The following is a 57671-nucleotide window of genomic DNA, read 5'->3' on the forward strand; positions in this document are numbered from 1 at the left end:
TAGGTCTGCGATGAGTGCCTGACTGGCCTCTCTTCTCTGGAGTTGGTCGGTGTCGTCTCGGATGAACACGGTGATGCGTACGCCGCGGTCGGCCGCTGCTTTGAGTTCAGGGAGCAGGGAGCGGATCCGGTTGGCCACCCATGGTGCCCAGAGCCACAGGGATTGTTTTGCCTGTCGGATCTCGGTGGTGAAGGTGAGGTAGAAGTCGCGTTCGTCGTCGATGTCGGTCACTTCGACGTGCCGACTGAGGACTTCGGCGAGGGCGATGCCGAACTCTCCGCGATGGGCCGGTGGCGTGTGTGGCGGGGTGATGAGGTGTTTGGCAGGCAGTACCCGGACACCGTGGGTGCCGACTAGGGCGTCGAGTTCAGCGAGGGCTGTTCCCGTCCGGGCCCCGCTGACGCGTTGTCCGCTGGCGATGACGTAGAGGCGGGTTCTGACGCGGGTGACGGCGACGTTGAACAGGCGCACGCCGTTGCGTCTCCACTCGTCTGCGCCGGGCTGGCGGTGGGCGAGAGCCATCCACAGTTCGCGGCTGTCCGCGTTGCCTTCCACGGTGTCGAAGATGACGACGTCGAACTCCCGGCCCTGGAACCTGTGTGCCGTTCCGACTTCGGCCAGCGGACGGCTACCGGAGCCTTCGACATCTCGTAGTGCTTCCAAGGTGGCTTCGGCCTGGACCCCGTATGGGGTGACGATTCCTGCTTCTTCGCCCTGTTCGCGGTGCAGTTCCACCAGAGCCCGCGCGAGGAGAGAGCCGGCGGGCCACCAGCCTTTGCGGCTGCCGGTCAAGTGGGCTCGGGCCAGCTCGTGCAGGCCGTCGGTGTCGATCAGCACGATCTCGGGATCGCTGTCGGGCCGCTCTGAAAGTGTCTGGGAGCCGCCGCGCAGCATTCCCCCGTAGGCAAGACCGTTGGCCAGTTTCATCACGGCTGGGCCGAAGCGATGCTGTTCGGTCAAGGTGACGCAGGCCGGGTGTGCCTGGGCATCCGCGGGTTCGAAGATGCCGCAGTGCTGAAAGACGTCGGGGAGCAGCCATTTTTTGATGTCGTCGCGTTCCTGCTCCTTGAGCCCGCTCGGGATGACGGGGCCGAGCTGCATGAAATCGCCGAGCAGGACGGCAGCTCTGCTGGCTTTGCCGGTGGCCAGGAGCACCTCGGGCAGAGCGGCTGCGCCGGCCTCATCGACCAGGACCACGTCGTAAGGGCCTTCGAAGACTGCCCGGTTGGAACGGAACCGGGCCAGTGTGGTGGCGACCAGCTTGGCGCTCTTGATGATCTCGCCCTGGGCGTTGCGTGCCAGCCGCTCGTATTCCTCCTGGGCGTTCTGGTACTGCTGCTCCAGCTGCGGCTTACGGGCGCTGTCGGCGGCCACAAGTGGACGGAGGCGTTCGGCCCGGTCGTGCAGGGTCGGCCAGTTCTTCTTCGCGGCCCGTTCGGTCAGCGTCTGGGCCTGTTGCGCTGCGACAGCCGCCGCGGTGGCCTGGTTCTTTTCCCGCTCGGCCGAGGTACACAGTCTGTGTGCCCGCTCTGCTGCCGCCCGTGTGGCGTTGGCTTCTGTGTCGAGGTGCCGGATCTGTTCCCGGCTGAGCGGGACGGAGTCGGACAGCGCCGTGATTTTGGCATCGAGTGCAGAGATCCGGGCGGCGGCGGTATGGTGCGCACTGCTGGCGCGCTGCCTCCGCCTGCTCTTCGGCGTCAGCCAGTTGCTCCTGGAGTGCGACCAGCTTCTCGCGCGCACGCCAGCGGGCCACCGACCCCTTCGCCTCCCACTGCTTCACCTGATTGCGCAGGGGTCGGCACTCCTCAGCGGCCAGCAACGCATCAGCTGCTCGGTGTTCTGCAGCCTGCCGGACCCTGGCCGACTCGTCGCAGAGCCGGTTCACCTCGCGCCATACCTCGCGCGAGGGCTCTGCTGCGGCAGCCCGGTCCGACGCCACCTTCGCCGCCTCCGCAGTTTCGGCCATGTCGCGAGCGGCCTGCGCGTAGCGGTCGTCGGCCGCGTCGCTGCGGGCCAGCGCGGAGGCCAGGTCCTGCTCGGGCGTGCGCAGCAGTTGCAGTGCAGCGAAGTATCCGGCCGAGTCGAACCCGGCGAGTGCAGCGTCCATGGCGGCAAGTTGACCGGCGCGGTCGCGGATGTCGACCAGCTCAGCTTCCACGGCGCTACGGCGCTGAGCCGTCTGCGCTAATCGGGTTCGGACCATGAGCGGCAGCGACACCGAAGGGTCTTCCGCCACCTCTTTAAGATGCGGCGGGCCCACACGGACGATCTCACCCGGACTGTGGCGTTTTTCCCGCACCACCCCGAGCAGGGCGTTATCCACAGCGATATTGGTCGCAGAGACCAGCAGCACCCGCTCGCCCCGCGCGATCAGGTCACCGATGGCGCGTTTGAGGACCGTGGTCTTACCGGTCCCCGGCGGCCCCCACACCAGATGAACCCCTTCACCCAGGCACGCCCGGTAGGCGTCTGCCTGGGCCGGGTGGAATCCAGGAGGGTCCAGCTCCGCTCCCGGAGCCCCGCCGATACTGCGGGCTGCCAGGGCTGCGGCCAGCGGGTGTTCGCCCAGTTGGGCGATGCCGTCGCGCAGGGCCTCGATGAGGAAGGTGGGCGGCTGCTTCAGCATCCACAGGTGAGCGTCGGTGATGTCGGCGAACTCGGCCACACGCAAGGTGAGCAGGGACCCGTTCTGCACCGTCTCGGAGACGCTGAAGCCGTCCTTCTCGATCGCCCTGTCGTGGGGCCCGGCCAGCCGCAGGCTGTCCAACTGGTCCGGCCCGATGTCAGTGCCGCGCAAGTCCACCGCGTACTGGCCGGGTTCACCGGTCCGGGCCGCCCGCCCGATCCGCTGCCAGCGCGCTGTTCTCCCTGCGCCTCCCTCCAAGGCGATCCATTCGCCGAGTGCCGCCGTGATCTCCTCACGCCACCCCACGTACTGTCCCCCAGCCCTGCCCCGCTTCGGACTGGCAGACCTACCCAGTTGCGCGGTGCAACATGCCGGGCCCCCGCGTCCGTGTCCTGGTCACCGGCGACGAACTCGTCCGTACCGGCCGCCCTGGCCCCGGCCGGGTACGCGACGCACTGGGCCCACTGCTGCCCCCGCTGATCGATGGCCTGGGCGGCGAGACGACCGACGTACGCCATGTGCCCGACCATCCCGCCCGGTCACTGGCCACCGCCATCCACACCACCTCCGACACCGACGTCACGGTGGTGACCGGCTCCACCTCGGTCGGTGCCACCGACCAACTGCGGGTGCTGCTGGCAGAGAGTGGCGCCCGGTGGATCGTGGACACGGTTGCCTGCCGCCCCGGCCATCCGCAACTGCTCGCCCAACTCCCGAACGGCCACTGGATCCTGGGCCTGCCCGGCAACCCGTACGCCGCCCTGACTGCCGCACACACCCTGCTCGCCCCGCTCCTCGCGGGCTTGACGGGACGTCCGTTGCCCGCCCTGCCCCGCATCCCACTGGCCGGCGACATCCGCACCGCCCCCGGGCGCACCCGCCTCCTCCCGGTCACCTGGGACGGCGCCACCGCACGCCCCGTCGGCGGCCACCGCCCCGCGTTCCTGCACGGCGCCGCCCTCGCTGACGCGCTGGCCGCCGTACCGCCGCACTGGAGTGCCGGCGACCCGGTGCCGCTGATCCTGCTCTCCTGAGCCTCTGGCCTCGTCTTTCAGGGCCAGAGCAGCTCGTGCCTCCAGCCGGTGCCGGTGGTGTCCCTGCGGTACATCACCCTGTAATGGACCCGGTCGGTACTCGCCTCCCAGAACTCGACCTCGGTGGGGGTGATGGCGTACAGGGTCCAGGTCGCCGGGCACGGCACCACGCCCGGGTAGAGCGTCTCGAGCCGTTCGAGCTCGTCCAGCGCCGCCTGCCGGTCGGGGAGCGGACCGGGTCGGTGGAGGTGAGCGGCGAGCCGGGAACCTCGCCCCCGCTCGGCGAAGTCCCTCTCCGAGGCGGTGCGGCCCTGGTCGGCCGCAGTGCCCGCGATCCGTACCTGCCGACCGGTCACCGGCCAGTGGAAGTGGGCCGCCACGTGCGGATTCGCGGCGATGTCGAGGCCCTTGCGGCTGTCGGACGGGGTCGCGAAGAACAGGGAGTCGTCGTCGATGTCCTTGACGATCAGAACCCGGCTGGACGGCACCCCCGACGCATCGACCGTGCACAGACTCATGGAGTGCGGTTCCGGCTGGCCCGCAGCGCCGGCTGCGAGGATCCACTCGCCGATCGCGGACAACGGGTTGTCCGGGAGGCCGTACCCCTGGAAACGGCCGCCACCCACGTCCGCGAACACCGGAATCGACCTGAGCTTGTCGCGCATCGTCTCGGGCACGTGCAGGACACCCACCTTTCCCCGTGGCTGTTCTCGGTTGCCGAGAAACGATCTGGCAGCCTACCTTCGGGCCCATGGCGGACGACGAACCCACGCGCGCGGCACGACTGCTGGACGCCCAGGCCAAGGCCGAACGGCTCTTCACGGAGATCGAAAAGCGCGGTCTCATCGCGCCGGGTCAGGGCGAGCGGGCAGCGACCGCGTCCGGGACCTGGCGAACGAGCTGTTCGGCACGACCCGGCACTGGCACAAGCGGATCGTGCGCTCCGGACCCAACACACTGAAGCCCTACCGTGAGAACCCACCGGACCGGATGATCGGCGCGGACGACATCGTGTTCGCCGACTTCGGGCCGATCTTCGAGGAGTACGAGGCCGACTTCGGCCGGACATTCGTGCTGGGCGACGACCCCGTCAAGCACCGGCTGCGCGACGACCTGCCGAGGGTCTTCGCGGCCGGGCGGGAGTTCTTCGAGACCGACCCGGACATCACCGGGGCGCGGCTGTACGCCGAGGTCGAGCGGCTCGCGAAAGAGGCCGGGTGGGAGCTGGGCGGCTGGCATGCCGGGCACCTGGTAGGGGAGTTCCCGCACGAGAAGATCGACGGCGCGGACACGGAGTCGTACATCGCCCCCGCCAACGACACCCCGCTGCGGCGCACCGACAAGGCAGGGCGCTCCTGCCACTGGATCCTGGAGATCCATCTCATCGACCAGGAACGGGAGTTCGGAGGCTTCTACGAGGAACTGCTCACCCTCGGCTGATCCGTCGCCCCGGCTCCGTCAGGGGCCAGCCACACGGTCCTGCGTCAGCGGGAGCTCGGACTTACCCTCAGCAGGCGCGCGGCCTGCCCCATGCTGTACGTCGGCACACCCGAAGCCTGGAGCCGCATCCCGCCGTGGAGGACGATCATGCTGCTGCGCCAGCTGGAGTACCTCGTCGCGCTCGCCCGGGAACACCACTTCGCCCGCGCGGCAGCCGCCTGCTACGTCTCCCAGCCCTCGCTGTCCGCCGCGATCCGCCGCCTCGAACACGAACTGGACGTACCAATCGTGCGGCGCGGCAGACGCTACGAAGGCCTCACCCCCGAAGGAGAGGTCGTCCTCGCCTGGGCACACCGCATCCTCGCCGAACAAGACGCCCTGCAACAGGAGTTGTCGGCCCTGCGCGGCGGCCTGACCGGCACCCTGCGCCTCGGCATCGTCCCCACCGCACTGCCCGCCGCCTCCCTCCTCACCACCCCCTTCTGCGACCAGCACCCCAGAGCCAGGGTCTCCCTGGAGTCCCTGTCCTCCGCTGACATCACCCACAAACTGACCGAATTCGAACTCGACGCCGCGATGACGTACCTCGACGACGACACCCTGCGCCAGGTGCGCCGCTTCCCGCTGTACGAGGAGCGATACGTACTCCTCACCCCGGTCGACGGCCCACTCGCCGACGCGACCCGGGCACGCTGGTCGCAGGCCGCCACCCTGCCGCTGTGCCTACTGAACCCGCGGATGCGCAACCGCCGCATCATCGACGAGTGCTTCGCCGCCGACGATGCCACCGCCACACCCGCCATCGAGTCGGACAGCGTCGCCGGGCTCTACACACACCTGCCCGCCGGCCGCTGGTCCAGCGTCATCTCGCACGCGTGGCTGCACATGTTCGGCGTACCGGACGGCATGCGGGTGGTGCCCCTGGACGGGCCCGCGCGCGGACCACGGGTCGGACTGGTCGTCGCTGGCGGCGAACCGCAGTCGGTACTGGCGCAGGCACTGCTCAAGGTGGCACGGGAGGCACGGGTACGGGACGCACTGGACGAGTTGCTGCGGACGCACCTGGAAGGCGCCGGCCCCCGCTGATAGTCGAGGGCTATCCCGGCATAGCGAAGTTCGCTTTGACCAGGGCGGTCGACCCCGGGGATCGTGAACAGCACTTTCCAGCAACGCAGTTGAGGAGCCGTGACCATGGCCAAGGTGCTCTGCGTCCTGTACGACGACCCCACCGGCGGACACCCCACCACATACGCCCGGGACGACCTCCCCGTGATCGACCACTACCCCGGCGGCCAGACCACCCCCACCCCCGAGGCCGTCGACTTCACCCCGGGCCACCTGCTCGGCAGCGTCTCCGGGGAACTCGGCTTGCGTGCCTTCCTGGAGAAGGCCGGGCACACCCTCGTCGTCACCTCCGACAAGGACGGCGACGGCTCCGTCTTCGACCGCGAACTGCCCGACGCGGACGTCGTGATCTCGCAGCCGTTCTGGCCCGCGTACCTGACCCCCGAGCGCATGGCCGCCGCGAAGAACCTCAAGCTCGCCATCACCGCGGGCATCGGCTCCGACCACGTCGACCTCGACGCCGCGATCGCCCACGGCGTGACGGTCGCCGAGGTGACGTACTGCAACAGCATCAGCGTCGCCGAACACGTGGTGATGATGACGCTGTCGCTCGTCCGCAACTACTTGCCCTCGCACCAGGTGGTCCTCGACGGCGGCTGGAACATCGCCGACTGCGTGGCCCGCTCCTACGACCTGGAAGGCATGCACGTCGGAACGGTCGCCGCAGGCCGCATCGGCCTCGCGGTCCTGCGCCGCCTCGCCCCCTTCGACGTGAAACTGCACTACACGGACCGCCACCGGCTGCCGCGCGAGGTGGAGGAGGAGCTGAACCTGACCTTCCATCCGACAACCGCCGACATGGTCCCGCACTGCGACCTCGTCACGATCAACGCGCCGCTCCACCCGGAGACCGAGGGCCTCTTCGGCGACGAACTGCTGGCCACGATGAAACGCGGCGCCCACCTCATCAACACGGCCCGCGCAAAGATCGTCGACCAGGACGCAATCGAACGCGCCCTGCGCAGCGGCCAGCTGGCGGGCTACGCGGGCGACGTCTGGTATCCTCAGCCCGCCCCCGCCGACCACCCTTGGCGCACCATGCCTCACCACGGGATGACCCCGCACATCTCCGGCTCCTCCCTCTCCGCACAGGCCCGCTACGCGGCCGGCACCCGCGAGATTTTGGAGTCTTGGCTGTCGGGCAGCCCGATCCGCGGCGAGTACCTGATCGTCGAAGGAGGCGCCCTGGCCGGCACCGGCGCCCACTCCTACTCGGTCACCCACTGACGCGAACTGCGGCTGTCACACCGGCGCTCGCAGATCCGCTGGTGTGGCAGCGTGAGGGTGCGGCACAGTCCTGGACTGCGACGACTTGCCGCAGCGGCCCCGCTCCTCAGCACCGGGTGCAGGGCCTCTGTGCGGGGGAATGGGAATCCGCTGCGCGAAGTTCCGACCGCGTCTGCTGAGCTGTAGTGACAGTCGGGATTCCCTATCGGGCAGGCCCCCTCAGGGAACGACAGGGACCACAAAGGGACCGCAAGGACAGGAACCAACCGACAAGGACCGCGCAAGGCCGACACAGGTGCACACGTCTGACCTGCAAGAACGGCGTGATTCGACACTGATCGGCAAGGACCGCCAAGATCCTCAAAGGACTCATAATCCGTCGGCCGTGGGTTCGAGTCCCACCCGCCCCACTGTGCAGGTCTGTGACCTGCGGAAACGTCTCAGCAGGGGTGCGGATTCAGGACTTTGGTGCAACGAGACAAAATCCGCTGCTCGTGACTTCAACTCTAGGGCTGCAGGCGTGAGTTTGAATCGCTCTGACCTGCTCTGATGTGATGGCTTGGGCGTTGGGCACGCTTCCGTGGCCGACGTTTTCGAGGCCTGGACGCGCGATTCTGGACGCCGGCTGGACGCGAGGAATCGCAAGTGCCGTCTGGTGATCTTCGAGTCGGCCTTCTGCCCGGGTGGCGTGTGGGTGCGACGGGCCGCGCGAGAGGGCTGTGGCCGAGGCGAGCACCGGGATAACGGCCGGTACAGGAAACGGCCCAGCGCGCCCTTGCCTCATGCCGTGGCGTGCGCGCCCCTGTCGCGTTGTGACACGGCCAGGTAACCGACAAATCCGATGATCGCTGCCGTCCAGGCGAGGGTGACCGGTCCCAGGCCGAAGTCGAGGCCACCGCGGGTGCGGGAAATTGCCATCCAGTCGGCGAGCGAGGCTCCGAGGGGGCGCGTGATGACGTACGCGGTCCAGAAGGCGGTCACTGCGCCCAGGGTGCCGAAGCGGTGGGCCAGGGCGGGTGCGCAGATGGCGGCGGCGAAGAGGGCGACCGAGCCCAGGTAGCCGAAGCCGATGGTGGCGGTCAGGTCGCCTGCGGCGGTGCCGAGGGCGAAGGTCGCGAGGACGGCCGCCCAGTAGAACGCCTCGCGGCGGCGAGTCCGGACGGTGTGGATGGAAAGGGTGCGCTCGCTCGCGTACCAGAGGGCGAAGACCGCGGCCAGTGCGGTGAGGAAGGCTGGTGTCGACACGGCGTAGGGCACGCCGAGGCCGACGTGCAGGACGTCGGCGGCCATGGTGCCGAACACGCTGACCATGACGACGGCCGTCCAGTAGGCCCAGGCGACGTACCGGCGGAGAGCGAACTGGACGGCCAGGGAGGCCGCCAGGGCGAGGCCGCCGAGCGCGACCGCCGGAATCGGGCCGAGCGTGCGGGCCAGGAGGTCGGACGCCGTCTCGCCCATTCCGGTGGTCAGCACCTTGATGATCCAGAAGTAGACGGTCACGTGCGGCACCTTGTTTGCCAGTTGGCGTACGGGGGCGAGGGGGTGTTCATCGAGGACGGGCTCTGCGGTCATGATCCGCACGATCGCACTTCGAGCATGAACGCAACCTGAACGGTGCACGGGCAGCCGAGATCACTGGGGCTCGTCGGCACTACGCCGTTCGGGCCTGTCGCGGGGGCTGCAGCCTGCCAACCCCCTCACCTTGGTGAGGTGAGGGGCGCCTTCTCACCCGCCTCTAACCGACGAACCGTACTGTGAGATGTTCTCCTACGAAATGTAGGAGAACATGGTTCCGGGGCGCGTGACGACGAAAGGTGCAGGATGGCCGACAGCTCGAACGTCACGACGACCAGTGCCCTTCGCACCGGCTTCCCACCGCGGACCGCCCGGCCTCGGGGCCGGTGGGGCGAACCTTGGCTCGCGGCCGTCGCGGGGGCTTTCACGCTTGCCCAGCTCGTCCTCGTACGACCTGATCTCGGTCTCGGCTGGGACGAGACGGTCTACGTCAGCCAGGTCAGCGGCCAAGTTCCCGCCGCCTTCTTCAGCGCGCCTCGCGCCCACGGCATCTCTCTCCTCGTCGCGCCGATTGCGTCGTGGTCCGACTCCACCATTGTTCTGCGGGTCTACCTGGTGGTTCTCTCCGGTCTGGTCCTCTACGTGGCCCTGCGCGTCTGGCGAGCTCACGTCATGCCGCGCGTCCTCGCCCAGCCCGGCGACCCGCCGCCCGCCTACGCGCGCACCTGGTCCAGGGAGCGGGCCGGCGTTCACCACGCCTACGTCGCTCCATTCGTCCGGCAGGGGCGGTGACCGCGGTGACTGTGTCCGGCAGCGTGAGCGTGACCGCCAGCAGGCGCCACTACGTGCGGCTGGGCATCACCCTCGCGGTGCTCGTCGCCTCCGTCGGCATGCTCGCGGCGCATCGGGCCACCCTCGACAGCGGTACCGACCAACTGGCCGCCGCCGACGGGGAATGGCTGGTGCTCGCCTGCTTCGCCACTGTCGCCACGTGGGTGTGCGCGGCTGTGGCGCAGCAGGGGGCGGTCATCGAGCGGCTGCCGAAGGGACGGCTGGTGGCCGCTCAGTTCGCGGCGTGCGCCGCCAACCACATCCTGCCCGCAGGGGCGGGGGCGAGCCTGGTCAACCTGCGGTTCCTGACGCGGTGCGGCCTGTCCACCAGGCGCTCGGCGACCGCGCTGGCTGTGAAGGCGGCGGTCGGCGGGATCGTCCGGTGCGTGCTGGGCGTCGTCCTGCTGGTGGCATCACCGGGCGCTGTCCCGCTGTCGGCGCGGGTCCCACACGTGCTGGTCCTGGCGCCGGTGGCGGCGGCAGGCGTCGTGCCGGCGGTGGTGGCCAGCGGTCGGCTCAGGCGGGCGGTGGGGCGGGCCGTGACCGACGTGCGGGAGGTGCATCGCTCCCGAGGGCGGGCCTGCGCGCTGTGGGGCGGCTCGGTCGCGTTCGCGTTGCTGCACGCGGGCGTGGTCGTCGCTGTGGTCCACGCCCTCGGTCTCGCGTTGCCCACGAGCCATGTGGTGATGGCCTACCTTGTTGCCAGCGGCGCGGCGGCCCTGCTCCCCACGCCCGGTGGACTGGGGTCGCTGGACGCCGCGCTCGCCTTCGCGCTCACGGCCGCCGGGGCACCGGGGCACACGGCGATCTCGGCGGTCATCGGCTATCGCCTGCTCACCGGATGGCTGCCGATGGCACCGGGACTGCTGGTCCTGGGGTTGCTGGCCCGCCGTTCGGCGCTGTGAGCCGGTGGCGGTGCTCGCAACCCTCGTGCCGCCAGAACCAGCCGTCGACCGTGACGACACACCCGTGCCTGGCCTGGCCTGGTCCAGCGCCTCCTAGCCCCTGACCGCCGTCAACACGTTCTCCTCGAAGGGGCCGCCCTTGACCGTGACCTCCTTCACCGTGCCGATGCCCTTCACGTAGTACTTGTTGTCCACGACCCCGGGCTCCAGCGGCGTCCATTCCTTCGTGCGCAGGGCCCCGGTGAAGGTCTTGTACGGGACGGACACGCGCGACGTCAGGTCCAGGACCTGGAAGCGGTCCTCGGCCTGGCCGGGGTAGTACTCCTGCTGTCCGGCAGCGCCGGGTACGGGGTGGGCGGGCAGGAAGATGCCCGGGCGGGCGCCGTCACGGCCTGCGCGCCAGGTGCCCTCGGTGGAGAGCATGTTGCCGTGGGCGTCGAGTTCGGCGGTGTCCTCGCCGAAGTACCAGACGTTCCCGGCGGCGTCCTGGGCGTAGTAGTCGCGGGTGGCCTCGTGGAGGGTGCGGCCGGTGTAGAGGCGGTCCTCGACGACGCGGCAGGGGATGCCGGTGATCTTCTCGGTCTCGCGGGTGGCGGTGAGGTACTCCGTGGATTTGGCACCGTCCTTGATGCCGCTGTAGACCAGCGTCCGGCCGGGCGGGAGCGGGAACCACGGGTTGTCGACGGTCGCCGAGAAGCTGCGGGGAGCGGGAGTGGTCGTCGTCGGTGCCGCGGGTTGGTGGCTTGAGCTTCCCGAACCCGGGGAACAGGCCGTCAGCACGACCGTGGCCGTGCAGCCGGCGACGACGGTGAGGACCAGTGCGCCGCGTTTCGATCCTTTGCTTATCATCGGGACTCCCTCGTCGAACTGTGGGTTCGAGCCTGCTCGCGAGTGGCTAAGGGGACCCTGAAACGGTCCCCACGAGCCCCTGAGGGGTGCGGTCGGATCGACTCAGCGTCTCCTTAGCCACCCCCCACTACGCTGGACACCAGCAGGGCCTGCGCGAGGAGGCGCCATGCGGATTCTCGTGGTCGAGGACGAAGCGCCCATGGCCGAGCTGCTGCGGCGCTGCCTGACGGAGAACGGCTTCGCGGTCGACGTGGCCGCCACCGGCGAGGACGGCCTCTGGTACGCCGGGGAGACCGACTACGACGTGATCGTCCTGGACGTGATGCTGCCGGGCACCGACGGGTTCGGTGTGCTGCGTGAGATCCGCGCCGCCGGCCGGTGGGCGCCCGTCCTGCTGCTCACCGCACGGGACGCCGTCGAGGACCGGGTGCGCGGTCTGGATCTGGGCGCGGACGACTACCTCGTCAAGCCCTTCGCACTCGCCGAACTATTGTCCCGGCTGCGCGCGCTGATGCGCCGGGGCGCCCGCGAACGGCCCGCCGTGCTCACCGTCGGCGACCTCAGCCTCGATCCAGCGACCCGCTCCGTGGCCCGTGACGGTACGCCGATCACCTTGACGGCCAAGGAGTTCGCGCTGCTGGAGTGCCTGATGCGGCGGCCCGGCCAGGTGCTGTCCAAGGCCGAACTCATCGGACACGTCTGGGACTTCACCTTCGACGCGGACTCGAACGTCGTGGAGGTGTACGTGGGCTACCTGCGGCAGAAGATCGACCGGCCCTTCGGACGGCGGTCACTACGCACCAGCCGGGGCGCCGGCTACTGGCTGAGAGACGACCGCAAGGACGATGCGAACCGCAAGGACGATGCGGATCATGCGCGCCCTGTTGGCTAGGCTCCCCGTCCGTCTCCCCCTCCGGCTCCGCCTGACCCTCGCCTTCTGTCTGGCGATGGCGACGGTGCTCACCGCCCTGGGTGCCTTCCTCTACACCCGGATGGGCACCGAACTGACCCGTGCCGTCGACCTCGACCTGCGCGCACGGGCCGCTGCCACCGTCGGCTCCCTGGCCCAGCGCGAACGGGCCCCGCTGGACGCGGGCAGTGGACTCATCGACCCCGACGAGTCGTTCGGCCAGATCCTCACGCTGCACGGTGACGTCGTCGAGACCACCCCGGCCGTCGCAGCCGCGCCCATGCTGTCGCCCGGCACCGCACGGACCGTCAACGAGCCGGTCTTCCTCAGCCGCCATGTCGTGGGCATCGACGACCCGGCCCGACTGCTCGCCCTGCCCGTCCGTCTGCCGGGGACGGTCGAACAGCCCGCCGTCCTCGTCGTCGGCGCACCGCTCGGCGACCGCGCGGAGGCACTGGACCGGCTGCTGCTCCTGCTGCTCATCGGCGGGCCGCTCGCCCTGGCGGCGTCCTCGTACGCGGGCTGGCTGCTGGCGGGCGCGGCCCTGCGACCGGTCGGGCGAATCCGCCGGGAAGCCGCCGCGATCTCCGAGACCGAGCCGGAACGGCGCCTGACCGTTCCACCGACCGGGGACGAACTGGCCCGTCTCGCGCACACCCTCAACGCCATGCTCGCGCGCCTCCAGGAAGCACTGGAACGCGAGCACCGTTTCGTCGACACCGCCGGACACGAGCTGCGCACCCCGCTGGCCCTGCTGCGGGCCGAGCTCGAGCTGGCCACGGCACGCCCGCGCGACCGCGCCGAACTCGAAGCCGCCCTACGTTCCGCCGCCACCGAGACCGACCGGCTCGTCGGGCTCGCCGAGGACCTCCTCGTCCTGGCCCGCACCCGACAGGGTCGGCTCCCACTGCGCCGCGAACCGGTGCCCCTGCCACGACTGCTCACCGACGCGGCCGAGGCGTTCCGCGCCCGCGCGACCGCTGAGGGTGCGACGCTCACCGTGGAGACGTTTGCGGCCCCCGAGGCAACCGCCGACGCCGATCCGGTACGGCTGCGCCAAGTCCTGCACAACCTCCTCGACAACGCCCTGCGCCACTCCGGCCCGTCGGGGCCCGGCCGCATCGTCCTGAGCACCGAACGAGCGGACAGTGCCGTGAAGTTGTGCGTGGGTGACGAGGGCCAGGGCTTCCCGCCGGCCATGCTCGCCGGGCCACCGTCGGGCTCGTCGGCCGACGAGAGTGCCGGTGGGCTCGGCCTCGCCATTGTCGCCATGATCGCCGCGGCACACGGCGGCCGGGTGAGCCTGGCCAACCGTCCGTCGGGCGGGGCTCTCGTCACCGTGAGCCTGATCGCCGCGCCAGTACAGGGAAGCGGTGCCGAGTGCCCGAGTGCTGCGGTCGGCTCGTGCGCGGGGCCGGCCGAGGCAACTGGCGAACGCGGAGCACACTCCTCGCCGAGCAGCGGCGCGGAGTCCACGCATCCGAGGCCAATGTAGAAGACGGTCAGGCCTCCGCGCAGATTTCTGGCCGGAGTCAGGCAGGGCGTCCGCGTGGCCTTCCTTTCCTGACGGCTTGTGACGGCGAGGTCGCGGCTACGGCGCACAGCGGGCGTGCGGGGCCGCCCAGGTGGATGTCACCTGGGCGGCGTCCTGCCGGGCGGGGGGTTCAGCCGGTCGGTCCTGCCGGGGTCGTGGTGGTCTTGAAGCCCTCGGTCTTGTTGGCCTGGAGGGCGAAGTCGTTGGTGAACGTCTTGCTGAGGTCCACCGACCCCTTCACATTGCCGACCAGTTTCTCCGTCGCCAGGGAGGTCTTCGGGCCGCCGGCCGGCATGATGCCGTCCGGGAGGAACTGACCCTTGTCCTCGGTCAGTGCCTGGATGTAGTCGGCCTTGGTCACCAGTTGGTTCGACACGAACGACGTCGGCAGTTTGTTCGCGATGTCGGACGCGCTGTGGGTGTTGATCCAGTGCATGGTGGCGACGAGCGCGTCGACAGCAGTGGGGCGGTGCTCAAGGGCAGGCCGGTGACGGTGCCGATCGGCACGGTGTGGTCGCGGCGCAGCCACAGGCCAGGGCCGGGCAGGAGGAGGGCGGCGACGTAGGACAGCACGACGGCCCGGCCGAGCCGACGGCGCAGCCAGGCCGTCATCCCGTCAGCAGGCGGTTGGGCGACAGTCGGGCGGCTCAAGGCGGCCTTCTTCCATAGCGGTGGACGGGGCGGGGCGGAACGCCGCCATGCAGGAGCCGTGATCATGAGTCGTCATGGACTCATAGTGCTCGGGAGAGGCGGATGGGGCAGCCGGTGACGTACGGCAGTCAGGATGCGTTCAGGTGTCCCGTGGCACGGTCGGGCCTCATGACATACGAGACCTCACAGACGCCCGGGCCCTCGGCGGCCGACCCCCAGGTGTCACCCTCCGGTCGTCGACTGGGCTGGAACAAGGTGCCCGAAGTCACCGTCTACTTCTGGGTCATCAAGGTGCTGTGCACGACGGTCGGCGAGACCGCGGCCGACCTGCTCAACGAGAAGGCCGGTCTCGGCCTGACCGGTGTGTCGGTGCTGATGAGCGCCTTGCTGGCGGTCGTCCTGGTCGTGCAGTTCCGCACCAGCGCCTACCGTGCGGGGGTGTACTGGACGGCCGTCGCCCTGATCAGCGTCGTCGGCACGCTGATCAGCGACAACCTGACCGACAACATGGGCGTACCGCTGGAGACCAGCACCACCGTCTTCGCGATCATCCTCGCGATCGTCTTCGTGGTCTGGTACCGGCGTGAGCGGACGCTGTCCATCCACCACATCGACACCACGAGCCGCGAGTCCTACTACTGGCTCGCCGTCCTGTTCACCTTCGCCCTCGGCACCGCGGCCGGTGACCTGGTCTCCGAGCGCATGAACCTGGGCTGCTGGCTCTCCGCGGTCCTGTTCGGCCTGGCCATCGCCGCGGTCGCCCTCGCGCACTTCAAGCTCGGCCTGGACGTGGTGTGGAGCTTCTGGATCGCCTACATCCTCACTCGTCCGCTGGGCGCGTCCATCGGCGACTACCTCTCCCAGCCCACCGGTGACGGCGGCCGGGGCCTGGGCACCGTCATCACCAGTGCGCTGTTCCTCACGGTCATCCTCGGCCTGGTCATCTATCTCTCGGTGACCCGAAAGGACGTGGCGCAGCCGCAGCACGCCGCCCGACACGCGGCCTGAGCAGGCACGCGGCAGTCGTTCAGGATGCGTTCAGGGTGGCGCTGCCAGGGTCGGTTCCGGCGATCACCTTTCGGAGTCGCCTGATTGCACAGGGTGCTTGTTCGTGTCGCGGTCGGGCGCCCTGCTGTTCGACCGCATGGGAGCCCCCCACCTTGCAGAAACCGGAAATGCTCACCGATCTCGACGTGGCGAGCACGACGAAGTCGGTCATGAAGAAACTCCCCGAGGTCACCCTGGCGTTCTGGATCATGAAGATCGCCGCGACCACCCTCGGCGAGACGGCCGGCGACCTCTTCGCGCAGACCCTGAAACTCGGCTACTTCCTCACCACGATCGCCCTGTTCGTGCTCTTCGTGGTGACACTGGTCGTCCAGCTCAGGGCCGGCCACTACAACCCGTTCTTCTACTGGACGGTGATCCTGTCGACCAGCATGGCGGGCACCACGATGTCCGACTTCATGAACCGTGACGCGAGCGCCAAGTACCTCTCGGGCGGGGCCACTTCACTCGGCTGGGGTCCGCAGGGCCTCGGCCTGGGCTATCCGAGCGGTGCCGCGATCCTCGTCTCGATCCTGCTGGTGATCTTCGCCGTCTGGAAGGCGACCGGGATGACCTTCCGGATCCGCGACATCGTCACCTTCCGCGGCGAGGCCCTGTTCTGGTCGGCGATCCTCGTCTCCAACACCCTCGGTACCTCCATGGGCGACTTCCTCTCCGACAGCTCCGGCCTCGGTTACGCCGGCGGCGCGCTGCTCGTGACGGGCGCACTGGCCGTCCTCGTCCTGCTGGTGAAGGTGCCGGTCGTGCCGAACGTGCTGCTGTTCTGGATCGCCTTCGTGCTCACCCGGCCCCTCGGTGCGACCGCCGGGGACTTTCTGACCAAGCCGGTTGCCAAGGGCGGCCTGGACCTCGGAACTGTGGGATCTTCCGTCGTGCTGCTGGCCGTTCTGGTCGGGCTGATGGCCTACGCGCAGGTGCAGGAGCGCAGAACACCGCAGATGACGGAGCGGGAGTCGGTCGCCCGGCGGGCCGACTGAATCACGTCATCCGGCGGGCAGGTCGACCAGGAAACGTGCTCCGGGTGTGTGCTCGGGGTCGTGGGAGACCTCGCCGCCGACGGCGCGGGCCAGGCGTCGCGCGAGCGGCAGTCCCAGGCCTGCCCCGTCGTGCCCGTCGCCCGAGTCCGCGCGCCGGCCGGGCTGGAAGAGATCGTCGAGGAACTCCTCCGGTACGCCAGGACCGTCGTCGGTGACGTCGATGCGGACGCCGCCAAGCAACTGCCTTGCGGACACGGTCACCGTGGCGCCGGCGTAGCGAGCGGCATTGGTCAGCAGCGGGCTGACGATGCGTTCGAGAAGAGCGGAAGCGACGCCCGCCTCAATCTGCTGGTCCGGCACGTCGACGACGGTCTTCAGCTCCTTCCGTGCGTCGAGGTCCTCGACCAGCCGACGCAGCACGGGAGCGACAGCGGTGGTACCGACGGCCGTGGTGGTGTTCTGCGCGCCTTCGCGGGCGTCGTTCAACAGCGTGTCGCAGATGGTGCGCATGGACTGGGCGGCCTCCGCGATCGCCTCGTGGGTGGCCTCGGTCTCGGCGGCCGAGCGAGGGCGGGCCCGCCACCAGTCGAGCTCGACGACGATCCGGGTGAGCGGGGTGCGCAGTTCGTGGGACAACTCCGCGGTCAGCTGCTGCTCGTGACGCAGTACGGTGCGGATGCGGTCCAGCAGTGCGTCCAACGAGGTGCCCAGGCGGGCCAGTTCGGCCGGCTGGTCCGCGGCGCCGAAACGCTGGTCGGAACCGACGGCGCTCCACTGGGTGGCCTGGTCGGTCATGGTGCGCACGGGGCGCAGCGCCCGCCCGACGGCCAGCCGCGTCAGCGCGTAGGTGCACGCGAGCATGACAGCGTCCAGGATCAGCGAGCCCGACAGCAGGGTGTCGGCGGAGCTGCGGTAGGGGGCGAGATCCGTGGCCGTGATGACGGTGGCGGTGCTGCGGAGGCCGGACACGGGTTGGGAGCAGAGGCGGACGAAACGGGGGTTGTCGGTTTGCATGGTCGCGCAGACCGGGCTGCCCCGCGCGGCGAGCCGGTCGGCGGCGTGGGTGAGCGCACTGTCGGCCCTGGCGGACGGCGGTTTCTCCAGCAGGCGTGTCCCGGCGTAGATCCACACGTTCGCGTCGAGCAGGCTGTCGTTGACGGTCTCCAGGACCCGCACTCGGGGCCCGCTGGTGTCGACGGTGGTGGCGACGGCGGCGGCGCGGTTGCGCAGTTCGTCGTCAGCCTGGTGCTGGAGGTGCCGGTCCATCGCGGTGTTGAACACGACGGTCAGCACGGTCATCAGAAGCGCGGCGGTGGTCAGGGCCACGAGCGAGAGCCGACCGCGCAGCGTGCGGGGCGCCAGACGGCGCGCGAGCCCGTTCATGACAGCCGGTGCCCGATCCCGCGTGTCGTGGTGAGGCCGAGGCCGCTGCCCGCTTCGCGCAGCTTGCGGCGCAGTCGGCTCAGATACTGGTCGAGGGTGTTGTCGCTGACCTGGGCGCCGTCCGGCCAGGCGGCCCTGACCAGGTCGCGGCGGGACACGAGGGTCCCGCCTGCGGCCATGAGCGTGGCCAGCAGTCGGAACTCCGTGGGAGACAGGTCGATATGGACGTCGCCGACGTGTGCGCTGTGCCGGGTCGCGTCCAGGACCAGGTCTCCGGCGGTGGCCACGGTCGCGGGTGCGGCCCGTTTGAGTGCGGCCCTCAGCCGGGCGACGAGTTCGGCGAGATGGAACGGCTTGGACAGGTAGTCGTCGGCTCCGGCGGAGAACCCGGACAGCCGGTCGGTGAGGTGATGGCGGGCCGTCAGGAAGATGATCGGGGCGGCGAACCCGCCCGCGCGCAGCGCCTGGCAGACGTCCCGGCCGTCCGCGTCGGGCAGCCCGACGTCCAGGACGATGGCCGCGATGTCGTCGGTGGCCAGCCGCAGGGCGGTGGCGCCGTCGGCGGCGGGCACGGGGTCGAAGTCCTCGTCGAGCAGGCCGCGACGCAGCACGTCACGCAGGGCGTGATCGTCCTCGACGACCAGGATCTTGTGGCGCATGGCCTTCCGTTGGATTGTCCGGCGCACGGGGCGTGCCGGAGACGAACGATGCGGGCAGCCACCGGATCATCGCGTACAGGCAGACTCCGAGCCATCCGGTGGCGAACAGCCAGCCTCCGATGACGTCGGTGAACCAGTGAACGCCGAGATAGACCCGGGACAGGCCCACCAGCACGCCCCAGCACCCGATGACGACCCGGAGTGGGGTGGCGCCGCTCGGGGCGCGCAGTGAGACCGCGACGATCAGCAGACCGGCAGTGAGGGCCGCTGTGGTGGTGTGTCCCGAGGGGAACGCCCAACCGCCCGCGGACGCCGCCCAGTCGGCACGGGCGGGACGCTGCCGCTGGACGACTGCCATCACCCCGTAGCGCAGCGCCTGACCGGTTCCCAGACAGGCAAGGCCCAGTGCGGCGGCCCCCATCCGTCGCCGCACGGTTCGTCCCGCGACCATGCCGGCCAACGCGGCGAGGACGTAAGGGACGGCACCGCTGCCGGTATCGGTCACCCCTCGGGCCAGCGCCCCGGCGACGTCCGGCCGATGGCCGAGCGACCAGGCCAGGAGCCCGCCGTCCGACCACAGCTGAGCGCCGTCCTGGCCGAGCACCACCATCGTGAGGACGCCGAACGCCACCCAAGCGCCGAGACCGACCGCCCCGGCCAGGTCGGCGGCGTCGCGCCGGTTCATGAGGCGCTCAGCAGCTGGCGCAGGCGGCTGGAGGCGATCCACCGGTCCACCGATCGCGACCACCGTCGCAGCATGAGCATCGACATCAGTGCGACGAGGCCACCGACCAGCGCGCCGGCCATGACGTCGTGCGGATAGTGCGCGCCGACCCACACCCGTGAGACTGCCATCGCCAGGGCCGCCACTGCCGCCACCGCTCCCAGCCGACGCGAGACGAAGAGCAGGGCCACGGCAGCGGCGGCGGCGATCGCCGTGTGGTTGCTGGGGAAGGACCAGTCGCCGGGCGCCGGACACGTCTCCAGCGTCTTCACCCGAAGGCTCTGGCACGGCCGGTCCTCGCGCACCGCCAGCTTCACCAGGGCATCCACGCCATACGCAACGACCACGACCACCGGTACGGCCAGCGCCCTCACCGCAGCCGCATGCCCATCCCGTCGAGCGAACCACCAGCCGACTAGCGCGAGCATGGCGAACACCGCGAGCCCGTACGTCGACCAGAACGACACCGCTCCGTCCAGCCAGGCCGGCGCATGCCGGGCCAGACGCACCACATCCAGATACGCGGGGCCGTCGACAGACGACCCGTCGAAAGCCGTGATCACCTGCGTCCCCCCTCGGGCCGGCCATCCCGCCGAGCCTTGTACACCTCGGCAGCCAGGGGGATCAGAGACACGAAAATGATCAACGCCACCAGCGGGAGCAGGTAACGATCGACGTTCGGGATCGACGAGCCCAGCGCGTACCCCGCGAGGGTGAGTCCGAGGCTCCACACGAGCCCGCCGATGATCTGCCACAGCGTGAACGTCCGCACCGGTACCTCCAGCGCGCCGGCCATCGGATTGAGTACGGTCCGCACCACCGGCACGAAACGGGCCAGCGCGATCGCCTTCGCGTGTCCGTATCGCTCCAGCAGTTCCTCGGCGCGTTTCGCACCCTCGTGCAGACGCTGCGAGCGGCTACGGGCCAGCAGTGCTCCACCCGCCTTCCGGCCGAGCACATAGCCGCACTGCGCCCCGGCCAGAGACCCTGCCGCCGCCGCGACCAGGAGCGGCCCCAGCGACAGGTGCACACTCCCCTGCGCCGAGCCCGTGCACAGCAGACCGGCCGTGAAGAGCAGCGAGTCGCCGGGCAGGAAGAAGCCGACCAGCAGCCCTGTCTCGGCGAACATCACCACCCCGACGCCCAGCACGCCGAACGCCGCCAGCAGCGAATGAGCGTCCAGCACGTTCACGGCCAGCTGTGATGCCGGATGGATCGGTGTGGTCATGGCGAGGATGCCTTTCCGGTGACCCTGTGTCTGCGATTCGTCCATCCGCGTGCACGTGGCCTGGAGGGAACCGCACTCGCCGAGCTTACATCTACAAGATGTAGTAGATGTTCTGTGGGTGACCGGACGCAAACGGTCACTACAACGAAAGCCGAGACAGAGGAGCCGGGCGTCATGGGCGACACCTCTCGCACAGGGACCGGCACCTGGACCTTGCGGCGCGCGGCCACGAACCCGACGGCGCCACCCCCGACCCGGGCGTCCGGTGCCCCGGGCGCCGGGCCCCAGCAGTTGCATCGAGGGATGACCCTCGTGGCCACGATCAGCCTGTTCATCAGGACACGGGCCGCCTGGACGACCGCGATGGCCTCACGGCCCACATCCCGGCTGCTCCTTCCGCGATCCTGTAGCGAGGGCGCCAGGCGGGCGTACACGCACGGGCACGCCTGGCGAAGCCGCGGCAGCTGCTGGCGAGGTGTGTTGCCGAGCCCGTACCCCGACTGTTCGGCATTCGTGCTGGTCAGCCGTGGTCGCGCAGCGGGCCGACGCCGTAGCCCCGTTCCTGACAGGTGTCGAGGATCCGGGGCAGCGCGCCCAGCGTCGAGCGCCAGGCGCCGGGGGCGGAGGTGCAGTCCGAGTCGTGCAGCAGGATCGTGCCGCCGCCGTCCAGGTCGGCGGTGACGGTGCGGTGGACGGTGCGCGGGGTGGCGCGTGCCGTCCAGTCCTCCCCCCAGCAGGTCCACAGCACCGGGGTCAGGTCGAGGCGGCGGGCCGCGAGGTGGGCCGCGGTGGACATGACGCCGTACGGGGGCCGGAAGAGTGTGGGCTGCCGTCCGGTGATCGCGGCGACGGTGTCGCGGGCCCGGCGGAAGTCGTCATAGGTGGCACGCGGGCCACGCAGCAGGAGGGGGCGGTGCAGCCAGCCGTGGACGGCGACCTCGTGACCGGCCGCCGCGATCTCGCGGACCAGGCCGGGGGAGCGGTGTGCCTCGCCGCCGAGCAGGAAGAACGTGGCGTGCACTCCGCGCCCGGCGAGCAGCCGTAGAAAGTGCGGCGTGGAGCGGGGGTCGGGGCCGTCGTCGAAGGTCAGGGCGATGTGGTTCATGCGGCCGCGGCCCGAGAGGCGGGGCATGAGGCGGTTGCGCAGCGGTCCGAAGGTGGAGACGACGGGTGCGGCGTGGGCGGCGGCGAGGACGGGTACGGCGGCGAGGGCGGCCGTGCGCAGCGTCGGGGCGATGTTCACGAGTGGTCGTCTTCCGGCGGGGAGGTGTGCTCGGGTGGGAAGCCGTCCGGGTCGAGGCGGTGGCTGATGGCGTGGACGAGGTCGGGACCGTCGTAGGTCGTCGCCACCCCGGTGGCGACGGCGCCGGCCCACACGACGGACGCGAGGACGGCCGTGGCGGCGAGCCGGCGCGTCGTACGGTGCCGGGGTGCAACCGGACGAAAACCCCGGTCGGGGAGTCCGGACCGGTGCACGCGCGCAATCTCGGCCGTCGGGCAGCCGTCGGGGGACTGAGCGAACAGGGCGAATCCCGTTGCCCGTTGCCGACGTCCGAGCGGGCCGTCGATCAGCTCGCACAGCACCGCCTTGAGGTCGGCCGGGTCGCGTATCCAGACGGCTGCGCCGGCTTCGTCCAGGGCGGCGGCGTTGGTCAGCCCGTGCCCGGGTATGCAGCGATAACTGGCCACGGGCAGGCCGCAGGCGAATGCCTCCAGCGAGGTGAGCCCGCCGGCGTTCTGGACGAGGACGTCGGCGGCGTGCATCAGGGAGGGCATGTCGTCGACCCAGCCGAAGGCATGGTCGATGCCGTCGGCGCGCAGCTGCTCGGCCAGGGCCTCGTTGCGGCCGCAGACGACGACCGGGAAGGCGGCGCCGCAGTCACGCAGCTCCCGGGCCACCGTACGGACCGAGCCCACCCCCCAGGACCCGGCGACCAGCAGAGCCAGCGGGGCGTGGGACGGCAGCCCGAACCTCTCCCGGGCGCGGCCACGCCCCCGTACGTCGCAGGGCCGGAAACGAGGGTCCGTGACCGGCCCGCGCACGCGCACGTCCCGGGCCCCGGCCGTGCGCGCCTGGGCGGCGGGCACGGCGTGAGCGGCGAGGTGGACGTCCACACCCGGCGCGACCCACAGCGGATGCACCGAGAAGTCGGTCAGATAGGTGAGGACCGGCACGGCCAGTCGACCGTCCAGGCGCAGGTTGCCCAGGACTCGGCTGGCCCCGGGGTAGGTGGAGACGACGGCGTCGGTGCCCGGCGGCAGGGCGCGCAGTACCCGGTCCTGTGCCGTGCGCAGCAGCGCCCGCGCCACCGGGCCGCCACCCCCGGCGCGCTCGGTGCTGGAGTAGATCCGCTGGTAGGCCCAGGGGGCTCGCACCAGCATCCGATGATAGCCCTCCTGGACGGTGCGGCCCAGGTGGGCGGGGAGCAGGTCCAGCAGGTCGAGGCGGTCCACGGTGTAGCCCTGCGCGGCGAGACGGCGGGCGAGCTCGGCGGCGGCACCGTCGTGACCGGCTCCCACGCTCGCGGAGACGATCGCGACCCGTCCCGCGCCGGGCGTCGCGGCGGACTGCGGAGGAGGCGTGCCCGTGAGTGTGTGTCTGAGCGCCGTGCTCGCGCGGTGGGGCATGGGTTTCCTCCGCAGGGGACGGGAGCGGCGGAACTCTACGAGTTGTAGTAGTTCGTGGTTTGAAGCTCGGAGCATACCTTCTACAACTAGTAGGAGGTGGCCGGGTAGCCTGTGCGGACGGACAGCGAACGGAGGCATCCGGTGGAGGAGCGAGAGGGCGGCGGCGCCCGTGGGGCGTCCGGCAGGCGAGGCCGCGGCGAACTGGAGAGTGATGTCCTCGCCGCGCTCTGGGCCGCCGACGGCCCGCTGACCGCCGGCCAGGTCCGGGAAGCGCTGCCGGGCGACCTGGCCTACACGACCGTCCTGACCATCCTGTCCCGGCTGCACGACAAGGAGATGCTGGTCCGGCACCGCGAGGGCCGCGGCTACGCCTACGAGCCGGTGCGGGACGAGGCGTCGCACACCGCCCAGCGCATGCGGTCGCTGCTCGAGGGTGGTTCCGACCGCGAGGCGGTCCTGGCCCGCTTCGTCTCGGAACTGTCCGAGCAGGACGAGCACGTGTTGCATCAGCTCCTGTCCGGGCACGATGCGCGCGCCGAGGACGATCACTCCGGAGGGAGGGCGTAAAGCCGTGCTGCTCAGCGTCTACATTCCGTTCGCGGTCACGGCAGTGCTCGCTGTGCTGGCGCCCCGACTGACCCCCCTGCTGCCCCCGCGTCCCGCCGCCTGGGCGCTGGCCTGCGCCGCGCTCGTCACCTCCGTCGGCTGGGCGGGCGCACTGGCCCTGCTGGCGTTCACCGGTGTGGCGCAGATCCCGGAGGTCGCGGAGCAGGGCCGCTGGTCGGTGACCGCGCTGCGCGCCGAGGACCCGGTGTACCTGGTCGTCGCGGTTGCCAGCGCGCTGCTGCTGACCGCGGGCACCGTCTCGCTGGGCATCGCCGCCGTACGGCAGACCCGGCACGTCGTCCGGGCGCGGCGGGAGTGTGCCCGGCTACCACAGACGGAGCTGGTGGTACTGGACGACGACGCCCCGATCGCGTTCGCATTGCCCGGAAAGCCGGGACGCGTCGTCGTCTCCCGCGGGATGCTGCGCTGCCTCGGCGACCGGGAGCGCGCGGCCCTGCTTGCGCACGAGCGAGCCCATCTGCGAGGGCGCCATCACCTCTTCCAGGGCTTGTGGCTGCTCGCGGCGGCCTTGAACCCAGTGCTGCGACCGTTGGCCGTCGCGGGCGAGTTCGTCCTGGAACGCTGGGCCGACGAGGAGGCCGCGGCCCGGGTCGGCGACCGCACGGTAGTCGCCCACGCCGTCGGCCGTGCCGCCCTGGCATCCGCCGGTGCGCCCCGCCCCGCGGCCCTGGCCGCGACCGGCGGGGTGGTGCCGCAGCGTGTGCGCGCCCTGCTGGCCCCGCCACCCGCACGCCGGAGGCTGCCGCTGATGGCAGGCGGCTTGCTTCTGGCCGTGTGCTGCGCGAGCCTCGTCAATGCCGCGTCCGACAGCGACCGGATGGTGGACAGCGCGCAGTGCGCGGCATACGCAGCTGCCCCGAGCGCACCATCGGGGGAAGACCACCGGCACGAACCCGACATCTGCCGCCGGTGACGCGGGCACCTGTTTCCGGAGCACCGCTCGTAGCGAAGCGGCGCCGGGCCCTGTCGGCTACACGGTCCAAGTCGTGAGCGGACCATGACCGAGACGGTCCTTGGTGTCACGTGCGCCGCGCAGGGCGCGGGAGCAGTCGCGCTGGTGGGCAGGATGAAGTCGATGACGGCTCGACGATCAGGCGGGTCTGGGTGGCCTCGAACTGCCTCGTGTCTCGCTGGTAACAGCAGAACATCAGGGCCATGCCGAGGTTGCCGACGATGCCGATCCCGCGGTCGTAGCTGCAGCCCCGGCGCAGGATGCGGGAGCTGTCGGTCTCGGTGAGGCGGGTGCGGGCGGCGAGTGGGGGCGCCGGTCCGGAGCTTCATGAACATGGGGATGATCCGGGTGGCCTGGTAGCTGTCACCTCTGGCCCACGCGGACGCACGGCGGTGCCGCCGGCCGGGATGAGGCGGTCGGCTGAGTGTCCGCGCGCCGGAAGGAGAATCCGCTGCCCGCCGGTTCGGAGCTTGCGTCGCCAGGACCGAGCCGGCGCCGCCGATGGCGGGAGCGATTGGGAAACCGCTGGTGGGGAACACCACACGGGCCGGCTTGGCCGCTCGGACGGCGGTGAGGATGTTGCCCGCGAAGATCTGGCGGTCCTCTTCCGAAGCGACGAGCAGGTGGAAGAACACCCCTGCGGCACTGCGGCACTGCGGTAGGCGTCGGTCAGGTCGGCGGGGAGGGTCTGGATCGGCACCGCGACGAGGAGCTGAGGCCTGCCGCCGTCCGTCAGATGCCAGCCAGCGCCACGCCTGCCGCAGACTCACGTCCGCCGACTCGGCAATGAGCCTCATGTGCGCGGTGGTCAGCTCCCCCGACTCCCGCAGCCTGAGGCCGAGGCGGAAGAGACCGGCTCACCGGAGAAGCCCGAACGCAGGCGTTTCCGGATCACCGAAGAGATCATCGATGTCCTCGCCGACTACCGAGGCAACGTCAAGCGCGCCCACGAGCATCTGGTGCGTGAGGCCAAGAAGGCGGGGGAGAGGCCGATCGGTCTGACTACACTGCACGACGCCATCGCCCGTGACCTTGACCCCGGTTTCATGGCCGGGCTGCGGGAAGGCATCCCAGCTGCCCGCGGTTTCGATCCTGCCTTCCGGCGCCCGACGGTCGCCCGCAACCAGGTGTGGGAAGGGGATCATAAGCAGGCCCCGACCGTCGTGATGATGCCCGACAAGGAGCTGTCGAACGTGTGGGTGACGTGGTTCGAGGACCGTGGCACCAGCAACGTGATGGGCTGGGCGGTCACCGCCGGCTCTGCGCACCGCGGATCGGTCCTGGCGGCCGTACGGGCTTCCGTGTTGCGCGAACCCCCTTACGGGCCCGCTGGCGGGCTGCCGCACCTGGTGCGGGCCGACGGCGGCTCCGACTTCATGTCCAAAACCGTCCGGCGGACCTTCGGCCTGCTCGGTGTGCCGATGCACAAGGTGCGCAGCGCCCGTCACAAGGGCGGGATCGAGCGGCTGAACGGCACCAGCATGACCCGGTTCTTCGATGACCTGCCCCGCTACACCAAGGCACCCCTGCTTGACCACAGGCGCCGCGTTGGCGACCAGGACCCGCCGCTGACCTTCGAGGCGTGCGTCCACAAGCTGCGCCAGTGGGTTGAGGAGCACAACACCCAGCACGTCCTCAAACGCACCGGAATGACACCGCTTCAGACGTGGCTGAGCGACCCCACCGAGATCCGGCCCGAGCCCAGCCCGGAAGAACTGCGTGGCTTCATGTTGGAGAGCGACAACAAGGTACACAAGGTCACCAGTCACGGAGTGGAGTTCCGCAACCGCTACTACATGCCCGAGAAGGGTGTGGGACGCATCGGTCTGGAGCCGCGCGTGCGGTGGATGCCCACCACGACCACGAGATCGACCTCTATACCTTCCGTAGCAACCGCTATCTCGGCCGGGCCTTCCTCAGTAACGAGGTCAGCGAGGAGATGCGCAAGGAAGTCCTTAGCGAGCGCGACGAGCACAGCGAGGTGCTGCGCCAGGCCTTGAAACGCTCCGCCGAACGCAGGCGGGAACGCCACCTGCCCTCCACTCAGCCCGAACTCCCCGTCCGTGCCATCCGCATGACGGAACAGGAGGCACGCGCCGAACTGGAAGGCACCACCCCATCCACACCGCCGCGACGGCGCGAACAGCCCTACCAGCCCCTGACCCCGCTCCCGCCAACCTGGCGGCGCCCCGGTCAGACCCCTGCTCCTTCAACGGAGGACGACGCATCATGACCACCGCTCCGAAACGCAAGCACATGCCCAAACGCCGTGCTGTGCCGGACGCAGGCCAGCCCGCCACCCCGCCGCGCCGCCGACCCGACCTGCGTCCGCAGTTCTTCCTTGGCCTCGAGGACTCCACCCTGGTCGCCACTGACACCCTGTTACAGATCAAAGACACCGTCATCGACACCGTCGAGTCGAAGGCCATGTCCGTCATCTAGGCGACGCAGGGCTCGGCAAGAGCTTCAGCACCCGCGCCACGATCCAGGAAATGAACCCGGACCTGATCCTCCCCCTGGACTTCGCCCGCTCCCGCCCCGGCCCGAAAGACCTTGCGCGAGGAGCTGTTCCACCAGATGAACCTCAGCTGCAAGATGCCCGGTACCCCCACCGCGTTCGACAAACTACTGCGCGAGACTCTGCCGCGGCGGCCGTACGTGATCGTGTGCGACGAGGCCCAGCAGTACCGGCGGGAGAACTTCGAGTTCCTGCGCAAACTGTGGGACAACTGCGACCCCAAGCCCGCCATCCTGTTCGTCGGCGGCCGTGAGGCCTACGAGACCCTACAGAGCGACCCGGCTCTTGCATCCAGGATCTACATCCGCCTGGAGATCCTGGCCATGACCGAGGACGAAGTCCTCCACGCCGTACCCGACTCCCACCCCGCGTGGCGGGACGTCGACGAGGCACTGCTGAAGCGGATCGACACCCAGTACACCCTCTTCTCCTTCCGCGAGTGGGTCAAGGTGACCAAACACGTACTGAAAGGCATGGAGCACTTCGGCGCCGAGAAGGTCGACGACCGCATCGTCGACTGGGCTCTGGCCCGGTGCTGACCGAGGCGGCCTTGCGAGAGGACGCGGCCACGCAGCTGTTCCCTCTCGCAGACACGCCCGCGCCCCAGGAACTGCACTTCCTCAGCCTGGCCGGGGCCCGCACCGTCGTCACCCCCGGCCTCACCGCAATCAGGCACGCGTTCACCGACGCTCACCAGCAACAGCGCTTCCTGAGCGTGCTGGGCGACGTTGGCGTCGGCGTCGGCAAGACCTTCGCCGTCCACACCACCGCCCTCACCTCCTTCCCCGACGCACACCTCCTGCTCCGATTGGGAGCCCGACCAGGACCGGCCGATCTACGCGCCCACCTACACCACACCCTCAGACTGAAAGGCGCCCCGCCCACCGACCCGGCTGCCACCGACTCCCTCATCCGCCGCGCACTCAGCGCCGGACCGCGCATCGTGACCGTCGACGAAGCCGACCGGATACCCGACGCCTGCTTCGAGTACCTCCGCTTCCTGCACGACGACCTTCCCGGCGGACTCTGCGTGGTCCCTGATCGCCGGGCAGCGTGGTGAACGGGCCCTGCGGGCCCAGCAGATGCTGCACGCCCGCACTGCGGCCTGGCTGACCCTCCAGCCCCTCACCCGCGACCAGATCCCTCGCACCATTGCCGCCCTGCACCCGCTCTGGCACACCGTGGCACCTGATCACCTCTGGGCGCTCGATGGCCACTTCGCCCACGGCAGCCTGCGCCGCTGGACCTTGCTGACCCACCACGTCCGGCGCGCCCTGATCACCACCGGTGCCACCAGCCCCGACCCCGGCCTGCTGCAGCAGGTCGTCGGCCGCATCGACACCTCACGCCACCCATGACCTCACCCGCCCGCACTGCCGTATCGCGGGCATGCACCCAAATCCGTCGGCACACAGCATGCCCTCACCCCACCGCCCACATAGGCATCTTGAGTGTCGTTGAACACGGCGCGGCGCTCGCCGACTTCGACCATGCCCTCGAACTCGACCCCGAGCAGGAGCCGGGTCTGGGGAGGCTGTGCCGGAGCGGTCGTGCCTGCCTCGGTGGTGGATCATCCTGCGCTGGCGGACGAGACGCAGTTGTTAGCCGCCCCGGCTCAGATGGGTCTGACCGCGTTGGCCGACGTGGCCGTCCGGCCGGTCCTGGGCGTGCCCTTTCCTCTGGTGACGACGCCGACTGCTTTGGCCTATGCGGCCCGTGTGGGTGTGGACTTGGAGGCGCCCGCCGCCGAGAATCTGGTGCCGGATGAGGCGCGCTGGCGGGACGGGGTCACCCAGCGGGCCAGCACCGCGCTGCTGGACTGGCTGCACCCTGCATCACCGCAGGACACGCTCGCCCTGCTCGATCCTGCGGCAGCCCGATGCGTGCGCCTGGACCGTGACCGTCTTTGGGCCGAGCCGGTGGTGGTTGTCGGGGGCCGGCCGGAGGATTTCGTGCTGGCCCAGCTCGCCGGCCTGGTCCACGGCCCGTGTATGTGGCTTCCGTGGCAGGACCCGAGCCCGTTCACGATCATGGGCCGCTTCCCGCGCTGGAGGGGGCCAGGCACGATCCGGGTCACCAGTGCCTCGATGTCCGTGGAGGATGTTGCGGCGCGGATGCATACGATGTGGGACCGGCGGCCGCGCGCCTTCATCAACGGCAAGGAGGCGGACGACAAGGCATTCGTCTGCGTGCCGGTGGAGGACCTGCGCACCCGCGGAAACAGCCTTTACGTGCATGAGCAGGCGTGGGATCTGCCGCGTTCGCTGCCGGCCATCGTGTTGCCGGACGGCTCGCTGGAGGCGGCCCTGGGGCTGCCTGCGGAGGTTCCGCCCGGGCTCGATGCCGCCCGGGATAAGTGGCAGGTCCTGCTGGTTGCTTCGGACCACCCGCTGCCACCGCACCTTGACCGGTGCCACGCTGCACGCCGGGCAGGGCAACTCGTGGGAGGCGTTGGTGCGGGCCGCGGACGGGGGCATCACCTACTCCTCCCACCGCTTCGACTTCGTCCCCCATGGTGCCTCCCTTGCGGGCACGTTGGCCGCACCACGGTTGCGGTGGCCGAGCCTGCCGGCCGTTCTGGCCTGGCGGCCCAGCCCCACCGTGTGCAGCCGAGTGCCGCGAGCAAACGGGCGGCCGTGGCCGAACGCCTTCTCGGCTCCCGCACAGCCCTCGAGGATCTTGCCGCTGGCCCCGGATGGGACCTTTTGCAGACGTTCCTGCCCGGCCAGCAGCATCCTGGCCAGCCCGAGGACGGCTGGTGGTTCTTGAAGACCTCGGTGGTGATGACCTTCCTCGCCCTGGCCGCCACCCCCCTCGTACCCGAATGGGACACCCCGCAGCGGCGTGCCCAGGTGGACGAATGGACCAGACAGGGAATCCTGCGCAGAGGGCTGGTCCTGGGCTGCGAGGAGTGCCCGGCTTTCGAGTTCTACCCCCTGGAGGAGATCGCACAGCACTACCGCTGCCGCCGCTGCGGCGCCGGCAACGACCTCGTCCAGGCACGCTGGAGGACGGACACCAGCGAACCCGAGTGGGCCTACGAACTGCACCTGGCTGTTGCCGAACTCATCGACAACAACGCCCACGCGCCCCTGCAGGCCACCCGCTACCTGCGCCGCCAGGGCAGGGGCATGCGCCGCCCCCTGATGGCAGCGGAATTCGAGATCCTGCGCGACGGCGACCCTTCGTTGAGATGGACTTCGCCCTGGCCGACGCCGACGAAATCTGGCTCGGCGAAGCGAAGAAGACCAACGCCCTGGGCGACGTCCACCGCGACATCAAAAGAGAGCTGTGCAAACTCCTCGACGGTTGCCAGGCGGTCGCCGCGCATCGCCTCGTCCTCGCCACCGCCGCTCCAGCATGGAACACCGCCACTCTGACGGTGGCCAGACGCGAACTGCACGGCCTGCGCACGGCCGGCAAGTACGCCCCCGACGTCTACCTCCTCACCGCCGTGAGCTCCTCCGCGCCAGCCTTCGAACCCCTCACCCCGACTCAAGACCGAATGCCCGAGCGGCAGTAGTTGCTGTCCGGCACCTCACGCCGGGCACGACCGATGGACGACCTCTGCAGGAGCGGGGCGGGCAGACCGGCCGATGGCGCTCATAGCAGCAAGAAGGCCAACCCATCCGAAAATTAGGCTACTTGGTGCTGAAGTCATGGTGCTGGCCCTAACATCCCCTTTGTGACGATGCGGGCCCGGTGTACGAACCTACGGCGGTGTCATGACGAGTACCAACCAAGCTCCACAGCCGCAAGACGACTCAGCCGCTGGCGAGAAAAAGCAATGGCGAGAATTACTCTTCTCACTGCCGGGACTGATCGTGACTACGGTTGTTGTCGGCGTCGCCTCCTGGGCCGTCACTTACCTCACCACCGCAATGGAGACCTGGGGCAAGGACGCCGAGTCAGTCGTCACCGTCTCCGTCGAGACAAACCCGGCGAAGATCGGGGGATTCAGTGACCAAAGCATCGTCGGTGTCGTGCCGATCGGCACACGGCCGGCAACCGGGCCGGGTGGGGGATGCTCCACCTTTCACGACTGGCTGACGAAGAATGGTGGGGTGGACGCTGGGAAGAGCAAATTACAAGTCGCTGTGCAAGGAAGCGCGTCACATCAGGTCCAGATCAACAACCTCCGGGTCATCGTCGTAAAACGAGACAAGCCGCCGCCAACTGTCGGGCTGACGTGCCCCTCGGCCGGTAACGCGAACCTCCGCCCCATCGACATTGACCTTGACCAAGCCCTGCCGCGCGCCAAGTACAAGGCGACAGATGGCCGCCCATTCGGCTTCACGGTCAATAAAGGGGAGATCGAGACCTTCTTGGTGACCGCCCTGGCCAAACACGCCCGCTACGCCTGGTACCTGGAACTCGACGTTACCTCGGAGGGTAAAACGTCCACTCTGCGTGTGGACAACAAAGGGAAGCCCTTCCGGACCGCCCCGCTACCGAACCCACCCATGTGGTCGTGGGACTACGACAGCACCTGGACGGGTTCCGACCAGCGCCTCCGTGTAGGTGAAGCCTTTATCCAACCCAAGCCGTCGAAGGGGAGCACGGGGTGAAACGTGCGCACGGAATCACCGCTGGTCTCCACCTCCACTCCCGAGGGTTGCGCACCCTGGCTGTGGCGCTGGTGCTGCTCGCGGCGATCGGGGCCGGTGTTGGGGTGGCCCTTTGGAACCCCCACAAAGGGCCCGGTGGCCATAGTCAACGCTCGGAGCAGGCTGAGCCAAGGCCGCGCTTCTTCCTGAGTGAGTTGCCGACCGTTGGACAGGATCGAGTGACGGCCGTCGCGGCCATCAGCCAACGGCTGTTCGTCCTGGGCACGTCGGCGGGAAAGGTGCACCTCGTTTCCCTGGACGACGCCACTGCCCCGCAGTTGCTGACTTCTGTCCCCGGAGGCGTGGAGGATCTACACGTCTCACGTGACCGCAGCACGGTGGCCGCAGTCTCGGACACCGGATTCATACGCGCCGTAAAGATTCGGGGCGGTGCTCCGAAGGACTTTAAAATTGACCCCGACGAAGCCGCTGGCACCCTAAGCCGGTCCGGACAGACATTTGTCTACGGAAACTTCGACATCCACCTGGTGAACGTCGCGACGGGCCTATCGATTGCCTACCCGGACAAGCCGCCCCCGGACAGTGGGCGTACGGCGTACGAAGACTGGGCCGTCACGGACGACGGTCGACTTCTCGCCGCCAGCTTGGAGGGCGTTGAGACCTGGCGCACCGGAAATCCCCGTTACACAGCCAAGCCTGCGACCTGTCAGTGCGCGGCCAATGGCGTAAAGCTCAGCGATGACGGGCAACTCGCGATTTTCGGCACAGCCGACGGGCACGCGGTGACAGTCGATGTGGAAACACGTACTGTCCTGCACGACAAGACGGTATCCGCACTCCCCGATGATCATATTTTCGAGGTGGCTGTGCTCGGATCCGGTCGGTACTACGCAGCTGGCACATCGTCCAGCCGCGCTGTCATGTGGGAGGCGGAGAAGCAACAGACCGTCTGGGATCACACGTTCTCCCAGCAAGACGTCAGTACTGTCTCCGCCGTTCCGGGTAGCGACTCCTTGCTTGTCGTGACTACCCCGCACGAGGAAGAGGGCGGGCTCCGCGCCTGGATCGTCAGCAGGACGTAGCGGGTGGCCGAGAGGACGGAGGGGCCGAAGAGGCTGTGGGAGCGGCTGTCCGGCTGGCAGCGGGACCAGGTCGAGGCGGCCGCGAAGGCGGAGGTGACGCGGCTGGCGGGCATGCTGGAGCAGTCAGAGGCGGCGCCGCGGCTGCTGGCAGACCGGCTGGAGAAACCGGCGGCGAGGCACTGGTCGACCGCCCGTACCCATGGCTGATCCGCCGCGGCCTGGTGCAGCGTCAGGCGTGCTCGGACCGCCGGTACGACGACGGGATCCGGCTGGACACCGGCGGCGAGTGCGAGAACTGCAACAACGTGATCCACACGCGACGTACCCGGCAGGCGAAGATCGCGGCACAGGTCGACCGGGAGCTGCCCCGGCCTGGCCGGCGGCGAGCGCCACCGAGTCCTCGAGGACCGGCTGCGCGAGCACACCGCGCTCGAAGCGGAACAGACCCGGCGCAGACATGCTCGCGCGGTCGTTGAGGTGGAGGGGCGGCGGGCAGCCGCCGCACGACGCAGGGAACGGCAGGAAGCGCGGGCGTTGTGTCGCAGAGCGGCGGCGATGTTGGTCACGCCGGCCAGCCGCAGGGCGCCGATGGCGAGGTTGCGCCAGGTGGTCCCGCTCACAGTCCCGCTCGCCCGCTGGGGGCTGTCCTCGTGATGGGAGCGGAGAGGCGGGGGCCGAGGTGGCGACCCGATCCGGCCGGAGATCCCCGAGGGCCGTGACTCGGCGAGGTGGAACCGGAACCGAGCCGGCTCATCGTCGGAGGTGGTCGCGGATTCCGCTTTTCTGCGACCCCACCCAGAAATCGTGCCTCCGTCACGCTTCCATCCCCGGCCATGTCCATGGCAGAACTTCTCGCTGTCCGACCGACGTCCCGGACACCCCATCCGGGCAAGGGTCCAACAGCCCGTGCGTCGTGACTCGTCCGGCATCTGACGGACCGGTGACCCCAGGACGACGGTGGTATTGAGTCTCGGGGGAGTCCCGTCGCGGCGGGCCCGTACGGCAGGCGGAGCGGTGCTGCAGGGATGCGGCCGCGTGGGGCTGTGGGCGCCACGACGGCCGGGAAGGCGACTGCAACGGCGTAGTGCGATCCGTTCGGCGTGCTGTTCATCGAGGAGACGGATCATGGAGGAGACGGCTCACGAATGCCCCGGTCGGTGGTCCTGGTCGCGGCGGGAAGGGACTGGGAGCCGCGATGGATGGGATTGCGGGTCTTGGCTGTGTCGGTGGTGTCCAGGGGTCGGCCGAGACGGCGCGAGTTCGTCGCCGCATCTCAGGACGGCGTCTCAGGCAGTGCTTGTTTGCGCAGTTCAGGGCGGGTGGGATGGTTGCGTCGTTGCGGGTTGTGCGGTGGTGGTTGCGGTGGGCCCTTGGTGTCTTTGAAGCTGTGGGTGTCGCACCGGCCGGGGTGGATTGAGGTTCCGGTAGCAGCCTGGTGACGACTCCCGCCTTGTGCCTGCGTACCGGGCATCTGTGTGCCCGGTTGCCCGACGGGCGGCGTCCTGCGGCGCCCGTCGCCCCCGCGACCTTTCGGGGTGGGGACATCCGGCCGACTCGTGCCCGCTCGGGCGGTCAGACCGTCATGTCCTCGGAGCGGACGCACGGGCGGCGAGACGTCAGCGGGCGCGTCGGTGGGAAGCCGGCGCGGGCCGGGAGCGACCTCTTACGGACCACTAACCAAGAAGGAAGACACGACATGAGCAGGAACACCCACACACGTCGTCGTTCGGGCCGCCGTGCGGCGTTCGCCTCCGGTCTCGTCCTGGCCGTCGGGCTCGGTGTGTCGGCGCAGGTGGCGGCGCAGGCCGCTGTCCCGGCCCCCGCCCCCGCCAAGGCATCCGTGAAGGCGCCCGCCGCGCTGCGGTCTGTCAGTGGCTTCAACGGTGACGTGGTGACTCAGGTTGCCGACTTCTACGGCGCGTACATCGACGCGAAGGACGATGCCCAGGGCCCGGACGCCGCGCTGGTCAAGGCGCTGCGCGCGCACTACCTGACGCCCGCCTTCGCCAAGCAGTTGGCGGCCTGGGAGAAGAAGAACAAGGTGGACGGTCTTCTGCGTGCCCAGAACGTCCCGGTGGACTGGACGGTGAGTGAGGTCGGCAACGGCCTCGACGTCGTCGTCACCCTGACCTTCGGCGGCGGGGAGTCGCCGACGACGACCAGGCTCGTCGTGAAGCAGGAGCCGACCGGCCAGATCACCGGCATCCGCACCATGAGCATCGCCTCCGCGAAGGCGTTCGCGAAGTCGTCCGCCGCGGTGCGGTCGGTCAGTGGCCAGACCGGTGACTCGGTAACCCAGGTTGCCGACTTCTACGGCGCGTACGTCGACGCGAAAGACGCCCCCATGGGCCCGGACGCCGCGCTGGTCAAGGCGCTGCGCGCGCACTACCTGACGCCCGCCTTCGCCAAGCAGTTGGGGGCCTGGGAGAAGAAGAACAAGGTGGACGGTGTCCTGCGTGCCCAGAACGTTCCGGTGGACTGGACGGTGAGCGAGGGTGTCAACAGCGGCGAGATCGTCGTAACCCACAGCTTCGGCGGCGGGGAGTCGCCGACGGTGAGGACCGACCTCGTCGTGAAGCTGGAGCCGGTGTTCGGCGACGTCACCGACATCCGCACGACGAGCGCCCGCTGACGGCTCACACCGGCCGGCCACTCCGCGGTGCACCGGGATGGCGGGCGCCGGACCCGTTGGTGGTGCCTGGGGTGCTGGGGGTGGCCGCGGTAGAGCGGGTTCGGCAACTGGCCAATTCGGCACGGGAGGCGGACGACGGTGGTGTCTGCGCTGGGGGATTTTGCAGCCGGACAGACGTGCGAGCTGCGCTGCCCCTCCCCGGCCTCGCCCGGTCCCACCGTCGGCGAGGCCGAACAAGGCCTTGCTCCCGCCGGGTTGTGCTGCCGGGCGGGCTGCGTGAGCTGTTGCATCGTCAGTCGCCCATCGACGCCATGTTGGCGGCGGGGATCGGGACCCAGCGGCCGGGGTGGTAATTGAAGCGGTCGTACCGGTAGCCAGGCAGTCCTTTGGTGCTGGTGGTGCGGAAGGGGCGGCCGTGGTCGTCGATGCGGACCGTGCCGGTGCGGCCTTGCGAGGACCAGTCGAGGTTGAGGTACCAGTCGCAGGTGCAGGACTCGTTGAGCGAGGAGACCACCAGGACTTCGGGTTCCTGTAGGGACACCCGGTAGGGGAAGTCGATCGCGGGGATCGGCTTGCCCGCCGCGTTGTCGCCGGGCATCGAACGGGCCAAGGGCTGGTACGCGTCGAGGTTCACGGAGAAGAAGCGGGGGACGATGCCGGCGCCGCAGCCGTCGCTCAAGGAGTAGACGGTGCCCCGGCCGGCGGAGGGGGTGACGCGGTTGACCACGCGCACGTGCAGGGCCTCCAGGACGACGGCGGCGGAGCCGCGTCCCTGCACCGTAATCCGCACGCCGGTGGAGCCACCGTGCACCGCCCGCTGGGAGGCGACCCACGCTGCGATGTCCTCCGGGTGTGGCGGCGGCGGGACCTGCCGCGGTGACTTGGCGACGACGTACGCTTCGCCGCAACCGCTGAGTCCGGGTGTGTGGGAGTTGGCGGTCCAGGTGAGGGGGGCCACCGGTGGGGCCGTATCGGCGTGGGTCGACGACTCACCGCCGAAGGAAAAGGGTCCGGCAACGGAAGAGGTGAGACCGGCGAGCGCGAGGGCGAGCGAGACCGCCAGCGCCGTCGATCGCACGGGCCGCCGTCGGGGGCGGCCGGCGTGGGGACGCGGGTCGGCCGGTGGGGCCGGCTCGGGTGCCTCGGCCGCCGGGCTGCTGTGACTAGCAGACGTGGACGTGGCTGAGGCCGCGGTGCTCGTGGTGTCGCGGGGCGTGGGTGCCCGCCGGGCATCGGAGGGGTGTGATCGCTGCCGTGCCGCGACTGCCACGATCCACCGGCGGTGCAGCTCGGTGCGTTCTTCGGGGGAGGCACCGCAGAGTACGGCGAACCGCTCGATGCCGGCGAAGTCCTGCGGGACTGCTTCCCCGGAGCAGTAGCGGTGCAGGGTGGAGGCGTGCATGCCCAGTCGGCGGGCCAGTGCCGCGTAGCTGCGGTCGGTACCCTCCTTCAGACGCGTCAGCAGTACCGCGAACTCCGCTACGTCATCGTGGATCGAATCCATGTGGTCCGTACTCGTATCCGTTTGTCGGCCCGTGCAGGCCTGTCCCGATGGGGCACGGCATCCCCGGCACTCCCCCCATATCTGCACGCCGATACGCCTGGGATGGTTCCAGGGTTACGAAGCGTGATCTTGTTTCGGAGGACCTGGGCCTCTCGGAGTCGTCGCGGTCCCTCGATCCGTGAGCGGGGCTTGTTCGAAACCGTGCGCGGAACTCCTTGCAGACCAGTTGAGCCGAGCCGCAGGGGCGTATGCCGCCTGAGTGTGAGGTGGCCTCCACCGCAGCACAAGCGCAACAAGAGCTAACGAGGGAGCCCGCCCGGTGAGCCGACGCCTCTGCCGAAGAGCCCTTTCACAACTCGATCAGCTCGCCTTCCCGCCCCGAGAAGAACCGCTCAACGCCGAGAGCCCACATATGACCGCGGCTACCACGAACGTGGGCGCGCCCCTTTTCCCCGTCGCCCACTCGTACCCGAGGTACAGCATCACCAGCAGGTTGAACGTCATCACCAGCGCCGAGCCGAGCACGAAGACCTTCATCACGGACGCCGACACTCTTCCTTCCGCCAGCGGCAACCCCGTCACCGTCAGAGCGGCTACGTACAGCACCGCGTTCACCAGCACCAAGGCCAGCAGCACGACTCCCCCACCCCTGCACGACAGCAGACGGCCTGAACCTACCGCCGCGCCAACAGCCCACGGAACCCTCTCGGGGAGCCAAGGACTCCCCAGCAAGAACCGTGATGGAGCATCGAGCGCACGGCGTCATGGTCAGCGCATCCGACGTGCGCCCCCATCGACAAAGACCCCTCGGCAGACGTTCCCGCTATCGAGAAGCAGCGTTGCGGAGGCGCCGTCACCAGGCCAGTTGACCTGCTGAAACGGACTTCCGCTCAAGCCCCCCGTGAGCCGAGAGGCCGACGGGCGCGCCGAATGGCAAGGAGAACGTTCACCGTGGTCGACATCATCGAGATCTACGTGCACTGGTACGCGGGCCGGTCCAAGAGTCAGGTGTCCGCCTCGCTGGAGGTAGACCACGGCGAGCCGATGCTCATACCGACGCCAGGCCGTTTGTCCAGATAGACGCGGTGTGCTGTGAAGTGGACCCTGCACCGCCGACTCGCCACGCTCGCCTGCAGCCTCTCAATCGGGGCACACACCCTCTTTCCTCAGGTGAGCTGTGAGGGCATGAGTCGGTAAGACGGAGCTCGCGGCCGCGCTCCATGGATGTCGTTCAGCCGGCCCGGAGGACCTCGTTGCGCAGTGCGCGCAGCAGGGTCAGGGCGTCCTGGTTGTCGGCGTCGGTGAACGCGTGGATCGCCGGGAGGATGGATCCGGCGATCAGCTTCGCGGTGGCGGGGTCGTCGCCTGCGAGAGCGGGGGGTGAGGGATTCCGGGAACTTCCTGCAGGCGGCGCTCGCCTGCCTCCATGATCCTTACGTGGCAGCATTCCTACAGCGGCGTCAGGCTCCGCATGGACGGTATACGCCGAACCTATGGTCGGTCTGGCTCGTCGCCCTCCTGGCCCTCAGCGTCGTCGGCGTCCTCAGCTTCGGGCTCTACCACGGCATCTACCACCTATTCGCGGATGCCGCTCACAATCAGACACCGCGCAAGCTGGTCGACATCAACGACGTCATCAAGACAACCGTCACCGTCCTGACGCTCACCGGAGCCGTTCTCGCCGGTATCTACGCCTACCGCAAGCAACTCCTCGCCGAGGGAGACGCGCACCGCGCGGATGCCAGCCAGCTCGCCGACCGCTACACCACGGCGTCTGAACAGCTCGGTCACGAACGGGCCGCAGTGCGCCTCGCTGGCGTCTACGCCCTCGCCCGGCTCGCAGACGACTGGCAGGAACAACGGCAGGTCTGCGTCGATGTGCTGTGCGCTTACCTCCGAATGCCCTACGAAGCCAACCCGACGGCAGCAGGGCACAAGGAAGGCGAACGCGAAGTCCGGCACACCATTATTCGTGTCATCCGTGACCACCTCCAGCAGCCGGAGGAACGCACATCGTGGACAGACTGCGACCTTGACTTCACCGGTGCCGTCTTCGACGGTGGCGATTTCTCGGGTAGCCACTTTCGCAGCAGGGTTGTCTTCACTGGCGCGACGTTCGGCAGCGGCAGAGTCGCTTTCAAAGCCGCAACGTTTAGCGGCGCCATCGACTTCAAGGGCGCAACGTTCAACGGCGCCAAAGTGGACTTCGGCGATGCAACGTTCAGTGGCGGCGGAGTTTACTTCGGCGGCGCAATGTTCAGTGACGGTCAGGTGCACTTCCTCGGCGCAACGTTCAGTGACGGCCAGGTCCACTTCGGTCTGGCTGAATTTAGCGGGGCCACGGTCGACTTCAGCCTGGCGGCGTTCAGCGGCGGCAAGGTCAATTTCAGCGGCGCGACAGTCAGCAATGGCGTCGTCGGCTTCAGACACGTGGCGTTCAGCGGCGCCAGGGTCACCTTCAGCAGAGCGGCGTTCAGCGGCGGCACCATCAACTTTAGCAGAGCAGCGTTCAGCGGCGGCACCGTCAGCTTCAAAGGCGCGGCGTTCAGCGGCGCCAGGGCCACCTTCCGCAGAGCGGTGTTCAGCAGCGGCACCGTCGACATCGGTAGCGCGGAGTTCAGCGGCGGCGCCGTTATTTTCACCGATGCGAGGCTTCTCGGTGGCACAGTTGACTTCGCCAACACCACATTCAACGGCACTGCCGTGTCTTGGGGGCCTGTGCCGCATCCGCCGGATGCTTAGGTGCTGCGGTCTGCTGTCCGGGCTGAGTCCGAGACCTCATAGCGGCCTTGTGAGGAGGCGGCTGGACGGCTCCGGCCCCTCTGAAGGGCGTGCGGCCAAGTGAGAGGCTGAACACACCCGGTGGCTGGGCGAATGACGCGATCGTGATGGTCACGAAGTGCCGACCAGACCCGTTTTTTTCAGGGAGCCCCAACACCCGCCGCGGCCGCGCTCGACTGCCAGACCTCGGCACTCTACCCAACTGCCGTATCTCCTTTCCGAGGATGACGAGGTGGTTTCACGGATCATCGCCGTAGAGGAGGAGCACAGCGGTGAGCCTCTCACTCCGGCTGAAGATTCAATTCCATCGAAGCGCCTATGGCTCGCCGGATCGCGTCAGTGCTCTGGTTATAGGAGTTGGGAGTCTGACGCAGGATCAGCTGGCCCTGTCTCAGGGTTCCGGCTTCGATTCACCCGGATCGCCCAGGCTCGTAGCAGCAAGGCGACCACTACATAAGCGGCAATCGCGGCGAAGTCCGAGACGAAGTACTCGGTACCCGCGTCAGAGGGAATGACCGCCAGAGTCACGGCGGTCCAGACAAGGGCGGCGTAATAACACAGGCGGATCACCTCCGCGGATAGGCTGTGGAAGCGGTAGATCAGGAACACGTTCCTGGCTGACAGGGCAGCCCTCTGGGGTTCAGGAACAGTCCGGGCCTGGGCAACGAGCGCTGATGCCTCATCGAGCCAGACAAGGCCGCGATTCTTTGCCGCGTCGCGGTGGTCGGCCTGCGGATTCAGGGTGTCCAGGGCTCTCCACCAGTCCATGACGAAGGCCACTTGCTGCGCTGCATCCTCGAGCAGAATCCTGCGACGACCGTGCCGGAAACGGCGCGAGCGCCATTCCTGAAACATGACGCCAAGCACGGTGACAGCGGCTGTAGCGGCCGCTGCAAGGACGCTGCTGAAGGCCGCAGTATCGGATGCAGCCACCAGTTCCGGCTCCATAGAGGGTCTTCTCCGCACATCGTGAGGGGAGCCGGCGATGAGCAGGCACGCATTCCTGTCTTCCTGTCCGGCACTCCCTGGATGATCTCCAGAGGTACAGGCAGTCTCGTGAGTCGCCGCGCCAGACAAACGCTGCCTCGCCCAATCGGACGACGGATGTTCACCGCGGAAACGACCTCCGTGCCGACCGCGACGGTGAAGCTGAGGAGTAGGTGGTCCAGGAGAGGGTCCCGGCCGCGCACAGGGTGGCCCGGGCCAAAGGGGGTGGGTCAAACGCCGGAGAGTTTCTTGGCGGCCTCCAGCGCCTGGTGGCGCGAGGTGACCGCGTCGCGGCGCATGGGGGAGTCCCGCCTCCGCGTTTGCACGGACCGCGATCCACGGCAGCTACGAGCCCGGCGAACGGTTCATGACCCGCGACGCGATCGCCCGGAAGTTCGGGATCGGCACCAAGGAAGCGGCGGCCGCGGTGCGCCAGCTGGTCGCCGAAGCGCTGCTCGGTGCCGACGACGATCCGGGCGGGCGGCAGCCCGGCCAGGTCCGCGAACAGGGGCGAGACCTCCGGGCTACGGCTGCTCCCCCATCCCCGGTGTGAACAGCTCATAGCCGCCCCGAAGCGTGTCGGCATTGCTCAGCAGCTGTCGGGGGCCAAACCTCCGCTGGCTTGGTGTCATCGACAGGTCGTAGGGGCCGAAGAGCAGGTGAGCTGCCCGGAACGCGCCGGTGATGCCGTGCCGGTGGCGAAGGCGCAGCAGCGTCACGACACTGAGGTGAGCACCGGCCGATTCACCGCCGATCAGCAGCCGGTCGGTACCGAACTCGGCCGCGGCGTGTTTCACCAGCCACCGGGCAGCCGCTTCGCAGTCGTCGGGCCCGGCGGGGAACGGGTGTTCCGGCGCGAGGCGGTAGTCCACGCTCACCACGGCGAGCCGCCAAAGCCGCTCGTCCTGTCCGTCCGCGGACCCGAACGCCCAGCCGCCTCCGTGGATGTGCAGGTACACGCCGTCGACGTGGTCCGGCACGAAGACCCGTACCTTCACTGCGCCCTCAACGACGCGGTCTTGGCCGTGCGGCAGTCTTACCGGTGGCGTGTCGCCGCCGAGCCGGTTGCGCCGCAGGAGCGCCAGCGTGGCGGCGCTCGGCGCCTGCCCGCGAGCTGGACGGCTCGCGGCGGCAGCCTCAAATTGCTCGTTGAACCCCAGGGTCTCGGGGAGGCAGTCCTCATCTGTGATCGTCATGCCGTCGACAGTCTCAGCGGCCCGCGACAACGCCCTGTCACCCTTTCCTTGTGAACTGCGTCATGCTCCTGCCGTGCTCCTGGTGTGATCGGCATCGAACACCGGGTTGGTGCAAGGTGGCCACACGTCGGCCGCCTGCGGTGACATGTCCGATCAGCACGGGGAGATCTGATGGCAGAGCCGGTCAGGGTGCGCAGGCTGTCCGAACAGGAGGGGCAGACTCTGCAGCGGATCGTGCTGCGGGGCAATACCAGCACGGTGCGGTTCCGCAGGGCCATGATGCTGCTGGCATCGGCGGGCGACAACAGCGTCCCGGTCATCGCGAGACTCGTTCAGGCTGACCAGGGCACCGTCCGCGGCGTCATCCACCGCTTCAACCAGATCGGTCTGGCCTGTCTGGACCCCCGGTGGGCGGGCGGCCGTCCCCGCCAACTCAGTCCTGATGACGAGAACTTCGTCGTCCAGACGGCCAAGACCCGCCCACGCAAGCTCGACCAGCCCTTCACTCGCTGGTCGATCCGCAAGCTCGCCGCCTACCTGCGCAAGGTGCACGGGCGGGGCATCCGCATCGGCCGGGAGGCCCTGCGCTGTCTGTTGGCCCGCCGCGGGATCACCTTCCAGCGCGCCAAGACCTGGAAGGAATCCACCGATCCCGAGCGCGACGTCAAGCTCGACCGGATCGAGCACGTCCTCGCACTCGACGAGTTCGGGCCACTCGGGATCCGCCCGACCGGCGGGTCCTGCTGGGCCGAGCGGGGTCGCCCGCACCGGGTGCCGGCGACCTATCACCGCACCCACGGGGTCACCTACTTCCATGGCTGTTACGCGGTCGGCGACGACACCTTGTGGGGCGTCAACCGCCGTCCCAAGGGCGCCGCCCAGTCCCTGGCCGCGCTGAAGTCCATCCGGGCCGCGCGACCGGACGGCGCCCCGATCTACGTGATCTTGGACAACCTCTCCGCCCACAAGGGCAGCAAGATCCGCCGGTGGGCCCGGAAGAACAAGGTCGAGTTGTGCTTCACCCCGACGAATGCGTCCTGGGCCAACCCGATAGAAGCCCACTTCGGCCCGCTGCGGCAGTTCACCCTGGCCAACTCCCACCATCCGAATCACACCGTCCAGACCCGCGAACTGCACCGATATCTGCGCTGGCGCAACACCAACGCCCGAAACCCCGACGTCCTGGCCGCCCAACGCCGTGAACGTGCCCGCATCCGCAGCGAGAAAGGCATTCGTTGGGGCGGGCGCCCCCTCACCACGGCGGCCTGACCACGCCAACCCGGCGAACCTTCCCGGTCACGGCATTAAGGAACGGGCGGTCCTCTGCCGCGAGCTGGGAATCATGAGGTGTGCATCAACTGAGCAGTGTGCAGGGTGAGTTGTGCGCGGCGGCTGCGCCGGGGATGCTGACTTGTGGCGTGTCGCGCGACGTGTCAGCAAACGGGGGAGTCCATGGCTGCTGTGCGGGGGAGCGATGTCCTCGAGGCGTCGCAGGTGCGGATCTGCCCGGCTGCTGGTGAGGTGGTGGGCGCCGGGTTCCTCGTCGCCGCCGATGTGGTGTGCACCTGCGCCCATGTCGTCGCCAGGGCACTCGGGGTGGCGGACGCCGCGGAGCAGGCGCCAGGCAAGCCGGTGGATCTCGACTTTCCACTACTGGGCGGCGGCCCCCGGGCGCGGGCGACCGTGGTGTCCTGGCGGCGCGGCGGGGCGGACGTCGCGCTGCTGCGGCTCGACGCGGTCGTCGAGGGCGCCCGGCCGGTGCAGTTGGTCGACGGCACCGGCGTATGGGGGCACACGTTCCGGGCATTCGGCTACCCGACCGGCGCCGACCGTGGCGTATGGGCCTCGGGCACGCTCCGCGCCGGGCAAGGCTCGGGCTGGGTGCAGATGGAGGCGCAGGGGCCGGGGCCCCGCATCACGGAAGGGTTCAGCGGGTCGCCGGTCTGGGACGACGCGCAGGACGGCGTCGTCGGGATGACGGTTGCCGCGCACCAGGGCGAGCGCACCGCGTATCTGTTGCCGTCGGCCGAGCTGGTCGACGAACGGACCCTGCCGCCGCGCTGCCCGTTCCAGGGGCTCGCGGCGTTCACCGAGGACGACGCGGAGTTCTTCCACGGCCGCGACAGCGACACCACCCGCGTGCACACGGCCGTGCGCAGGCGGCCGGTGACCCTGGTGGCCGGGCCCTCGGGGTGCGGCAAGTCGTCCCTCGTGCGAGCAGGAGTGCTACCCCGGCTGCGGGCCGAGGCCATGAGCGTGACCGAGCTGCGGCCCGTGCCCGGGGTGCGAGCGGCCGCCGTGCTCGCCCGGGCGCTGACCGGCGTCTTGGAGCCGGGACTCGGCGAGGTCGAACGGCTTGCCAAAGCCGAGGAGCTGACAGGGCTCCTGGAGACCCGCGCCGATGTGCCCGCCGAGCTGCGCGGCCGGGTACTCTCCCGCGGACGATGCGCCGGGCACGTCCTCTTCGTCGATCAGCTCGAGGAGTATGCGGGGGCTGAACCGGACGCCGCGCGCGGCCTGTTCGCTCTGCTCGCCGCCCTGGCAGGCAAGGACGGCGAGGCCGCCCTGCGAGTCGTCGCCACCGCGCGGCCCGACTCCCTCGACGCTCTGGTGACGGCCAACACATCCGACCTCGTCAGCGACGCCGTGCAGTTCCTTGCGCCGCTGGCCGCCGACGACTTGGAGCGGGCGATAACCGCGCCCGTCGATGCCGTGCCGGGGCTGTGGTTCGAGCCAGGGCTGCCGGAGCGGATCGTCGCGGACGCGGGCGACGAACCCGGGCGGATGCCGCTGGTCCAGTTCGCCCTGACCGAGCTGTGGAAGCGCCGCACCCGCTCGATGCTGACTCACGCCGCCTACGCCGAGATGGGCGGCGTCGCGGGCGCGCTCGTCACATACGCGGACGACGCCCTCGCCGGGCTGACGGCGGCCCAACAAGACTGTGCCCGCCGACTGTTCGTGCAACTGGCCCGGCCCAGCGACGGGGACACGTTCTCCCGCAGGCCCACCCGCACCGCCGACCTCGCCCCCGAACTCCTCGGCTTGGCACGGGAACTGGCCCCCGGCAAGCTCGTCGTCCTCTCCCGTTCTCCGGGTGGCGCCGAGCAGGAGGAGATCGTCGACCTGGCGCACGAGGCGCTCACCAAGCTCTGGCCGCGCCTGAGACAATGGCTCGTCGACTCACGGGGCTTCCGCTCCTGGCAGGAACAACTGCGGGCCGACCTGCACCGCTGGCAGACGCAACGCCACGAGCCCACCCGCCTTCTGAGCGGAACCGACCTGGCCGAGGCCGACCGCAGGCTGGCCGAGCACCCCGAGGACATCTCCGCCGACGAGCGCGGCTACATCCTGCTCAGCCGCCGCCACGCCCGGCGCGGCGCTCGCCTCCGACAGGCCGCCGTCGGGGCGCTGGCCGTTCTCACGGTGCTCGCCGTCGTCTTGGCGCTCTCCACCTATCAGAGCCTGAAGCGCACCGAGCAGCAGTTGCGCACCCAGGCCGCGGGCCTGCTCGCCCAGGCCGCTGAGGACCGTCCGGGCAGCGACCCCGCGACCGCGCTGCAGCTCGCCCTGGCCGGGTGGAGGACCAAGCAGACCGACAAGACCCGCCAGGCCCTGATGGACCAGTACGCGCGAGGGCAGTATCTGGTGGGCAGCTACCCGTCGGTGTGGAAGGGCCGGGTCACCGGCATGGACGCCACCCCGGACGGCCGCACCCTGGTCGTGCAGTCCAAGCCAGGCGGCGGTGACCGGTCGACGATCACCGTGGTCACGGGAGTTCTCCAGGGCAAGCCCTCGGGACGGCAGCTGAGCGGTGTCCCCGCAGGGGTGCTGAGGACCGCCGTTAGCCCCGACGGCCGCTACTTCGCGGCAACCGCGGGCGAAGGGGTGAAGCTGTGGCGGCTGAGCGCCCCCAGGCACCCCGCGAGCCTGGAAGTCGCCGATCACGACCTCCCGGAGAAGGCCGGCGCAAGCCTGGACTTCAGCAGCGACGGAAAGAGGCTGCTGCGGACGACCGATGACAACTCCATGGAGTGTTACAACGGCACCCAGTCATGCGTCCCGGCCTTCGCCGAGGCGTGGCAGGTACCCTCCGGCGCCCCCATCGACGTGCCGGACGAGCTCGTCCCCAAGACCGGGCTGTATGACGCCGCCTTCGCCTCCGACGCGGACACTGTCGTCACGATCAGCTACACCCCGAAGCAGCGCGGCAAAACCATCGAGGCAAGGGACCTCACCACCGGTCGGCTGCGATACACCTTCACCACCGGAGACCAGGACGGCGGGCAACTGGTGGCCGGCGGCGAACTCCTCGTCAGCGGGAACGCCCCTGCCCGTTACGCACAAGCGCTTGGCCGCACCCCTGGCCAGAAGACCAAGCTGCCCGCCGCCCTGGATGAGCAGGACGCCACGTCACGCTACGGCGTCGACGGCACAGCGGGCACCTTTGGGCTCTCGGCCGGAGGCTACGCAGAATCAACCCTGACCGACGCACGCACCGGACACACCTACCGCACCCGCATCCCCACCTCGGGCGACACTCCCGCCGCGTACGACGGTGTCGCCGCGGTGCCGAGCACGCACGGCGAACTCACCGTCCTCGTGCCCATCGGCACGGCGCTGATGGCGGTGCGCGCCGAGCGGGCCGGTGGCGAAGGGCTCCAGGAAGACTCCGGAACGGGGAAGTCCGCCGTGTCGCCGGACGGGCGTTACATCGCCCGGGCCACCGACCGCCGGCTCGAAGTCCTCGACGCCTCCCGTACCCGCCACCAGTCGGTGCCGCTGCCGCTGCACGCGAACACGGCGAACTGGATACCCACATGGACCGCCGACTCCAAGAGGATCGTGGTGTGGGGCGAGGGCGGCAACCTCTACCGCTCCTACGCGGTACAGGACCTGAGCGACAGCGTGCCGCTCGACGAAGTCGTGCCGGGCGCCAAGGCACTGGACCACATTGACGAGTTGCGGGGCGGGGAAGTGGACAGCGTCGCCCCCTTGCAGGGCAGCGACATTGTTCTGCTGACCGTGGAGGGCAAGATCACCCGCATCGATGCCGCCGACGCGACCGTACTCACCAGGCCCTTCCTCGTCCACCCCGCACCGAACTGGGCCGGCATCGGCTTCACCAACGAAATCGGCGCGCGCGGCCAACTCCTGTCCCGTCCAGGACATCCCGGGCAGGTCGTCGCGGTCACCAGGACGGGAACCCTACGCGGCGAGATCCTGCTATGGGACGTCCGTGCCCCGCGGCGCATCACGACACTCAACGGCCCTACGATCACCGTGCCGTTCAGCACCGAAACTCTCACTACAGCGTTTACCTTCAACGCGGACGGCTCAAGCCTTGCTGTGCAGAACTCCGACGGTCAGCTGCGTGTGTGGGACGTCGACCGCAACAAGAAACGGGTGCTCAACGCGATCCGCTCAGCCAGCGACACACTGATCGGGTTCGGGCAGGCCGACAGCATCATCACGTACCTCTACGGCAAGAAGCAGGTCCAGATCTACGAACAAGCGGGTGACGGCACCTTCGAAACCCTGCCCATCGAGGGCGACGACTGGACAGCGGGATTCGTGAACGGCCACCGTCTCACCATCGAAACCGGCCGACTGCGCCAGACCTTCGATCTGCGCCCCGACGTACAGTTCCGCACCCTGTGCGCTGCCGCAGGACGGGACTACACCAAAGCCGAACGCGAGCTGCTGCCGGAGGGCACCCCATCGGAACCGCCCTGCGCCTGACAGGCCCCACGAGCGTCGTATGCCGCAGGGGGGCGCCCCCCAACTGCCACGATCTTGTAACTGAGTTGCTTACGGCCCGACCACCGAGCGTCCCTTCTGCACAATTCTGCTCATGACCGGTTCACAGGAGTTCCGCCTCGAGGACGGTACAACGGTGCGTTTCCTGCTCGCGGGGGAAGGCCCACCCGCCCTGGAGGAAGACGACGTCCCGGACGGCATCGGCCCGCTCGTCCCCGTGGCCCGGCGCGGTCAGGCCATCGCCGCCGTAGCCGCCGATGTGCTGCGCAGCACCCTCAAGCCGCTCGGCCCCCTAGTCCAGGAGGTGCACGACGCGGTGAGCGCCGGGGCCACACCGCCGACCGAGGTCGCCGTCACCTTCGGTGTGCAACTCGGACAGGACCTGAAGCTGGGCATCGCGAACGGCAGCGGGCAGGCGCATCTGACGGTCACCGCTACCTGGAAGCCCGGAACGTGACAGATCCTCGTCCATAGCCCTGGACGCCGTGCCTCAGGCGACGCGGTCCAGGGCCGGAGCCTGGGCGCATCCGGGTCGGCGAGTGCCGACTCCACCACGGCGTCGAAGCCCATCTCGCGACCATGGGCTTCGACGGCGACCTGCCACCGCGCGGTGTCGCTGCGCACCAAGGCTCCGGCTGCGCAGCCGGCTCTCCGACGCACTCAGCGGCGCGGAGCTGCTGCCGGTATGGTTCGCACCGAAGGGACGTTGCGTGCGCTGGAATGGACACCTAGCGGCTATGGCTTGGCAGCAGCAGGGACCTTCGGCCTCTACCTCTATGAATTCGACCCTGGCACTCAACCGACCAATTGAATTTCACCGGGTGGCGCATTTCTCTCCTCACCTACCGAACAGAGGGAGGTCGTTGGTCGCGAGATCCGTTCGAATTGCTGGTACCGGGTACGTATTTCTCCCCTGCGGTATTCCCTTGGTGAGTGGTGTCGGATCGAAGGGTTCGTCAGTGCGCAGGGCCAGCCCGGCAGTAACCTCCTGTGCCGGTGTGCGACTTTTTTTGGGGGGCTCGTGGCCGGGAGTCGGTGGCCGGGACTAGCTGCGTCGGCCGTGATCACGGCGGTGGTCAGTGCGGTGACGTCGTTGGCGGAGAACGCGGCCACCGGTCAGGACCGGTGGCCGGGTCCGCTTGACCAGGTTCGGCGGCACGCGTGGATCGTCCTCGGAGTGGGCCTGACGCTGGCACTGCTGCTAACCCTGTATGCGCTGTTCAATGACTCCGGGTCCTCGGTAGCGGCTGAGGACCCGCCCGCACCAGCGCCGCCGGAGATTCCTCGCTGGGTGGTCGACCGCGCGCAAGTCAGGGTCGTGGTGGGTGAACTACTGCGCCGTCGGGGCCAGGGATCGGTGGGGATTACGGCCACTGCGGGGCTGACCGGTGCGGGCGGTTTCGGGAAGACCACGCTAGCGGAGGTTGTGTGGGCCGACCGTCGGATTCGGCGCCGGTTCCGGGGGCGGATTTACCGCATCACCTTGGGCCTGGACGTGCGCAGTCGGGCTGAGATCACCGCGAAGGTGGCCGAGGCAACCCGGTTCATCACCGGGGATACCACGGTCTTTGACGACCCGGACCTGGCAGGTGCCCACTTGGGACGGCTGCTCGATGCACGTCCGCCGATGCTGCTGCTCCTGGACGATGTGTGGAACGCTGAGCAGCTGGCGCCGTTCCTGATCGGCGGTGCGAAGTGCCGGCGGCTGATCACCACGCGGCTGCCGGAGTTGCTTCCGAGCGGCGCGTTCCGGGTGAAGGTCGACGAGATGTCCGCCGTCCAGGCGCGGCAGGTCCTGGGGTTCGGGCTGCCCGGTGGGCTGTCGGAGGACACCGCGCTCGGTCTGCTGCGAGCGACCGGGCGGTGGCCGCTGCTACTGCGGATCTGTAACCAGTACGTGCACCGCCGCATGGACACCGGCTTGGCGGCCGATGACGCGGCGGCCGAGATACTCGGGCAGTTGCGCCAGGAGGGGCCGGCGGGCCTGGATCCGGGTGTGGCGGTGGATCTGAACCATCCGCGCTCCCGGCAGACCGCAGTGGCCGCGGCGGTCGAGGCCGGCGCAGCGCTGTTGCCGCCTGGCGGGTTCGAGCGCTTCACGGAGCTGGGTGTCTTCGCGGAGGACGAGTCCATCCCTGTCGACCTCGTCACGCTCCTATGGCAGGGAACGGGTGCGCTGCGCCCGGGGCAGTCTAGGGACCTGTGTGCGGCGCTTGGCGGACTGTCCCTGCTGGAGCTGGAGCTGGACCCGGCCCGCGGCGGCCGCATCCGCCTCCACGACGTTATCCGCGACCTCCTCCGCTCGCGCCTGGGCGACGCGCACCTGGAACGAGTGAACGGCGCGTTGGTCGACGCCGTTGCCGCGAACCTGCCCCTGGCCGAGCCGCAGCCGGGTGGCGGCACCGGGCCGGTGCGTGCGTGGTGGCAGCACCCCGACGAATACCTGCCCGACCATCTCATCACCCACATCCTGGACGCCGGACGTGCCAGCGAGGCGGAAGCGCTGGCGCTCGACCTGCGGTGGATCGAACGGCGTCTGGCGCAGGGCGGGGCGACTGCACCCCTGGCCGACCTGGATCAGATCCCCACCGCCTCGGCCCATCAGGCCGCCATCGACTTGGCCCGGACCGCCCATCTCCTTGCACCGATCGCTCCCGACCATGCCCTGGGCGCCGTCCTCCGTAGCCGGCTAGCCGGATATGACAACTGGCTGCCCCAGGCGAGCGCTTGGCGGTCCACCAGCCCCGCGCTCTATAACCGGTGCCCGCTGCCCGACATGCCCGACTCCGCGCAGATCCGCGTACTGACCGGCCATACCGGCCCGGTGAGTGCGTTGGCGATTTCCCCGGACGGCACATGGCTTGCCACCGGCGGCGATGACCGCACAGTGCGTATCTGGGATGCGGTCACCGGGCACATCACTGCCACCCTGACCGGCCATACCGGCCCGGTGAGTGCGTTGGCGATTTCCCCGGACGGTACTTGGCTTGCCACCGGCGGCGATGACCGCACAGTGCGTATCTGGGATGCGGCTACCGGACACATCACTGCCACCCTGACCGCCCACGTTGGCCGGGTGTATGCAGTGGCGATTTCTCCCGATGGCACTTGGCTCGCCACTGGCGACAACTACGGTGCGGTGAGGATCTGGGATGCGGCCACAGGACAGACCACCACCACTCTGACCGGCCGCGATGGCCGGGTGTATGCGGTGGCGATTTCCCCGGACGGTAAATGGCTCGCCACCCGTGCCGACGGCACGGTACGAATCTGGGATGCGGCCACCGGGCAGAGTACCGCCACCCTGACCGGCCACGCCGGCCCTGTGTATGCCGTGGCGATCTCCTCTGACGGGACCTGGCTCGCCACCAGCAGCCGCGACCGCACAGTGCGTATCTGGGATACGGCCACCAGGCGAACCACCACCACCCTGACCGGCCAAACCGGTCGGGTGATTGCGCTGGCGATTTCTCCCGATGGCACTTGGCTCGCCACTGGCGACAACAACGGTGCGGTGAGGATCTGGGATGCGGCCACTGGACAGATCACCGCCACCCTGACCGGCCACACCGACCCTGTGTACGCGGCGGCGATCTCCCCCGACGGCACCTGGCTCGCCACCGTCGCCGACGGCACAGTACGAATCTGGGATACGACCACGCGCGGAACAGCCGGAGCGTTGACCGGCCACACAAGCCGGGTGAACGCGGTAGCGATTCCCGCCACCAGCAGCCGAGGCCGCACAGTGCGATTCTCGGAGGCGGCCACCGGGCGAAGAACCACCACGCTTGCCGTCCACGCGATGGCGATTTCCCCGGACGGCACTTGGCTCGCCACTGGCGACAACAACGGTGCGGTGAGGATCTGGGATGCGGCCACTGGACAGATCACCGCCACCCTGACCGGCCACACCGACCCTGTGTACGCGGTGGCGATTTCTCCCAATGGCACTTGGCTCGCCACTGGCGACAAGACCGGTGTGGTGAGGATCTGGGATGCGGCCACTGGACAGATCACCGCCACCCTGACCGGCCACGTCGGCCGCGTGTATGCCGTGGCGATTTCCCCGGACGGCACTTGGCTCGCCACTGGCGACAACTACGGTGCGGTGAGGATCTGGGATGCGGCCACCGGACAGATCACCGCCACCCTGACCGGCCACGGCAGCGGGGTGAATGCCGTGGCGATTTCCCCGGACGGCACTTGGCTCGCCACTGGCGACAACTACGGTGCGGTGAGGATCTGGGATGCGGCCACCGGACAGATCACCGCCACCCTGACCGGCCACGGCGACCGGGTGAGTGCGGTGGCGATTTCCCCGGACGGCACATGGCTCGCTACCGGCGACAACTACGGTGCGGTGAGGATCTGGGATGCAGCCGCCGACCACACCGCCACCACCATCGTCGGCCACAGCGGCTGGGTGAGTGCGGTGGCGATTTCCCCGGACGGCACATGGCTCGCCACCAGCAGCGTCGACCGCACAGTGCGAATCTGGAACCCCTTGTCAGGGGATCTGGCAACAACGATGCGAACCGAAGGAGGGCTGCGGGCGCTGGATTGGACGCCTACTAGCGACGGCTTGGCGACAGCCGGGGATTTTGGTCTATACCTGTACGACTTCGACCCTGGATCTCCACCGGCTGCCTGAATCTCACTGGCCAGCGGAATTCTCCCTCTCGCCGAACAACGGGACCTCAATGCCTGTGAGGTCCGCCCGCATAGCTGGTATCGGGTACGTATTCATCCCCTGCGGTATTCCGTTGGCGGGTGGTGTCAGATGGGTGTGTCAATTTAACGGCTGATCTTGGTTGTTGATGGTCAGTTGTTGCTCGGGGTCAGGCGGCCTTCGAAGGCGATCTGGAACGCGTTGAGAGGTGCTTTCCAGCGCATGGTCCACCGCTTGCGGCCCTTCCCGGTCGGATCCAGGCTCATCAGCGCCATGTAGATGCACTTGAGGGCGGCGGCCTCGTTGGGGAAGTGCCCGCGGGCCCGAACGGCCCTGCGTATGCGGGCGTTGACGCTCTCGATCGCGTTCGTGCTGCAGATGACCTTACGGATCTCAACGTCGAAGGAGAGGAAGGGCACGAACTCGGCCCAGGCGTCCGACCACAGCTTCACGATCGCCGGATACTTGCCTCCCCACGCCTCCTGGAACTCCAGGAACCGCTCCGTTGCCGCGTCCTCGCTGGGCGCGGTGTAGACGGGCTTGAGGGCTTTGGCGACCTTGTCCCAGTCCTGGCGGGCGGCGTAACGGAACGAGTTCCGTAGCAGGTGCACCACGCACGTCTGGACGATCGTGCGAGGCCAGACGGTTTCCACGGCCTCGGGAAGTCCCTTCAGCCCATCGCAGACCAGCATCAGCGCGTCGTCCAAGCCGCGGTTCTTCAGCTCGGTGAACACGTGCAGCCAGTACTTGGCGCCCTCGCCGCCGTCGCCGGCCCAGATGCCGAGGATGTCGCGGGTGCCGTCCACCGTCACCGCCATCACCACGTAGACCGGACGGTTCGCGACCTTCCCGTCCCTGATCTTGACGTTGATCGCATCGACGAATAAAACGGGGTAAACACGGTCGAGGGGTCGGTTCTGCCATTCGGCCATGCCCTCCATCACCTTGTCGGTGATGGTGGAGATGGTCTGCTTGGACACCTCGGCCCCGTAGACCTCGGCCAGGTGTGCGGCGATCTCGCCGTGCGTGAGCCCTTTCGCGGACAACGACAGAACCATCTCATCGACCCCGGTCAGCCTCCGCTGCCGCTTCTTGACGATCTCTGGCTCGAACGTGCCCGAGGTGTCACGCGGGACCTTCACCTCGACCGGCCCGACGTCGGTCAGCACCGTCTTGGCCCGGCTCCCGTTGCGGGAGTTGCCACTGCCCCGGCCGGCCGCGTCGTGCTTCTCATAGCCGAGGTGATCCGTGATCTCACCTTCCAGGGCCGACTCCAGGACCCGCTTGGTCAGCTGCTGCAGCAGCCCACCCTGCCCCGTCAGCTGCAGCCCCTCCGACCGGGCCCGCTCCACCAGCATCGCGACCAACTGCTCGTCGGACACAGGCGCAGACTGTCCCAACTGGGCACTCTCCAAAGGCTCCACGGTCCCCAACTCCACAGCGGTATCAGTCACTTGACGTCTCTCCCATGATCGTCGGATCCGCCGTTAGATTTACACTCCCGAATGGGGCTCCGAGATTCTGGTCGAGATCGGCCAGGAACCTCTCGGCGCGGCGAGCGAAGAGGTGGGCCCCGCGTTCGCCGGATCGGGTGCGGGCTTCGTCGGCGGCGGCTCGCACGACATCGACGGGTTCGCCGCGGGCCTGCAGCAGGCGCGCGCGCAGTAGCAGGAGAAGCCCTTCGGCGTAGCGTTGGCCGTGGGCTTTGATGGCCTGGTCGGCCTGGTCGAGGGCGGAAGCGGCCCGGTCGGGCAGCTCGGCTGCCAGCCACATCTCGGCGACCAGTCCGTACCAGTAGGCGAGGCCCCATCTCGGCGGGTCGGCCAGGGTCGCGGCCAGGAGCTGTTCGGCCTTGGCCGCGGCGCCGGCCGGGTCATCGCCGGTGAGGGCACGGGCCCAGTACCAGTCCAGCCGTATATAGGTTTCCTGGGCGACACCGGGAAGGTCGGCGCTGGCCGCGACCCACCGTTCGGTCGCTTGCATCGCCCAGTCCGCGTCACCGGCCATCGAGGCGGCCATGGTCTGGTAACGGGTCCAGCCCGACATCTCGAAAAGGTCACCCTCGGCCTGGTACACCGTGCCGAGCAGGGACCGCCCCGTCTCGACATCGCCATGCAGCGAGGTAATGACCCCCAAATAGCCGATCCACTCATCGGGGATCCGCCAGCGTCCACGGTCGTCACGGCGTCGAATCGGGACACCCCCGACCTGGTCGGCAAGGTGGTACAGACTTTCTTGAGCCGGTCCCGGGTGCGGGTCGGCCGAGTTCGCGAGCAGCGAGGCAACATCGTCCGCAGTGGTACGGCCCAGCCAGCTGAAACACTGATACGCCGCGCCGATGTCGCCGATATCCCAGTGGTACAGGCCCCAGGCCTGCCGGCCGTACGCCTGGATTTTCGGGTCCGCGGACGCCTGGCCTTGCTCATGCAGCCGGCGAGCCCACATCCCACGGTCTTTCTCGGTGGAGACGTAGGCCCCGGTCATCCGATAGAAGAGAAACTCGGCCTCGGCCGTCTCGCGGCCGAGTCTGCGGGCCAAGTATGCGCCCCGTTCCAGCAGATCGTACGTCGAGCCGCCCATTCCCGGAGGCTCGACGGCGAGGAGGTTGAGCAGCGCCAGGACGGACAGTTCGATCTCCAGCAGCCCTGCTGTCCGGGCGATCTGGATGGCCGATTCCAGGTTCCGATAGGCGGCCGCGAACGCGAGCTTGGTCGCCGCGCGGCGACCGGCGCGTGCCAGTGCCTTCGCGGTGCGACCCGGGTCGGCCAGGGGGCCGGCGGCCCACAGGTGGTAGGCGAGGCGTTCGGCGACGGACTCGTCGTCGGCGTGGATGGGTTCGAGGGCGTCGGCGACACACAGATGCAGCTGGACGGCCTGCTGCCGCGCGGTGGTCTCGGTGATCGACTCGCGGATCAGGTCGTGCGCGAAGTGCCACGAGAACGGGTCTTGCGGCTTGGCCTCCAGGAGACCGAGTTCTTGCAGCGGTTCGAGGCGTTCGAGGCACTCCGCGATCTCGACGCCCATCGTGCGGGCGAGCAGGTCGAGGTCCACGTCGCGGCCGATGACCGCGGCGGTGCGCAGCAGGCCGTGAGCGCTGTCGTCGAGGCCGGTCATCCGATCACGGACGACGTCTCGCACGGTGGCCGGCACGCCGGCTGGTGCGGATGCGCCGCCGTCGCCGAGCGAACCGCCCTCGCTGAGCAGCCGGGACAGCTCCTGGACGAAGAACGGATTGCCGGCGGTGCGAGCATGGATGCCGCGGGCGACTTCGGCGCCGGGCTCGCGGCCAGTTTCGCGGCGGATGAGCTCGGTCACGTCGGTCAGGCCGAGCGGGCCGAGCCGGATCCTGCGGTGGCCGGGCAGCCGGCCGGCCGTGGCCAGGACCCGCGACAGGCTGGAGCCGGGTGCGGGTGCGCGATCGCGTAGCGCTCCGATGATCACCGTGCCGGTGGGCGGCCGGGCCGTCAGGTGGCCGAACAACTGGAGTGAGGCGGCGTCGGCCCACTGCAGGTCATCGACGATCAGCAGCATGGGCTGTTGCGCCGAGGCCTGCCCGACGACGGTGACGACCTGCTCGAACAGGCGGAACTGTGCACGGCTGTCGGGAATCGCCGACCCGGTGGCGTAGTCGTCTGGAGATTGGAGGAGTGCGCCGAGCTCGCTGGCGAGCCACTTCTCCCGCAACGGTGCGGGCAGGCTGTCGAGAATCGGGCGGAGTGTCTGTTCCCAGGGCCACATTGACGGTGTTCCGTCGCCTTCCAGGCACGAACCCCAAACGACCAGCGCGCCACGCCGACTCGCTTCTGCAGCGATCTCCTGCAGTAGCCGGGTCTTGCCCACGCCCGGCTCCCCTTGGACGATGCCGAGCGCCGCACTGCCGGTGAAAGCCTTCTCGACGGCTTGGCGCAGTACGGCGAGTTCCTCGACCCTGCCGACGAGGCCGGCTTCCTTCCGCGCCGAAGCGCCGGCCGTACTCGCCACGGGCGGCGAGGTCTGGGGCTGCGTCAGCACTTGCAGGTGTGCGGCCCGTATTTCCGGACCGGGATCGATGCCGAGTTCGTCGGCGAGGCAGGCGCGGACGCTGTGGTACGCCGACAGTGCCTCGGCCCGGCGTCCCGCGGCCCCCAGGGTGGTGATGAGACCGGCGTGGACGGGTTCGTGGAACGGCGAGGTCGATGCGGCGAGTTGCAGCGCCGACAGCACCGATGCCGGTCGGCGCAGCGACACGGCCAGCTTGGCCGCTTCGGTGCACGCGGTGTGGAACTCGTCGTCGAGACCGGTGAAGATCGGCAGTGCGGTCGACCTGTGGGTGAACCCGTCGCCCGCCCGACCCCGCCAGAGACCGAGCGCTTCGACATAGCGGTCGAGCGCCGTTTCCTGGCGTTGCTGTGCCATGGCCTCTTTGGCGGTCGCAACGAGTTCTCGGAAGGTGAGGAGGTCCAGGGCGCCGGGGGCGGCGGAGAACAGATAGGCGTTGCCGCGGCGGTGCAGGTAGGAGCCGGTTTCACGGGCGGGGATCGCGGGTTCGAGCAGTCGCCGCAACGCGCCGACGTATTTGTGGATGATGTTGAGCGCGCTGTTGGGTACGTCATCGCCCCAGATCAGGTCGATCAGCTCGCTCGTGCTGGTCGGCTGGCCGGCGCGGGCCAGCAGCAGCGCCAGGAGGTATGCCTGTTGTGGTGGCCCGGCATCCAGTTCGACACCGTCGCGCCAGATCCGTAGCGGGCCCAAGATCTGCAGATATGGTGAGGATCGGCCGGCCGGCTGATCCTCACCGCCAGAGGGGACTACGGGGACTGACACCGCGGTACCTCTCGCCTCCGGAGCGGCCATCGCTGGAAGCTTATCGTTTCGCTCCCGTCCGGCGGGAGTGACTTCCGAGGTGCAGACGGGAGCCGTTCCGGACGCCGAGCCGACGCTATATCAAGCCGTTCCGTCGGTGGGTTCCGGCTGGGCGTCGGGCGTGTAGAGCTCTTCCTCGCTGACGACCGGTGCGGCGGTTTCTTCAGGACGTCCGACTCGCGTGGCCGAGCCGAACAGGTGGCCGCGCGCCGGCCGCACGGGGGCGAAGGAGGCGAAGCCCC

50 protein-coding genes and 1 pseudogene (2 of these 51 only partly in view) are annotated in these 57671 nt (G+C 69.1%); 29 read left to right on the plus strand and 22 right to left on the minus strand.

The window, feature by feature from the left end; genetic code table 11:
* Positions 1–1374: the 5' portion of an AAA domain-containing protein gene (locus AQJ46_RS57880; RefSeq protein WP_404828528.1), read on the minus strand. It extends 339 nt beyond the left edge of the window; the window shows 1374 of its 1713 coding nt (coding positions 1–1374); the start codon lies at positions 1372–1374; its stop codon lies off the left edge, out of view.
* On the minus strand, positions 1352–2932 hold the full coding sequence (locus AQJ46_RS57890) for an AAA domain-containing protein (protein ID WP_349239208.1): 1581 nt from the start codon (positions 2930–2932) through the stop codon (positions 1352–1354). Before AQJ46_RS57890 ends, AQJ46_RS57880 begins: the two co-directional genes overlap by 23 nt.
* Positions 2933–2994: 62 nt before the next feature.
* Between AQJ46_RS57890 and AQJ46_RS45075 the strand changes: the two genes are divergently transcribed.
* A complete protein-coding gene (locus AQJ46_RS45075) occupies positions 2995–3660 on the plus strand; it encodes a molybdopterin-binding protein (RefSeq protein ID WP_059211166.1) in 666 nt (221 codons plus the stop codon).
* A gap of 17 nt (positions 3661–3677) precedes the next feature.
* On the opposite strand, the gene AQJ46_RS45080 is transcribed toward AQJ46_RS45075, so the two are convergent.
* Entirely contained in the window at positions 3678–4337 is a 660-nt protein-coding gene (locus tag AQJ46_RS45080) for a pyridoxine/pyridoxamine 5'-phosphate oxidase (RefSeq protein ID WP_159064174.1), read from the minus strand.
* 74 nt (positions 4338–4411) lie between these two features.
* Here AQJ46_RS45080 and AQJ46_RS45085 point away from each other — a divergent pair.
* The 3 genes and pseudogenes from AQJ46_RS45085 to AQJ46_RS45095 all read left to right on the plus strand — a co-directional run bounded on the left by AQJ46_RS45085 (position 4412) and on the right by AQJ46_RS45095 (position 7452).
* Positions 4412–5100, plus strand: a pseudogene (locus tag AQJ46_RS45085) (M24 family metallopeptidase).
* 147 nt (positions 5101–5247) lie between these two features.
* The gene (locus AQJ46_RS45090) at positions 5248–6186 is read left to right on the plus strand and encodes a LysR family transcriptional regulator (protein ID WP_059211168.1); all 939 of its coding nucleotides are present in this window, start codon (positions 5248–5250) and stop codon (positions 6184–6186) included.
* Between the two features lie 105 nt (positions 6187–6291).
* A complete protein-coding gene (locus AQJ46_RS45095) occupies positions 6292–7452 on the plus strand; it encodes an NAD-dependent formate dehydrogenase (protein ID WP_059211169.1) in 1161 nt (386 codons plus the stop codon).
* 780 nt (positions 7453–8232) lie between these two features.
* Here AQJ46_RS45095 and AQJ46_RS45100 read toward each other — a convergent pair.
* On the minus strand, positions 8233–9024 hold the full coding sequence (locus tag AQJ46_RS45100) for a COG4705 family protein (protein ID WP_059211232.1): 792 nt from the start codon (positions 9022–9024) through the stop codon (positions 8233–8235).
* A gap of 249 nt (positions 9025–9273) precedes the next feature.
* On the opposite strand from AQJ46_RS45100, the gene AQJ46_RS45105 reads away from it, so the two are divergent.
* The gene (locus AQJ46_RS45105) at positions 9274–9759 is read left to right on the plus strand and encodes a hypothetical protein (RefSeq protein WP_059211170.1); all 486 of its coding nucleotides are present in this window, start codon (positions 9274–9276) and stop codon (positions 9757–9759) included.
* A gap of 29 nt (positions 9760–9788) precedes the next feature.
* Positions 9789–10703, plus strand: a complete 915-nt coding sequence (locus AQJ46_RS45110; protein WP_225887591.1) for a lysylphosphatidylglycerol synthase transmembrane domain-containing protein — start codon at positions 9789–9791, stop codon at positions 10701–10703.
* A 93-nt stretch (positions 10704–10796) separates the two neighbouring features.
* On the opposite strand, the gene AQJ46_RS45115 is transcribed toward AQJ46_RS45110, so the two are convergent.
* The gene (locus AQJ46_RS45115) at positions 10797–11552 is read right to left on the minus strand and encodes a hypothetical protein (protein WP_059211171.1); all 756 of its coding nucleotides are present in this window, start codon (positions 11550–11552) and stop codon (positions 10797–10799) included.
* 166 nt (positions 11553–11718) lie between these two features.
* On the opposite strand from AQJ46_RS45115, the gene AQJ46_RS45120 reads away from it, so the two are divergent.
* Both AQJ46_RS45120 and AQJ46_RS45125 read left to right on the plus strand, forming a co-directional pair.
* Entirely contained in the window at positions 11719–12444 is a 726-nt protein-coding gene (locus AQJ46_RS45120) for a response regulator transcription factor (RefSeq protein WP_059211172.1), read from the plus strand.
* A complete protein-coding gene (locus AQJ46_RS45125) occupies positions 12425–13957 on the plus strand; it encodes a HAMP domain-containing sensor histidine kinase (protein WP_059211173.1) in 1533 nt (510 codons plus the stop codon). The genes AQJ46_RS45120 and AQJ46_RS45125 overlap by 20 nt, the downstream gene beginning before the upstream one ends.
* A 169-nt stretch (positions 13958–14126) precedes the next feature.
* Here AQJ46_RS45125 and AQJ46_RS45130 read toward each other — a convergent pair whose 3' ends face one another.
* Positions 14127–14432, minus strand: coding sequence for a hypothetical protein (locus AQJ46_RS45130; RefSeq protein WP_059211174.1), 306 nt, complete (start codon positions 14430–14432; stop codon positions 14127–14129).
* Between the two features lie 383 nt (positions 14433–14815).
* Between AQJ46_RS45130 and AQJ46_RS45135 the strand changes: the two genes are divergently transcribed.
* Together AQJ46_RS45135 and AQJ46_RS45140 are read left to right on the plus strand one after the other, a co-directional pair.
* On the plus strand, positions 14816–15655 hold the full coding sequence (locus AQJ46_RS45135; protein ID WP_059211175.1) for a COG4705 family protein: 840 nt from the start codon (positions 14816–14818) through the stop codon (positions 15653–15655).
* Between the two features lie 152 nt (positions 15656–15807).
* Positions 15808–16692 carry a COG4705 family protein gene (locus tag AQJ46_RS45140; protein ID WP_059211176.1) on the plus strand — a complete coding sequence of 295 codons (885 nt, stop codon included), beginning with the start codon at positions 15808–15810 and terminating at the stop codon, positions 16690–16692.
* Between the two features lie 6 nt (positions 16693–16698).
* On the opposite strand, the gene AQJ46_RS45145 is transcribed toward AQJ46_RS45140, so the two are convergent.
* The 7 genes from AQJ46_RS45145 to AQJ46_RS45175 form a co-directional block, all read right to left on the minus strand.
* The gene (locus AQJ46_RS45145) at positions 16699–18075 is read right to left on the minus strand and encodes a sensor histidine kinase (protein ID WP_059211177.1); all 1377 of its coding nucleotides are present in this window, start codon (positions 18073–18075) and stop codon (positions 16699–16701) included.
* Positions 18072–18734 (minus strand): response regulator transcription factor, encoded by a 663-nt coding sequence (locus AQJ46_RS45150; RefSeq protein ID WP_059211178.1) that lies wholly within the window; start codon positions 18732–18734, stop codon positions 18072–18074. The genes AQJ46_RS45145 and AQJ46_RS45150 overlap by 4 nt, the downstream gene beginning before the upstream one ends.
* Complete coding sequence (locus tag AQJ46_RS45155) at positions 18688–19419, minus strand: phosphatase PAP2 family protein (RefSeq protein WP_059211179.1); 732 nt, start codon at positions 19417–19419, stop codon at positions 18688–18690. The genes AQJ46_RS45150 and AQJ46_RS45155 overlap by 47 nt, the downstream gene beginning before the upstream one ends.
* Positions 19416–20021 (minus strand): phosphatase PAP2 family protein, encoded by a 606-nt coding sequence (locus AQJ46_RS45160; protein WP_059211180.1) that lies wholly within the window; start codon positions 20019–20021, stop codon positions 19416–19418. The genes AQJ46_RS45155 and AQJ46_RS45160 overlap by 4 nt, the downstream gene beginning before the upstream one ends.
* Positions 20018–20686 (minus strand): DedA family protein, encoded by a 669-nt coding sequence (locus tag AQJ46_RS45165; RefSeq protein WP_059211234.1) that lies wholly within the window; start codon positions 20684–20686, stop codon positions 20018–20020. The genes AQJ46_RS45160 and AQJ46_RS45165 overlap by 4 nt, the downstream gene beginning before the upstream one ends.
* Positions 20687–21206: 520 nt before the next feature.
* Positions 21207–21929: a polysaccharide deacetylase family protein gene (locus AQJ46_RS45170; protein ID WP_059211181.1), complete on the minus strand. Its 723-nt coding sequence runs from the start codon at positions 21927–21929 to the stop codon at positions 21207–21209.
* Positions 21926–23314, minus strand: a complete 1389-nt coding sequence (locus tag AQJ46_RS45175) for a glycosyltransferase (RefSeq protein ID WP_059211182.1) — start codon at positions 23312–23314, stop codon at positions 21926–21928. Before AQJ46_RS45175 ends, AQJ46_RS45170 begins: the two co-directional genes overlap by 4 nt.
* A gap of 141 nt (positions 23315–23455) precedes the next feature.
* Between AQJ46_RS45175 and AQJ46_RS45180 the strand changes: the two genes are divergently transcribed.
* On the plus strand, positions 23456–23881 hold the full coding sequence (locus tag AQJ46_RS45180) for a BlaI/MecI/CopY family transcriptional regulator (protein ID WP_059211183.1): 426 nt from the start codon (positions 23456–23458) through the stop codon (positions 23879–23881).
* Between the two features lie 4 nt (positions 23882–23885).
* A complete protein-coding gene (locus AQJ46_RS45185; protein ID WP_059211184.1) occupies positions 23886–24854 on the plus strand; it encodes a M56 family metallopeptidase in 969 nt (322 codons plus the stop codon).
* Between the two features lie 106 nt (positions 24855–24960).
* Here AQJ46_RS45185 and AQJ46_RS54860 read toward each other — a convergent pair whose 3' ends face one another.
* Complete coding sequence (locus AQJ46_RS54860) at positions 24961–25155, minus strand: Dyp-type peroxidase domain-containing protein (protein ID WP_167368264.1); 195 nt, start codon at positions 25153–25155, stop codon at positions 24961–24963.
* Positions 25156–25852: 697 nt separating this feature from the next.
* On the opposite strand from AQJ46_RS54860, the gene AQJ46_RS45190 reads away from it, so the two are divergent.
* The 11 genes from AQJ46_RS45190 to AQJ46_RS45225 all read left to right on the plus strand — a co-directional run bounded on the left by AQJ46_RS45190 (position 25853) and on the right by AQJ46_RS45225 (position 35693).
* Positions 25853–26893, plus strand: coding sequence for a hypothetical protein (locus tag AQJ46_RS45190; RefSeq protein ID WP_225887592.1), 1041 nt, complete (start codon positions 25853–25855; stop codon positions 26891–26893).
* A gap of 229 nt (positions 26894–27122) precedes the next feature.
* Positions 27123–27335 (plus strand): hypothetical protein, encoded by a 213-nt coding sequence (locus tag AQJ46_RS57900; RefSeq protein WP_225887593.1) that lies wholly within the window; start codon positions 27123–27125, stop codon positions 27333–27335.
* A 111-nt stretch (positions 27336–27446) separates the two neighbouring features.
* Positions 27447–27950, plus strand: coding sequence for an ATP-binding protein (locus AQJ46_RS57905; protein WP_225887594.1), 504 nt, complete (start codon positions 27447–27449; stop codon positions 27948–27950).
* A gap of 11 nt (positions 27951–27961) precedes the next feature.
* Complete coding sequence (locus tag AQJ46_RS57910; protein ID WP_225887595.1) at positions 27962–28471, plus strand: ATP-binding protein; 510 nt, start codon at positions 27962–27964, stop codon at positions 28469–28471.
* A 22-nt stretch (positions 28472–28493) separates the two neighbouring features.
* Positions 28494–28769, plus strand: coding sequence for a hypothetical protein (locus AQJ46_RS57915; protein WP_225887596.1), 276 nt, complete (start codon positions 28494–28496; stop codon positions 28767–28769).
* 192 nt (positions 28770–28961) lie between these two features.
* A complete protein-coding gene (locus tag AQJ46_RS45205; RefSeq protein WP_059211185.1) occupies positions 28962–30791 on the plus strand; it encodes a hypothetical protein in 1830 nt (609 codons plus the stop codon).
* Between the two features lie 2 nt (positions 30792–30793).
* Positions 30794–30934 (plus strand): hypothetical protein, encoded by a 141-nt coding sequence (locus AQJ46_RS55760; protein ID WP_159064175.1) that lies wholly within the window; start codon positions 30794–30796, stop codon positions 30932–30934.
* 202 nt (positions 30935–31136) lie between these two features.
* Entirely contained in the window at positions 31137–31979 is an 843-nt protein-coding gene (locus tag AQJ46_RS45210) for a hypothetical protein (protein ID WP_159064176.1), read from the plus strand.
* 62 nt (positions 31980–32041) lie between these two features.
* Entirely contained in the window at positions 32042–33061 is a 1020-nt protein-coding gene (locus tag AQJ46_RS45215) for a WD40 repeat domain-containing protein (RefSeq protein WP_159064177.1), read from the plus strand.
* A gap of 3 nt (positions 33062–33064) precedes the next feature.
* Positions 33065–33268, plus strand: a complete 204-nt coding sequence (locus AQJ46_RS57920) for a hypothetical protein (protein ID WP_059211188.1) — start codon at positions 33065–33067, stop codon at positions 33266–33268.
* Positions 33269–34757: 1489 nt separating this feature from the next.
* The gene (locus tag AQJ46_RS45225; protein WP_059211189.1) at positions 34758–35693 is read left to right on the plus strand and encodes a DUF3828 domain-containing protein; all 936 of its coding nucleotides are present in this window, start codon (positions 34758–34760) and stop codon (positions 35691–35693) included.
* A 292-nt stretch (positions 35694–35985) separates the two neighbouring features.
* Here the strand turns inward: AQJ46_RS45225 and AQJ46_RS45230 are convergent, their stop codons facing one another.
* The 3 genes from AQJ46_RS45230 to AQJ46_RS55765 form a co-directional block, all read right to left on the minus strand.
* Entirely contained in the window at positions 35986–37197 is a 1212-nt protein-coding gene (locus tag AQJ46_RS45230) for a helix-turn-helix domain-containing protein (RefSeq protein WP_059211190.1), read from the minus strand.
* Positions 37198–37557: 360 nt separating this feature from the next.
* The gene (locus AQJ46_RS45235) at positions 37558–37833 is read right to left on the minus strand and encodes a hypothetical protein (RefSeq protein WP_059211191.1); all 276 of its coding nucleotides are present in this window, start codon (positions 37831–37833) and stop codon (positions 37558–37560) included.
* Positions 37834–38428: 595 nt separating this feature from the next.
* Positions 38429–38644, minus strand: a complete 216-nt coding sequence (locus AQJ46_RS55765) for a hypothetical protein (RefSeq protein ID WP_159064178.1) — start codon at positions 38642–38644, stop codon at positions 38429–38431.
* On the opposite strand from AQJ46_RS55765, the gene AQJ46_RS45240 reads away from it, so the two are divergent.
* The gene (locus AQJ46_RS45240) at positions 38635–39939 is read left to right on the plus strand and encodes a pentapeptide repeat-containing protein (RefSeq protein ID WP_167368261.1); all 1305 of its coding nucleotides are present in this window, start codon (positions 38635–38637) and stop codon (positions 39937–39939) included. The genes AQJ46_RS55765 and AQJ46_RS45240 overlap by 10 nt on opposite strands.
* A 387-nt stretch (positions 39940–40326) precedes the next feature.
* Here AQJ46_RS45240 and AQJ46_RS45245 read toward each other — a convergent pair whose 3' ends face one another.
* Positions 40327–40926, minus strand: coding sequence for a hypothetical protein (locus AQJ46_RS45245; RefSeq protein WP_059211193.1), 600 nt, complete (start codon positions 40924–40926; stop codon positions 40327–40329).
* Positions 40927–41332: 406 nt separating this feature from the next.
* Here AQJ46_RS45245 and AQJ46_RS59215 point away from each other — a divergent pair, with 406 nt between their 5' ends.
* Positions 41333–41518 (plus strand): hypothetical protein, encoded by a 186-nt coding sequence (locus tag AQJ46_RS59215; RefSeq protein WP_404828529.1) that lies wholly within the window; start codon positions 41333–41335, stop codon positions 41516–41518.
* Here AQJ46_RS59215 and AQJ46_RS45250 read toward each other — a convergent pair.
* Complete coding sequence (locus tag AQJ46_RS45250) at positions 41490–42191, minus strand: alpha/beta hydrolase (protein ID WP_404828530.1); 702 nt, start codon at positions 42189–42191, stop codon at positions 41490–41492. The two genes, AQJ46_RS59215 and AQJ46_RS45250, sit on opposite strands and share 29 nt — an antisense overlap.
* Before the next feature lie 141 nt (positions 42192–42332).
* Here AQJ46_RS45250 and AQJ46_RS45255 point away from each other — a divergent pair, with 141 nt between their 5' ends.
* From AQJ46_RS45255 to AQJ46_RS45270, 4 genes are all read left to right on the plus strand, one after another.
* Positions 42333–43430 carry an IS630 family transposase gene (locus AQJ46_RS45255; RefSeq protein WP_059211194.1) on the plus strand — a complete coding sequence of 366 codons (1098 nt, stop codon included), beginning with the start codon at positions 42333–42335 and terminating at the stop codon, positions 43428–43430.
* A gap of 183 nt (positions 43431–43613) precedes the next feature.
* On the plus strand, positions 43614–47900 hold the full coding sequence (locus AQJ46_RS45260; RefSeq protein ID WP_079072736.1) for an nSTAND1 domain-containing NTPase: 4287 nt from the start codon (positions 43614–43616) through the stop codon (positions 47898–47900).
* A gap of 112 nt (positions 47901–48012) precedes the next feature.
* Positions 48013–48375 (plus strand): CU044_2847 family protein, encoded by a 363-nt coding sequence (locus AQJ46_RS45265; RefSeq protein WP_059211196.1) that lies wholly within the window; start codon positions 48013–48015, stop codon positions 48373–48375.
* A gap of 603 nt (positions 48376–48978) precedes the next feature.
* Positions 48979–52569 carry a WD40 repeat domain-containing protein gene (locus AQJ46_RS45270; protein WP_059211197.1) on the plus strand — a complete coding sequence of 1197 codons (3591 nt, stop codon included), beginning with the start codon at positions 48979–48981 and terminating at the stop codon, positions 52567–52569.
* Between the two features lie 170 nt (positions 52570–52739).
* Here AQJ46_RS45270 and AQJ46_RS45275 read toward each other — a convergent pair whose 3' ends face one another.
* The 3 genes from AQJ46_RS45275 to AQJ46_RS45285 all read right to left on the minus strand — a co-directional run.
* The gene (locus AQJ46_RS45275) at positions 52740–53945 is read right to left on the minus strand and encodes an IS256 family transposase (protein ID WP_225887600.1); all 1206 of its coding nucleotides are present in this window, start codon (positions 53943–53945) and stop codon (positions 52740–52742) included.
* Positions 53946–54033: 88 nt separating this feature from the next.
* Entirely contained in the window at positions 54034–57318 is a 3285-nt protein-coding gene (locus tag AQJ46_RS45280) for a BTAD domain-containing putative transcriptional regulator (RefSeq protein WP_063803932.1), read from the minus strand.
* 192 nt (positions 57319–57510) lie between these two features.
* A protein-coding gene (locus AQJ46_RS45285) for a monooxygenase family protein (RefSeq protein ID WP_059211199.1) crosses the window boundary here: on the minus strand, positions 57511–57671 show its 3' portion. The gene runs 382 nt beyond the window's last position; only the last 161 of its 543 coding nucleotides appear in the window; its start codon lies off the right edge, out of view; the stop codon is at positions 57511–57513.

It is taken from the genome of Streptomyces canus, assembly GCF_001514145.1.
Classification (GTDB): domain Bacteria; phylum Actinomycetota; class Actinomycetes; order Streptomycetales; family Streptomycetaceae; genus Streptomyces; species Streptomyces canus.

What these genes read in the sequence shown, in the direction of transcription:
- AQJ46_RS45265 (WP_059211196.1), top strand. Translation starts at nt 48,013, where the DNA reads ATGACCGGTTCACAGGAGTTCCGCCTCGAGGACGGTACAACGGTGCGT.
- AQJ46_RS45255 (WP_059211194.1), top strand. Translation starts at nt 42,333, where the DNA reads ATGGCAGAGCCGGTCAGGGTGCGCAGGCTGTCCGAACAGGAGGGGCAG.
- AQJ46_RS45075 (WP_059211166.1), top strand. Translation starts at nt 2,995, where the DNA reads ATGCCGGGCCCCCGCGTCCGTGTCCTGGTCACCGGCGACGAACTCGTC.
- AQJ46_RS45135 (WP_059211175.1), top strand. Translation starts at nt 14,816, where the DNA reads ATGACATACGAGACCTCACAGACGCCCGGGCCCTCGGCGGCCGACCCC.
- AQJ46_RS45275 (WP_225887600.1), bottom strand. Translation starts at nt 53,945, where the DNA reads ATGCTGGTGGAGCGGGCCCGGTCGGAGGGGCTGCAGCTGACGGGGCAG.
- AQJ46_RS45245 (WP_059211193.1), bottom strand. Translation starts at nt 40,926, where the DNA reads ATGGAGCCGGAACTGGTGGCTGCATCCGATACTGCGGCCTTCAGCAGC.
- AQJ46_RS45165 (WP_059211234.1), bottom strand. Translation starts at nt 20,686, where the DNA reads ATGACCACACCGATCCATCCGGCATCACAGCTGGCCGTGAACGTGCTG.
- AQJ46_RS55765 (WP_159064178.1), bottom strand. Translation starts at nt 38,644, where the DNA reads ATGCTGCCACGTAAGGATCATGGAGGCAGGCGAGCGCCGCCTGCAGGA.
- AQJ46_RS45115 (WP_059211171.1), bottom strand. Translation starts at nt 11,552, where the DNA reads ATGATAAGCAAAGGATCGAAACGCGGCGCACTGGTCCTCACCGTCGTC.
- AQJ46_RS45225 (WP_059211189.1), top strand. Translation starts at nt 34,758, where the DNA reads ATGAGCAGGAACACCCACACACGTCGTCGTTCGGGCCGCCGTGCGGCG.
- AQJ46_RS45130 (WP_059211174.1), bottom strand. Translation starts at nt 14,432, where the DNA reads ATGCACTGGATCAACACCCACAGCGCGTCCGACATCGCGAACAAACTG.
- AQJ46_RS45105 (WP_059211170.1), top strand. Translation starts at nt 9,274, where the DNA reads ATGGCCGACAGCTCGAACGTCACGACGACCAGTGCCCTTCGCACCGGC.
- AQJ46_RS57915 (WP_225887596.1), top strand. Translation starts at nt 28,494, where the DNA reads ATGCTGCACGCCCGCACTGCGGCCTGGCTGACCCTCCAGCCCCTCACC.
- AQJ46_RS45150 (WP_059211178.1), bottom strand. Translation starts at nt 18,734, where the DNA reads ATGCGCCACAAGATCCTGGTCGTCGAGGACGATCACGCCCTGCGTGAC.
- AQJ46_RS45230 (WP_059211190.1), bottom strand. Translation starts at nt 37,197, where the DNA reads ATGGATTCGATCCACGATGACGTAGCGGAGTTCGCGGTACTGCTGACG.
- AQJ46_RS45125 (WP_059211173.1), top strand. Translation starts at nt 12,425, where the DNA reads ATGCGCGCCCTGTTGGCTAGGCTCCCCGTCCGTCTCCCCCTCCGGCTC.
- AQJ46_RS45145 (WP_059211177.1), bottom strand. Translation starts at nt 18,075, where the DNA reads ATGAACGGGCTCGCGCGCCGTCTGGCGCCCCGCACGCTGCGCGGTCGG.
- AQJ46_RS45210 (WP_159064176.1), top strand. Translation starts at nt 31,137, where the DNA reads ATGACGAGTACCAACCAAGCTCCACAGCCGCAAGACGACTCAGCCGCT.
- AQJ46_RS45120 (WP_059211172.1), top strand. Translation starts at nt 11,719, where the DNA reads ATGCGGATTCTCGTGGTCGAGGACGAAGCGCCCATGGCCGAGCTGCTG.
- AQJ46_RS45090 (WP_059211168.1), top strand. Translation starts at nt 5,248, where the DNA reads ATGCTGCTGCGCCAGCTGGAGTACCTCGTCGCGCTCGCCCGGGAACAC.
- AQJ46_RS45100 (WP_059211232.1), bottom strand. Translation starts at nt 9,024, where the DNA reads ATGACCGCAGAGCCCGTCCTCGATGAACACCCCCTCGCCCCCGTACGC.
- AQJ46_RS45260 (WP_079072736.1), top strand. Translation starts at nt 43,614, where the DNA reads ATGGCTGCTGTGCGGGGGAGCGATGTCCTCGAGGCGTCGCAGGTGCGG.
- AQJ46_RS57900 (WP_225887593.1), top strand. Translation starts at nt 27,123, where the DNA reads ATGACCACCGCTCCGAAACGCAAGCACATGCCCAAACGCCGTGCTGTG.
- AQJ46_RS45095 (WP_059211169.1), top strand. Translation starts at nt 6,292, where the DNA reads ATGGCCAAGGTGCTCTGCGTCCTGTACGACGACCCCACCGGCGGACAC.
- AQJ46_RS45175 (WP_059211182.1), bottom strand. Translation starts at nt 23,314, where the DNA reads ATGCCCCACCGCGCGAGCACGGCGCTCAGACACACACTCACGGGCACG.
- AQJ46_RS45155 (WP_059211179.1), bottom strand. Translation starts at nt 19,419, where the DNA reads ATGAACCGGCGCGACGCCGCCGACCTGGCCGGGGCGGTCGGTCTCGGC.
- AQJ46_RS59215 (WP_404828529.1), top strand. Translation starts at nt 41,333, where the DNA reads ATGACCCGCGACGCGATCGCCCGGAAGTTCGGGATCGGCACCAAGGAA.